Below are 42,408 nucleotides of genomic sequence, written 5' to 3'. Positions count from 1 at the left end.
TGACATTGCGTCACGCCGCACGACACAGCGATTACTTCGGTCGCAACACCCGCTTCCCTCAGACGCACCGCTTCTTCAACCGCGATCTCGTCGAACGGGTTCATCGACATCTTCACGTTGGCGATATCGACACCTGTGCTATCCGACTTCACCCGGACCTTCACGTTGTAGTCGACCACGCGCTTGACTGGCACCAGAATTTTCATCCACACGCTCCAAAGTTACGATAACGTCAACCCAGCGTCATTATACGAGTGACGCGTCGGATTACCCCTCCATAAGCGGGTGGGGTCGGGGCGTTATGCAATAGGTATGGGCCGAATTTTATCGAACGATCGTGCTATTTATATTCACGAAAACCCGAATACGACCATGAAAACGATTACCAGGCCGTAATTACCGCGCCGGCGTATTTGCCTTCGATGTACTGCTTCACTTCCGCCGAGTGATACGCCGCGATCAGCTTGCCGACCCACGGCTTGTCCTTGTCGGCCGCGCGAATCGCGATGATATTCACGTACGGACCGCGCGGATCTTCGATCGCGATCGCGTCGGACTTCGGCTTCAGACCCGCTTCCATCGCGAAATTGGTGTTGATGGCGGCAACGTCGACATCGTCGAGCGAGCGCGGAATCTGCGCCGCGTCGAGTTCGACGATCTTCAGCTTCTTCGGATTTTCGACGATATCGAGCGGCGTCGCCTTCAGGCCGGCATCCGCGCGCAGCTTGATGAGACCTTGCTTCTGCAGCAGCAGCAATGCGCGGCCGCCGTTGGTCGGATCGTTCGGCACCGCGACGCGCGCGCCGTTGCCGAGCGCCGACAACGACTTCAGCTTCTTCGAATAGATGCCCATCGGGAATGTCACCGTATCGGCGATTTTGATGAGTTTGTAGCCGCGATCCTTCACCTGCGCGTCGAGATACGGCAGATGCTGATAGCTGTTCGCATCGAGATCGCCGGCGGCGAGCGCGGCGTTCGGCTGCACATAATCGGAGAACTCGACGACCGTGATCTTCAGGCCGTTCTTCGCCGCGACCTGCTTCACCACGTCCATGATCTGCGCGTGCGGACCGCCGGTCACGCCAAGCTTGATGGCGTCCTCGGCGTGCGCGACGCCGTTGAACAGCGTTGCGCTCAGCAGCGCGGCGGCGAACTTCAGAATGAATCGACGTTGCATGGTTTCTTGAGTGGTTATTTGTGACTGAGACGACGCACGAGCCAGTCGCCGAACGACTGAACGAGTTGCACGAACACGATGAGAATCACGACCACGGTGAGCATCACTTCGGGCAGGAAGCGCTGATAACCATAGCGGATACCGAGATCGCCGAGACCGCCGCCGCCGATTGCGCCCGCCATCGCCGAATAGCCGACGAGCGACACGAACGTGATCGTCAGGCCCGCGACGACACCCGGCAGCGATTCCGGCAACAGCACCTTGAAGACGATCTGGCGGGTCGTTGCGCCCATCGCCTGCGCGGCTTCGATGAGTCCGCGATCCACTTCGCGCAGCGCGGTCTCGACGAGTCGCGCGATGAACGGCGCGGCGGCGATGGTCAGCGGCACGACGGCCGCCGCGGTGCCGATCGACGAACCGACGACGAGCCGCGTGAACGGAATCACCGCGACGAGAAGAATGATGAACGGCGTCGAGCGCACCGCATTGACGACGCCGCCGAGCACGCGATTCACGCCGATGTTCTGCAGCACGCCGTCGCGATCGGTCAGATAGAGCAGCACGCCGAGCGGCAAACCCACGGCCGCGCCGACGAGTCCCGAGATGCCGACCATGATCAGCGTTTCCCAGAACGACTGGACGAACATGTCGAACATTTCACTCAACATGGGACAACTCCTCCACCACGACGCCTTGCGAGCGCAAATAATCGATCGCCTCGGCGATCTTCACCGGCTGACCGCCCGCGAGCACCGCGAGCGAGCCGAACGCCTGCCCCTGAATCTCGTCGATCTGGCCGTGCAGGATGTTGAAATCGAGTTCGTAGCGGCGGATCGTCTCCGAGAGAATCGGCTGATCGACGCCCGAGCCCGTGAACGCGAGCCGCAGCAAATGGCCGCTGCCGGTCTTGAGCCGCTCGGTGACGCGCGCCTTCATTGCGGGCGGCAACTCGTGCGCGATCACGTCGCCGATCAACGCGCGCGTGACTTCGTGATGCGGCTGCATGAAGACATCGACGACCTTGCCCTCTTCCACCACGCGCCCCGCGTCGAGCACCGCGACGCGATCGCAGACTTGCTTGATCACTTCCATCTGATGCGTGATGAGCACGATCGTGAGGCCGAGTTCGCGATTGATCTTGCGCAGCAGATCGAGAATCGCGCGCGTGGTTTCGGGATCGAGCGCGGACGTGGCTTCGTCGGAAAGCAGCACTTTCGGTCTGCTCGCGAGCGCCCGCGCGATGCCCACGCGCTGCTTCTGCCCGCCGCTGATCTGCGCGGGATACTTGTCCTTGTGCGTCGAGAGGCCGACGAGATCGAGCAGCGGCAAAACCTCCGCTTCGATCTCGGCGCGCCTTTTGCCGGCAAGTTCGAGCGGCAGCGCGACGTTGTCGTACACCGTGCGCGAACTCAGCAAATTGAAATGCTGAAAGATCATGCCGATGTCGCGGCGCGCGGCGCGCAGATCGTCCTTGCCGAGCGTCATGAGATCGCGCTCGTCGACAATCACGTTGCCCTCGCTCGGTCGCGTCAGCAGATTGATGGTGCGCACGAGCGTGCTCTTGCCCGCGCCGCTGCGCCCGATGATGCCGAACACTTCGCCGGCGGGAATCGTCAGATTGACGTTGTGCAGCGCTTCGACCCAGCCCCGAGGCCCCGCGAAACGCTGCGAAAGATTGCGTATTTCGATCATGAAATGCAAACGGCGGAAGGCTCGGCAGGTGAAACGCACCCGCGCAGCCGGCCGCCGCTCGTTCTTAGCTGTTAGTTACCGTCGCCCGGATTTTACAGGACGCGTTACATCTGTTTAATAATGATTTCTGCGCGGCTAATAACTTGGAGATATTTACCGGCTCATGTCACGCACCCTCTATTCGACGAGCGCCGTCACCACACGACACGGCGTAGAACTGTTTCTGCATCGCTGGCAGCCCGCGCCGGGCGCCGATCCGAAGCCGCCGCAAGCGCGGATCGCGCTCGTTCACGGTCTCGGCGAACACGCGGGACGTTACGACGCGCTCGCGATCGCATTGAACGCGGCGGGCATCGAGCTGATCGCCATCGATCTTCGCGGACACGGGAAATCGTCGGGCGATCGGGCGTGGGTTCGCGTCTTCACCGACTATCTGCGCGATACCGACGTCCTGCTCGAAGCGTGCGCAGCGACGCCGCCCATCGCCACACCGCTCTTTCTGATGGGCCACAGCATGGGCGGAACGGTCGCCGCGCTGTACGCCGCCGAGCGCGCGCAAGAGCGAAAGCTGGCCGGCCTGATCCTGTCGAGTCCGGCGTTGAAGATCGGCGTGGGCACGCCGCGCTGGAAGGCGAAACTGAGCCGCATCGTGGGCACGATCGCGCCGCGGGTCGCCGCCTTCAGCATCGATCCGGCGTTGCTGTCGCGCGCGCCGGGTGTCGTCGAGGCGTACAGGCGCGATCCGCTCGTGCTTCACGCAGCCGTCCCGGCGCGCACCGCTGCGCAGATTCTGGCCGGCATGGAGCGCGTGGCGGCGAAGCGCGGCGGCATCGCACTGCCGCTGCTCGTCTTTCACGGCAGCGCGGACGCGATCTGCGATCCCGCCGGCAGCCGCCAGTTCGAAGCCCACGCGGGATCGACCGACAGCACGCTCGCGATTCATGAAGGCAGCGCCCACGAAACGCTCAACGATCTCGACCGCGAGCGCGTGATCCGCGAGCTGATCGACTGGACGCTGGTGCGCGCCGACTACGCGCGCACGCACGCGCCCGGCTAGATTTCCGCCAGCACCCGCAGATGCGCGACGACGCTGCGACCCAGCGCGGACAGGTTATAGCCGCCTTCGAGACAACTCACGATGCGCCCTTGCGCGTGCCGCTTGGCCACGCCGCGAATCTGCTCGGTGATCCACGCGTAATCGTCCTCGACGAGACCCATGTTGGCCATGTCGTCTTCGCGATGCGCGTCGAAGCCGGCCGAGAAGAAGATCATCTGCGGCTTGAATTCTTCGAGCCGCGGCAGCCACATCATGTCGACGACTTCGCGCACCTGCATACCCTTCGTGCGCGCGGCCAACGGCACGTTGACCATGTTCGACGCGTGATTGTCGGCGCCGCTGAACGGGTAGAACGGATGCTGAAAGAAGCTGCACATCAGCACGCGCGAATCGCCGCTGAACGCGGCTTCCGTGCCGTTGCCGTGATGCACGTCGAAATCGACGATCGCGACGCGCTGCAGGCCGTGCACATCGAGCGCATGGCGCGCGGCAATGGCGACGTTGTTGAAAAGGCAGAAGCCCATCGCGCGCGCGGGCTCCGCGTGATGGCCCGGCGGCCGCACGCTGCAAAACGCGTTGTCGTAACGCCCTTCGATGACCGCATCGGTAGCCGCGACCGCCGCGCCCGCCGCGCGCAATGCGGCGCGATAGGACTCGGGGCACATCGACGTATCGGGATCGAGCTCGCTTCTGCCCGATTCCGGCGTGCGGCTCTTGATGTAGTCGATATGCGCCTGCGTATGCACGCGCGCGAGATCGGCTTCCTCGGCGAGCGGCGCTTCCTCGCGCTCGATGAGCGAGTCGATCCGGCTCGCGATCAGTTGATCTTCGATCGCCTGCAAGCGCGCCGGACATTCGGGATGCCATTGCCCGTTGTCGTGCCGGAGGCAGTCGGGATGGGTGTAGAAGCCGGTAGCCATGATGTCTCGCAATGCCGCTTTTCGTCGGCTCTCGTCTCGTGCTTTTTTGTCATACGCGAGCAGGTTTCGCGCAATTGACGTTAAGTTACCACACCGTTCGGCACGGGCGCTCTCGCCCGGACACATGGCCGATCCGGGCGCGAAGCGTCGGTTATACTGCCCCGACGCCTGCCGCCCGAGCGATTGCGCGCGGCATGTTGCAGGCTGTTGCGTTCCGTTGAGAATCGTTGCGATCGATTCGACTTCACATGCGTTTTGGCCGCTCGCGCATCGGCATCGCCCCAACCGCCCCCAACCACGCACACTATGAATTTTCAGTTTGCTCCGTTTGTCTTCACGGCCTCCTCCAGGCCGGCCACGCGTGCCCTCGTTGCGTCCATCGTCTGCGCGCTCGGTTTTCTCTCCGGGAATAGTGCCTTTGCGCAGTCGCAGCAACCGCAGGCCGCGACGCCGCAAGGGCAGATGTTCGAAGAAGAGATCGTGCCGCAGCGCTACGCGAACAATCCGAATGTCGATGCGTTCATCAATGACATGGTCGCGCGCTACGACTTCGATTCGTCCGCGCTGCACGACCTGTTCGCCCGCGTGAGCTACTCGGCGACCGCTGCAAAGCTGGTTCTTCCGTCGCCCACGCCGCAGGCCAAGAACTGGCGCGCCTATCAGGGGCGTTTCATCGAGCCGGTGCGCATCAACGCGGGCGTGAAGTTCTGGCGCGCGAATCAGGCGACGCTACAGCGCGCCTCCGCGCAGTTCGGCGTGCCGCCGGAGGTGATCGTCGGGATCATCGGCGTGGAGACGATCTACGGGAAGTACATGGGCAACTTCCGCGCGCTCGACGCGCTGACCACGCTCACCTTCGATTACCCGAACACGCCGAACCGCGTCGAGCGCATGGCGACGTTCCGTAAGAATCTCGAAGACCTGCTCGTGTGGACGCGCGATTCGCAGATCGACCCGACGTCCGTGCTCGGTTCGTACACCGGCGCGATCGGCATTCCGCAGTTCCTGCCGAGCAGCATCGTGCAATACGCGGTCGATTTCGACGGCAACAGCCGCATCGATCTGCGCGCGAGCCCGGCGGACGCCATCGGCAGCGTGGCGAATTACCTGAAACAGAACGGCTGGCAACCGGGACGCCCGGTCGTGTGGCGCATTGCCGGCGATGTCGGCAGTCAGGGCATTGCGCAGGCCGCCGCCGACGGCTCGCCGGAGCCGAAGTGGTCGCTCGCGCAACTGACGAAGGCCGGCATGCTGCTCAACGAGCCGGGACTGAACATCGACGCCGAAGCGCCGACCCCGCTCACCGTCGTCGATCTGCCCACGCCCGGCCGCACGACCGAATACACGCTCGGGCTGAAAAACTTCTACGTGCTGACGCGCTACAACCGCAGCTTCTTCTACGCGCTCGCGGTGTATCAGCTCGGCGAGGCGGTGAAGGCGCGCATGATGTCCGGCGACACGGGCGCGAACTTGCAGTAACTTCGCGTTGTCTTTGAATATGAAAAACCCCGGCACGCCGGGGTTTTCTCATAGCGCGAACGAAAATCGCGGCGTCAAGCCGGGAACACGCCCGTCGACAGATATCGATCGCCGCGATCGCAGACGATGAACACGATCGTCGCATTCTCCACCTGACGCGCGATGCGCAGCGCGACTTCGCACGCGCCGCCCGACGAGATGCCCGCGAAAAGGCCTTCGACCGACGCGAGGCGTCGCGCCATCGCTTCGGACGCCGCCTGACTCACGTTCTCCACGCGATCCACGCGGCTGCGATCGAAGATCTTCGGCAGATACGCTTCCGGCCACTTGCGGATGCCCGGAATGCGCGAGCCCTCTTCCGGCTGCGCGCCGATGATCTCGATCGCCTGGTTCTGCTCTTTCAGAAACTTCGACACGCCCATGATCGTGCCGGTCGTGCCCATTGACGACACGAAGTGTGTGAGACGGCCTTCGGTCTGGCGCCACAACTCGGGGCCCGTGCCTTCGTAGTGCGCGAGCGGATTGTCCGGATTCGCGAATTGATCGAGGATGATGCCGCGGCCATCGCGCTGCATCTGATCGGCGAGATCGCGCGCGTATTCCATGCCACCCGTCACCGGCGTCAGCACGATCTCGGCGCCATACGCGGCCATGCTCTGACGGCGTTCGATCGACAGATCTTCCGGCATCAGCAGCACCATCTTGTAGCCGCGCATTGCGGCGGCCATCGCGAGCGCGATGCCTGTGTTGCCGCTCGTGGCTTCGATCAGCGTGTCGCCCGGCTTGATGCGGCCGCGCTCTTCAGCTTTCCTGATCATCGACACAGCCGGCCGGTCCTTCACCGACCCCGCCGGATTGTTGCCTTCGAGCTTGGCCAGTACGACGTTGTTGCGGCTGCGGATTTCATCGTCCACGACGCGGACGAGTTGCACGAGCGGCGTGTTGCCGACCGTGTCTTCGATAGTCATGTAAGCCATATGCGGAGCGGATTCCATTCCCCACGGACGACTCGTCTGTGGCGGGGATTTCGATATAGGGATTCGTCGATTGTAGCCCACTGGTTCCGTCGATGCCGGCGCACCCCTGATGCACGGATGGACTGCCGGCGCAGCCGAAAGCGCAATGACAGATTCGCCGCTTCGCGTGCGCGCCGCCCGCGCGAGCAAAAAGCCCCGTGGGGAAACCGTCCACGGGAAGCCCAAGACATCCGAAGGCTGAAGGAGATCGACGGCGCGCCGCGCGCCGGGGCGCGCCTCGGGTCTTCCGTTATTTCTTCACGACGACCGGCTTGGCCGACGTGGAAGCCGAAACCGCCGTCGCGCCAGCCGAGTTCGCGCCGCCCGGCGGTGCGGCGACCGCCGCGGACTTGCTCGTCGCGCCGACCGCCAGCCCTTCCGCTTCGAGACGCTGGACGGTCTTGCCGCCCATGCCTTTCACGCGCGCGCTGAGATCGCTCGCGTCCTTGAAGGGACCGTGCGCCTGACGTTCATCGAGAATGGCTTTCGCCTTTGCCGGACCGATGCCCTTGATGCCGCGCAGCGCGTCGGCGTTGGCGGTATTGACGTCGACGGCCGCGAACGCGCTGCCGATGGAAAAAATGAGCGCGAATGCGGCGATCGACGAGAGTGCTTGCTTGAACATGACTGAGTCTCCGTGAAGAACCGGCCGGCACCAGCGCCAACCGTGAGACCCAGTTTAGAGAGGCTCGATGCGCGTTTATAGCTGGCCGAATAGCCAACGCACGTAACGATCGACGCCTTCTTGAACCGTGAGGAACGACGCGTCGTAACCCGCCGCGCGCAGCTTCGACTGGTCCGCCTGCGTGAAGCATTGGTACTTGCCGCGCAGCGCGTCCGGAAACGGCACGTATTCGATCAGCCCGCGCTGCACGAGCTCGGCCAGCGACAGCGCCGCTTCGCCGTTTAGCGCACGCAACGAGTTCACGACCGTCGACGCGATGTCGTTGAACGGCTGCGCGCGTCCGGTGCCGAGATTGAAGATGCCCGATTTCTCCGGATGATCGAAGAAGAACAGATTCACCTTCACGACATCCTCGACCGAAATAAAATCGCGCGTCTGTTCGCCGGCCGCGTAGCCGTTGTATTCGCCGAAGAGCTTGACCTTGCCTTCCGAGCGGAACTGGTTGAAGTTGTGGAACGCAACCGACGCCATACGACCCTTGTGCGTCTCGCGCGAGCCGTACACGTTGAAATAGCGAAAGCCGACGATCTGGCTCTGCGCCTTCGGCAGCGTTTGCCGCACGATCTGATCGAAGAGGAACTTGGAATAGCCGTAGACGTTGAGCGGCTTCTCGACTTCACGCTCCTCGACGAAACGGCTCGAACCGCCATATGTGGCCGCCGACGATGCATAAAGGAACTGCGCGCCCTGCGCGAGGCACGCGTCCATCACTTCGCGGCTGTAGCGGAAGTTGTTGTCCATCATGTAGCGGCCGTCGGTTTCCATCGTGTCCGAACAGGCGCCTTCGTGGAACACCGCGCGCACGCTGCCGAAATCGCCGCGCTTGAAGCGCTCGACGAATTCGGTTTTGTCGAGGTAATCGTCGATCTCGCAATCGACGAGATTCTTGAACTTGTCGGCGCGCGTGAGATTGTCGACCGCGATCACGCGGTTCTCGCCACGCTCGTTGAGCGCCTTGACGATATTGCTGCCAATGAAGCCGGCCGCACCGGTAACGATGATAGTCATGGCGTTATGTCAGGTAAGGTCAGGCGAAGAGTTCGTTGTAGCCGACGGTCGCCGTACCGAGCTTACCCACGACGATGCCCGCCGCGCGGTTCGCATAGACGATCGAGTCGACGAGCGGCACACCCGCGCCCAGCATGGTCGCGACCGTTGCGATAACGGTGTCGCCGGCGCCCGAGACATCATACACTTCGCGCGCTTCGGCCGACGTGTGCAGCACCCGGTTCTCGGTGAAGAGCGTCATGCCCTCTTCCGAGCGCGTGAGCAGGAGCGCGGAGAGATCGAGATCGGCGCGCAGTTTCGTCACGCGATCTTGCAGGTCTTCCTCGGATTTCCATTGGCCGATCACTTCGCGCAGCTCGGCGCGGTTCGGCGTGATGAGCGTGGCGCCGCGATAACGGTCCCAGTCGTCGCCCTTCGGATCGACGAGCACCGGCTTTCCGGCGCGCTTCGCGTCGGCGATCATCCGCGTGACGTGCGTGAGGCCGCCTTTCGCGTAGTCGGACATGAGGATCACGTCGTGCTGCGGCAGGATCTCGGTGAAACGTTCGAGACACGCGCGCAGCACTTCATGGTTCGGCGTGTTTTCGAAATCGACGCGCAGCAGTTGCTGCTGACGCGACAGCACACGCAGCTTGATGGTCGTGAGAAGTTCGGGATCGCGTTCGAGATACGCCGCGACCTTGCTCTCGCCGAGCAACTCGACGATGCGCTCGCCCGGCTCGTCATGACCGACCACGCAGAGCAGACCAGCCTGCGCGCCGAGCGCCGCCGCGTTGCGCGCGACGTTCGCCGCGCCGCCGAGCCGGTCTTCCTTCTTCTGCACATGCACGACCGGAACGGGCGCTTCGGGCGAGATGCGGTTGACGTCGCCGAACCAGTAGCGGTCGAGCATCACGTCGCCGACAACCAGCACGCGCGCCGCTGAAATGCGCGCGAGCGGAACGACGGGAATATCGGCCTTAGTTACTGCTGCCGTTGCGGTCGAGTTCGACATGGGGACGTCCTATTGCAAAGTAGTCGATGCCCATTTCGGCCATCGCTTCCGGTTCATACAAATTGCGGCCATCGAAGATCACCGGCGCCTTCAGCGCGCTCTTCAGGTGCCAGAAATCCGGGCTCTTGAATTCCTTCCATTCGGTCACGATGACGAGCGCGTCCGCGTCCGTCAGCGCATCCTGTTGCGTCTTCACGAAATGCAGACGCTTCAGCTCGTCGGGGCGATCCGCGAGATCGAGCGCGAACACGCGCTCCGCTTCCTCGCGCGCGACGGGATCATAGCCGCGCACCGTGGCGCCGCGCTCCAGCAACGACTCGATGATGCGCCGGCTCGACGCCTCGCGCATGTCGTCGGTATTGGGCTTGAACGCGAGGCCCCACACGGCGAACGTGCGCCCGCGCAGGTCCTCGCCCATGCGCTTGACAATCTTGTTGACGAGCACTTCTTTCTGATCGCGATTGACCGCTTCGACCGCTTCGAGAACACGCAGCGTGTGGCCGTTCTCGCGCGCCGTCTGCGCGAGCGCCTGCACGTCCTTCGGGAAGCACGAGCCGCCGTAGCCGCAGCCCGCATACAAGAAGTGATAGCCGATGCGCGGGTCCGAGCCGATCCCGCGCCGCACCGATTCGATATCGGCGCCGACGGTATCCGCGAGATTCGACAGATCGTTCATGAACGAGATGCGCGTCGCGAGCATCGCGTTGGCGGCGTATTTCGTGAACTCGGCCGAGAACACGTCCATGTACAGTGTGCGCTCGTGATTGCGGTTGAACGGCGCGTAGAGGCGCTTCATTTTCTCGCGCGCGAGGTTGCCCGCGCGGTCGTCGTCGATGCCGATCACGATGCGATCCGGGCGCATGAAATCGTCGACGGCCGCGCCTTCCTTCAGGAACTCCGGATTCGACACGACCGAGAAGCCGTGCTTCTCCGAACCGCCGAGCCCGCGCGCCTTAAGCTCTTCGTCGACGACGCGCTTCACCTGCAGCGCCGTGCCGACCGGCACCGTGGATTTATCGACGATCACCTTGAAGCCGTTCGAATACTTGCCGATGTTGCGCGCCGCGGCGAGCACGTATTGCAGATCGGCGGAGCCGTCTTCGTCGGGCGGCGTGCCCACCGCGATGAATTGAACGTCGCCGTGCTCGACGCTTGCTTTCACGTCCGTGGAAAACTGGATGCGGCCCGCCGCGCGCGTGCGCCTCAGCATTTCCTGAAGGCCCGGCTCGTGGATCGGCACGCCGCCATTGTTGAGAATTTCGATCTTGCGCGGATCGACATCCACGCAAAATACGTCATTGCCGATTTCGGCAAGGCACGCGCCGGTTACGAGACCGACGTAACCCGTGCCGACGATGGTCACTTTCATACGCTTTCCGGTTGTTCCTGAAATGCCGGTGGCGGAAGCGGCGCACTCGCGCGCCGCCCGATGTCATGCTTGCCGCGCGGGCTCAGACCGAGCTCGTGATCGGCTCGACGCGACGCGGCGCGTACGTCTCCCAGCCGCTGCAGCCGGGACACTGCCAATAGAATAGACGCGCGCGGAATCCGCAAGTTTGACACGTATAACGCGGCAGATTCTTGGTGCGCTGTTTCACTAGATTACGCATCAGTTCGAGCTCGCCGCGGCGCGGCTCGTCGGCCGCCGCCTCCTGCGCTTCGAGCAGACGCGTCATGCCCGCGAGATTCGGCGCGCTCTGCATCTGCTTGCGCGCGAGTTCGTGTGCTGCGTCGAGACCGCGCAACTCCTGAACGTGTTTGTACGCGACATCGAGCAAATCGTTCGACGGATAGCGCGTCACGTAATCGATCAGCAGATCGACGCCCTCTTCCCTGCGCCCGAGCGTGGCATACGCCTTCATCAATTTCTCGGCGACGAGCGGCAAATACGCCTCGTTCTGCTCCTCGACACGCTTCCAGTTCGCGATGGCCGCTTCGACGTTGCCCGCGGCCGCTTCGACATCGCCCGCGAGGATGGTCGCGCGCACGTTGTCCGGGTTCGATGCCAGCGCGAGCGTCAACTCGGCGCGCGCGCCATCGGCATTCTTGCGCTGCAACGCTTCCTGCGCGAGTTCGCAATGAAAATGCGCGATTTCCATATGCAGCGACGGCGCGCCCATCTTTTCGATTTGCTCGGCCGTCGTAATCGACTTCGGCCAGTCCTTCTCGATCTCATAGATGGTCAGGAGCGCGCGCTGCGCACCGAGCGAATATTCGCCCTCGTTGAGCGACTTGAACGTTTCCTCGGCGCGATCGAGCAGGCCCGCCTTCAGGAAGTCCTGTCCGAGTTCATAGAGCGCGTGATCGCGCTCGGCGACCGGCAGATCGGCGCGGCTCAGCAAATTCTGATGCACGCGGATCGCGCGATCTGTTTCTCCGCGGCGGCGAAACAGATTGCCGAGCGCGAAGTGCAGTTCGATCGTTTCGGGATCGAGCTTGGCGACTTCGATGAATGCATCGATCGCCTTGTCGTGTTGCTCGTTGAGCAGAAAATTGAGGCCGCGAAAGTACGAGCGCGGCAAGTTCGCATTTTCGGACAACAGCGCTTTCAAGTCATGGCGGGACGCCATCCACCCGAGCGCGAAAGCGACGGGGATGACGAGCAGCCACCAGAAGTCTAGATCCATGCGATTAGTCGTTGAATGTTACGTGTCTGCTTGCGCGAAAGTTCAGATGAGCGGCGGCATCGGCGGCTCTTCCTTCACCACCGGCGTCTCGCGCGCGACACGCAACTCGCGCTTGAGCCGCCCGTTTTCCATGCGCAGGCGCACCATCGCCGGCACGGCGGACACGAGCCCCGCAAGCAATCCCACGACGAAAAACGCGAGGCCGATAAGAATAAGCGGCGCCTGCCACGCGTAGCCCGCGAGAAAGTTCAGCGTCGCGGGCTGGGTATTGGCGAGCGCCAGCACCAGCAACAACACGAATACCAGAACGCGGATCAGCCAGACGATGAATTTCATGTAGGGTCTCGCAAGAGCGGTTGCACCAGACGGCCCTTCCATTTCGGCGGGGCCTGCGCGGTTGAACACCCAGGTCAAAGTGACCGGTATTGTAATTGATGCTCCCGAGCGCCGGCAGTCGCCAGCTCGCCGCATGAAATTTTTAGCAAACAACGCACCCGTCGCGGCAGGGTGATCGAGCATAAAACGTCGCGCATAAAAAAAGCACCCCGAAGGGTGCTTTCCTGGTCGATTGCCCGGTTGGCCGGATGCCGCGAACTGAAAGATATCTTCAGTCAAGGATACGGGCCGATCAGAGATCGTCCGCATCATCGTCATTCGACTGCTTCAGCGGTTCCCCCGCGCGGCCGTCGACGCGTTCGCGCAATTCCTTGCCCGGCTTGAAGTGCGGCACGAATTTCTCCGGCACCAGCACCTTCTCACCCGACTTGGGATTGCGTCCGACACGTGACGGACGACGGTTGAGCCCGAAGCTGCCGAAGCCGCGAATCTCGATGCGATGACCGTTGGCCAGCGCCTCCGACATCGCATCGAGCATCGTCTTCACCGCGAAATCCGCATCCTTGAGGACAAGTTGCGGAAATCGCGACGCCAACTGGGCGACCAATTCCGATTTGGTCATACTTCAGCTTGCCGTTGAGGGCTTAGCTGTTCTGGCCGTCGAGCTTGGCCTTGAGCAGCGCGCCCAGGTTGGTCGTGCCGGTAGCGGCGGCGTTCGAGTCGCCCTTCAGGTCGCGCATTGCTTCCTGTTGCTCGGCCGAATCCTTCGCCTTGATCGACAGATTGATGCCACGCGACTTGCGATCGATGTTGATGATCATCGCGTTGACCTTGTCGCCTTCCTTCAGCACGTTACGCGCATCTTCCACGCGGTCCACAGCGATTTCCGAAGCACGCAGATAGCCTTCGACGTCAGCCGTCAGGGTGATAACCGCACCCTTCGGGTCCACCGCCTTCACGACGCCGTCGACGATTGCGCCCTTGTCGTTCATTGCAACGAAGTTGTTGAACGGATCGCCTTCGAGCTGCTTGATGCCGAGCGAGATGCGTTCCTTGTCCACGTCGATGCCCAGAACCATGGCTTCGACTTCGTCGCCCTTCTTGTACTTGCGGACGGCTTCTTCGCCGGTTTCCGACCACGACAGATCCGACAGGTGAACCAGACCGTCGATGCCGCCAGGCAGACCGATGAACACGCCGAAGTCGGTGATCGACTTGATGGCGCCGCTGATCTTGTCGCCCTTCTTGAAGTTGCGGCTGAAGTCATCCCACGGGTTCGGCTTGCACTGCTTCATGCCGAGCGAGATACGGCGGCGGTCTTCGTCGATTTCGAGAACCATGACTTCGACTTCGTCGCCCAGCTGAACAACCTTCGACGGTGCAACGTTCTTGTTCGTCCAGTCCATTTCCGACACGTGGACCAGGCCTTCGATGCCGGATTCCACTTCGACGAATGCGCCGTAGTCCGTGATGTTCGTGACCTTGCCGAACAGGCGCGTGCCCGACGGGTAACGACGCGAGATGCCTTCCCACGGATCGTCGCCGAGTTGCTTGATGCCGAGCGAGACGCGGTTCTTCTCCTGGTCGAACTTGAGGATCTTGGCGGTGACTTCCTGGCCAACCGACAGCACTTCCGACGGGTGACGCACACGACGCCATGCGATGTCGGTGATGTGCAGCAGGCCGTCGATGCCGCCGAGGTCCACGAATGCGCCGTAGTCGGTGATGTTCTTGACCACGCCTTCGACGATCGCGCCTTCCTTCAGCGTTTCGAGCAGCTTCGCGCGCTCTTCGCCCTGCGTCGCTTCGATGACCGCGCGGCGCGACAGCACCACGTTGTTACGCTTGCGATCGAGCTTGATGACGCGGAATTCGAGCGTCTTGCCTTCGTACGGCGTCGTGTCCTTGACCGGACGCGTGTCAACGAGCGAACCCGGCAGGAACGCGCGGATGCCGTTGACCATCACGGTCATGCCGCCCTTGACCTTGCCGGTGATCGTGCCGGTCACGAGTTCGTTGTTGTCCAGCGCTTTTTCCAGCGACAGCCACGAAGCCAGACGCTTCGCCTTGTCGCGCGACAGGATGGTGTCGCCATAGCCGTTTTCCAGCGCGTCGATCGCGACGGAAACGAAGTCGCCCGCCTGCACTTCCACTTCACCCGCGTCGTTCAGGAATTCTTCGAGCGGAATATAGGCTTCGGACTTGAGACCAGCGTTGACAACCACGAAGTTGTGGTCGACACGGACGACTTCGGCGGAGATCACTTCGCCGGCGCGCATGTCCTGCTTGGTCAGCGACTCTTCGAACAGAGCCGCAAAGGATTCGGTATTCGGGGTGGAGGTTTGCAGGTCGGACATAAAAATCGATATTTGCACGGCCTTCGCGCGGCGGTTCGGGATGAACCTGTAAGGCGCAACGCCATACGGGGTTAAAGGGTTAACACACGCTCCGTTTCCGGCGGAGCACCTTACTTCACTACGACTTACCACAACTCGCTACACGCGAATTTCGCTGTACCAGCCAATGATCTGCTCGACCGCTTGATCGATCGACAAACCGGAGGTGTCCAGCGTCTTCGCGTCCGCCGCGGGCTTGAGCGGCGCGGTGCTCCGGTTCATATCCCGGGCGTCGCGTGCGCGCAAATCTCGCAGCAAGTCATCCATATTAGCAGAAAAACCTTTTTGCATCAATTGCTTATACCGTCTCGCCGCGCGCGCCTCGACGCTCGCAGTCAAAAATACCTTGAGCGTGGCGTCGGGGAAGATGACGGTGCCCATGTCGCGGCCGTCGGCGACGAGGCCCGGGCGCTTGCGAAAGGCCCGCTGGCGCGCGACGAGCGCCTGGCGCACTTCGGGATGCACGGCGATCGCGGAGGCGCGGTTTCCGACTTCTTCCTGGCGGATTTCGCCCGAGACGTCCGTTCCGTCAAGCTGCGCGCAGCCTTCGCGGAAGGTGATGTGGAGCGCTTCGATCAGCTTTGCAAGGCCGGGCGCGTCGTCCTTCTCCACCTCGTAGCGGATGCTCGCGAGCGCCGCGAGCCGGTACAGTGCGCCGCTGTCGAGCAGGTGAAAGCCGAGCGTCGCGGCGACGATCGCGGCGACCGTGCCCTTGCCCGACGCCGTTGGCCCGTCGATGGTGATCACTGGAGTGGGGTCGAAAGGACGGGCTGGTTTCATTGAGTCTGGCCGTTCTGGCCCGTTATTGCGGTCATGGAAGTGGAAGTCATCGCGTTTCACGGTACAGCGCTCCCGTTACGCTTTGACAAGCGTCGAGAAGCGGTCGAAGTAGTCCGGAAAGGTCTTGTTCACGCATTTCGGGTCGTTGATGCGCACCGGCACGCCGCCGAGACTCACGAGCGACAAGCACATCGCCATGCGGTGATCGTCGTAGGTGTCGATCGCGGCGTTCGGCGTGAGTTGCGCCGGCGGCGTGACGACGAGATAGTCCGCACCCTCTTCCACCGTCGCGCCGATCTTGCGCAATTCGGTCGCCATCGCGGCGATGCGGTCGGTCTCCTTCACGCGCCAGCTCGCGATGTTGCGCAGCGTCGTCGTGCCGCTCGCGAAGAGCGCGGCCACGGCGATCGTCATCGCGGCGTCGGGAATCAGGTTGAAATCCATGTCGATGGGCGCGAGCTTGCCGTCGTCCGATTCGACGCCGCGCACCTCGATCCAGTCCTCGCCCATCATCACGTTCGCGCCCATGCGGTTCAGCGCATCGGCGAAACCGACGTCGCCCTGGATGCTCGAACGCCCGACGCCTTCCACGCGCACCGGTCCGTGCCCGATCGCGCCCGCCGCCAGAAAATACGACGCCGACGACGCGTCGCCTTCGACCATGATCGCGCCCGGCGATTTGTAGCTCACGCCGGCGGCAATGGTGAAGCGCGCCCAGCCATCGCGCTCGACGGTCACGCCGAAGCGCGCCATCAAACGAATCGTGATTTCGATGTACGGCTTCGAGATCAGTTCGCCTTCGATCTCGATCGTAACGGGACCATCGCGGCCCTCGACGACCGGCAGGCTCATTAGAAGCGCGGTGAGGAACTGGCTCGACACGTCGCCGCGCACGCGAATCGGCTTGTCGATGGCGATCTTCGCGGCGTGGATCTTGAGCGGCGGAAAGCCATCGTTCAGCTCGTAATCGATCGCGGCGCCGATCTGACGCAGCCCGTCGACGAGATCGCCGATCGGCCGCTCGTGCATGCGCGGCACGCCGTGCACGCGATATTCGCCGCCGTTCACGGCCAGCGCCGCGGTCAGCGGACGCACCGCCGTGCCCGCGTTGCCGAGAAACAGTTCCGCCGACTTCGAAGGAAACGCACCACCCGTCCCGCCGACGATCACACGCTCGCCGTCTTCGCGCACGGCGACGCCGAGATTTTTGAGCGCGGCGAGCATCACGCGCGTGTCGTCGGAATCGAGCAGATTCGTGATCGACGTTTCACCGTTCGCAAGCGCCGCGAGCAACAGCACGCGGTTCGAAATGCTCTTCGAGCCGGGCAAGCGCACCGTGCCAGCCGCGCGGGAGAAAGGTCCGAGATCGAGATGTTCCATAGTGTGTCCTTGTTTCGCGGCTTACTTGGCGGCGATGTCGTTCGAGGGCTTGATGCCGCCGCGTTCCTGCCATTCTTTTCGAGCGACGCGCGAACGCGCGAACGCCGCTTCGAGCGCCGCGCCATCCGAGGCGTCGATCGCCGCGCGAAAGCGCGCGAGCACGGCGGTGTAGTCGTCGAGTTCGGCGAGCAGCGCGGCGCGGTTCGCGAGACAGATATCGCGCCACATTTCTGGGCTCGAAGCCGCGATACGCGTGAAATCGCGGAACCCGCCCGCGGCAAACGAAAATTTCAGATCGGCGTCGGGTGTATCGAGAATCTGGTCGACGAGCGCGAACGACAGCACGTGCGGCAAATGGCTCACCGACGCGAACACGCGATCGTGCTGCGCCTCGCTCATCTGACGCACGCACGCGCCGGTCTCGCGCCACATCGCCGCGATGCGCTCCACGTCGCCGGCCGCGTTTTCCGGCAGCGGACACAGCACGACGTTGCGCTCGACGTACAGATCGGGCAACGCCGCGTCGACGCCGCTCGACTCGCGCCCGGCGATCGGATGGCCCGGCACGAACTGCGCGACACGCGCACCGAGCGCGCGCTTAGCCGCCTCGACGACATCGGTTTTCGTGCTGCCGGCGTCGGTGACGATGGTCCGCGCGTCGAGCAACGGCGCGATGCGCGCGAGCAGCGGCCCGGTCTGCGCGACCGGCGCGGCGAGCAGCACCACGTCGGCGCCTTCGAGCGCGCTTGCCAGCGCGGCGTCGTCGTCGAGCGCGGCGGCTTCATCGATCACGCCGAGTTCGAGCGCGCGCGCAACCGATGCGGCGGAGCGCCCCACGCCGACGACGCGGCCCGCCAGCCCCGCGCGCTCACGCAACGCGCGCGCGAGCGAGCCGCCGATCAGACCGACGCCGAAAATAACCAGTTTGTTGAAAGAGAACGCAGCCACGGGACATGGGTAAAAGCGCGTCGTCCGACGCAGGGTGAAACGAGCCGCCGCGAACGCTCGCAGCGGCGATGAGCCAGATCAGCGCGCCCGCGGATACGAACCGAGGATCTTCAGGAACGCGGACTTGCGACCGAGTTCGTCGAGCGCGGCGGCAACCGCGGCATCGTCGCGATGGCCTTCGATGTCGATATAGAAGTAATACTCCCACGCGCCCGAGCGCGCGGGACGCGATTCGAAACGCGTCATCGAAACGCCGTGCTTCGCGAGCGGCTCCAGCAGCTTGAAGACCGCGCCGGACTCGTTCTTCACCGTGACGATGAGCGAGGTCTGATCGTGGCCGCTCGAATCCGTCGGCTGCTTGCCGACGATCACGAAGCGCGTGCGATTGTGCGGATCGTCCTGAATCATCGAGAACACGACGCCCAGGCCGTAGTGCGTCGCGGCGCGATCGCCGGCAATGGCCGCGACCGTCGGATCTTCGAGCGCCATGCGCGCGGCTTCCGCATTGCTCGACACGGCGTGGCGCTCCAGATGCGGCGCGTTCGCCGAGAGCCAGCGCTGACACTGCGCGAGCGCTTGCGGATGCGCGCACACGCGCTTCACGCCGTCGAGCGCGCCGGACGCGGTCAGCAGATTGTGATGAATCGGCAACGCGAGTTCGCCGCCGATCGAAAGCGATGTCTGCAGCAGCAAATCCAGCGTGCGCGACACCGCGCCTTCCGCCGAATTCTCGACCGGCACGACGCCGTACTGCGCCGCGCCCGCCTCGACGGCGCGGAACACTTCGTCGATCGACGGGCACGGCACGCCGTGAATCGAATGCCCGAAGTATTCGAACATCGCCTGTTCGCTATACGTGCCGACCGGCCCGAGGAATGCAGCGCTGATCGTCTGTTCGAGCGCGCGGCTCGCGGCCATGATCTCGCGCCAGATCGAAGCGATGTGTTCATCGGCGAGCGGCCCGTCGCTCATTTCCTGCAGACGCGCGATGACCTGCATCTCGCGCTCCGGACGAAACACGGGCGCATTGAAATGCTTCTTCACCTCGCCGACTTCCAGCGCGACGGAAGCACGCTGATTCAGCAGCGCGATGAGTTGCGCGTCGAGCGCATCGATGCGCTCACGCAGCGGTTTGAGTCTTGAATTGAGATCGTCGTCCATGCGGTGCTTGAGCTTATGCGATTGAGTGAGCGTGGTCGCTGTTAAGCGCCTGTGCGCTCGAATTCCTTCATGTAATCGACGAGAGTTTTGACTCCCTCGATCGGCACCGCGTTGTAGATCGATGCCCGCATGCCGCCGACGGACTTGTGGCCCTTCAGTTGCAACAGCCCGCGCGCTTTCGCGCCGACCAGGAAATCGGTGTTGCGCGATTCGTCGGCGAGAAAGAACGGCACGTTCATGCGCGAACGGTTCTGGCGCTCGACCTTGTTGACGTAGAAATCGCTGGAATCGATGGTGTCGTAGAGCAGCGTGGCCTTCTCGACGTTGCGCGCCTCGATCGCCGCGAGGCCGCCCTGCTTCTTCAGCCACTTGAAGACGAGACCGGCGATGTAGATCGCGTAGGTGGGCGGCGTGTTGTACATCGAATTGTTCTCGGCGACGATCTTCCATTCGAACGCCGAAGGACAAATGGACAGCGCGCGGTCGAGCAGGTCCTCGCGCACGATCACGACGGTCACGCCCGCCATGCCGATGTTCTTCTGCGCGCCGCCGAAGAGCACGCCGTACTTGGCGATGTCCATCGGGCGCGACAGGATGTGCGAGGAGGCGTCGGCAACGAGCGGGATATCGCCGAGATCGGGAATCTCGAAGGCTTCGACGCCGTCGATGGTCTCGTTCGAGCACAGATGCACGTAAGCCGGGTCGTCCGAGAGCTTCCACTCGTTGAAGCCCGGCACGCGCGTAAAGCCTGCTTCGGTCTTGCCGCTCGCCGCGAGATGCGGCGTGCCGTACTTCTGCGCTTCCTTGAACGATTTCGTCGACCACGAACCGGTCACGACGAAGTCGGCCGTCTGCCTGTTGCCGAGCAGGTTCATGGGCACGATCGCATTTTCGCCGATGCCGCCGCCCTGCAGAAACAGGATGCGATGCGACGCGGGCACGTTCAACAGGTCGCGCAGATCGGTGAGCGCCGCCTCGTGGATCGACATGAACTCCGCGCCGCGATGACTCATTTCCATCACGCTCATGCCGCTGCCTTGCCAGTCGAGCATCTCATCAGCCGCTTGCCTCAGGACTTCTTCTGGCATGGCGGCTGGGCCGGCGGAGAAATTGAACACGCGCATCTGGAGATCCCGGAAATCCGATTCGGCAGGCGCGAATTGCACGGCAAATGCAACGAAGACCACGTTCTCACGCCCGAAAAAGAAATGGCTGCTTGCGCTCGCGCGCAAACAGCCATTATCGCACTGTCCGGAAAACCCGCCAATGCGCGGGGCGGTGAGCCCCGCCGGCGGATTTTCGTCAGGTCGAGGTCGCCGAGCTTACTTGGCGCTCGGCTTGACGCTCGCCACTTCCTGATCGGCTTGCGTGCGCGTCGCCTTGATGGCTTGCGGCATGTACTTCTGCATCAGGCCGTTCACGACGTCGCGGCCAACCTGGTCTTGAACCTGGATGAACTTGCGGCCGGTCGGGCTCTTGTAGAAGTTGGTCAGATCCTTGATCTCGTCCGTCGAGTAGTACTTCGCATACGCTTCGTACTGAGCCTGCATCGCGTCCTTGCGAAATGCGTCGGTCGCGAAAACCTGACCAGCGGAATCGACCAGCTTCGGCACTGCGTTCTTCTGCAGCGACGGAACGGCGGCTTGCTTCTGCTTGTCGTTCATCGTCTTGTTCTCGGACAGCGCGTCCGAGAGGATCGCCGGCACGAGTTGCTTCGATTGCATCTGCGCGCTGTTACCGATCGCACCGACCAGCTTCTGCGCGTCGATCGCGTCGAGCAGCTCTTTGATCGCGGCTTGCTTGGCCGGGTCAACCGGTGCTGCTGCGGCTGCCGGTGCGGCCGTCTGCGCGGGCGCCTGGTTCTGAAGCGACTGAGCCATCGCGAAGGTCGGCACGAAAGCGGCCAGCAACATCCACTGCTTGAAACGTCCTTGCATCATTACTCCCTGTAAAAAATATCCAGTTCAGCACTGGCGACGAGCTTTGCGTGTCTTTCCGACGCCGACAACCAGCTCACGTCGCGCAGCTTAACTAATCCGAGCTTTCAAAAGCGATAACAAGAGGCCCGCGACACAAAAAATATCAGGCGCTTTCCCCGCCTTCATCATTTTCCGCGTCGTCAGGGCTGGCCGCAGCGTCTTCCGAACCGGCTTCCGCTTCGAGTTCGGCCTCGGCTTCCGCCTCGGCGATATGCTGCAGTCCCGACAACTTCGTTCCCTCGTCAAGGCTGATGAGTGTAACACCTTGGGTTGCACGGCCCATTTCGCGGATCTCCGAGACGCGCGTGCGAATGAGCACGCCCGCCGTCGTGATCAGCATGATCTCGCTCTCGGGCTCGACGAGCGTCGCGGCGACGACCCGGCCGTTGCGTTCCGACGTCTGGATCGCAATCATGCCCTTCGTGCCGCGACCGTGACGCGTGTACTCGTTGATCGGCGTGCGCTTGCCGTAGCCGTTCTCGGTAGCTGTCAGCACCGACTGATTCTCGCCGCCGGCGACCAGCATCGCGATGACGTGCTGGCCGTCTTCGAGCTGCATGCCGCGCACGCCGCGCGCCTCGCGGCCCATCGCGCGCACGTCGTTCTCGTCGAAACGCACGGCCTTGCCCGAGTCGGAGAACAGCATGACGTCGTGTTCGCCATCGGTGATCGCCGCGCCGATGAGGTAATCGCCCTCATCGAGACCGACGGCGATGATGCCCTTCTTCATCGGACGGCTGAACGCTTCGAGCGGCGTTTTCTTGACGGTGCCGAGCGCGGTCGTCATGAATACGTACTTGTCGGCCGAGAATTCCTTGATCGGCAGAACGACGTTGATCTTCTCGCCGTCCTGCAGCGGGAACATGTTGACGATCGGACGGCCGCGCGAGTTGCGCGAGCCCTGCGGCACTTCATACACCTTGATCCAGTACACGCGGCCGCGGTTCGAGAAGCACAGCATGTGATCGTGCGTGTTCGCGATGAACAGCGTGTCGATCCAGTCGTCTTCCTTCATCTGCGTCGCCTGCTTGCCGCGTCCGCCGCGCTTTTGCGCGCGGTATTCGGAAAGCGGCTGCGACTTCACGTAACCGGTATGCGACATGGTAACGACCATGTCCGTCGGCGTGATCAGGTCTTCGGTGTTGAGCTCCGTCGCGTTCATTTCAATGCGCGAACGACGGTCGTCGCCGAACTCGGTGCGGATCTGGCCCAGTTCGTCGACGATGATCTGGCGAATTCGCTCCGGCCGCGCGAGGATGTCGAGCAGGTCGGCGATTTGCGCCATCACTTCGCGATACTCGCCGACGATCTTGTCCTGCTCCAGACCGGTCAGGCGTTGCAGACGCATCTGCAGAATTTCCTGCGCCTGGACGTCCGACAATCTGTAGAGGCCGTCTTCCTGCAGACCGTAAGCCGGATTCAGCCCTTCCGGACGATATGCCGCGCGGCCGCCCGAAGCCTCGGACTCGGTGCGCGTGAGCATTTCGCGCACGAGCGACGAGTCCCACGGACGCGCCATCAATTCCTGCTTCGCGATCGGCGGCGTCGGCGCGGCCTTGATGATCGCGATGAATTCGTCGATGTTCGCAAGCGCAACGGCGAGACCTTCGAGCACGTGCCCGCGATCGCGCGCCTTGCGCAGTTCGTATACAGTGCGCCGCGTCAGCACTTCCCGTCGATGCGACAGGAAGCATTCGAGCATTTCCTTCAGGTTCAGCAGCTTCGGCTGGCCGTCGACGAGCGCGACCAGGTTCATGCCGAACGTGTCCTGCAACTGCGTCTGCTTGTACAGGTTGTTCAGAATGACTTCGGGCACTTCCCCGCGCTTCAGCTCGATCACGACGCGCATGCCCGACTTGTCGGACTCGTCGCGAATGTCGGAGATGCCTTCGATCTTCTTCTCGTTGACGAGTTCGGCGATGCGCTCAAGCAACGTGCGCTTGTTCACCTGATACGGAATCTCGTCGACGATGATCGCCATGCGCTGACCGCGGTCGATCTCTTCGAAGTGCGTGGTCGCGCGCATCACGACGCGCCCGCGTCCCGTGCGATACCCGTCGCGCACGCCCGCCACGCCGTAGATGATGCCGGCGGTCGGGAAATCGGGCGCCGGCACGATCTCGATGAGTTCGTCGATCGAGGCCTCGGGCGTATTCAGCAAATGCAGGCAGGCGTCGACGATTTCGCGCAGGTTGTGCGGCGGAATGTTGGTCGCCATGCCGACCGCGATGCCGGCCGAACCGTTGATCAGCAGATTCGGAATGCGCGCCGGGAGAACGAGCGGCTCGTTTTCGCTGCCGTCGTAGTTCGGACCGAAGTCGACGGTTTCCTTGTCGATGTCGGCCAGCAGTTCGTGGCCGATCTTCGCCATGCGGATTTCGGTGTAGCGCATTGCCGCGGCGTTGTCGCCGTCGACCGAACCGAAGTTGCCCTGGCCATCGACCAGCATGTAGCGCAGCGAGAACGGCTGCGCCATGCGAACGATCGTCTCGTAGACGGACGCGTCGCCGTGAGGATGGTATTTACCGATGACGTCGCCGACGATACGCGCCGACTTCTTGTACGCGCGGTTCCAGTCGTTGTTCAGCTCGTGCATCGAGTAGAGCGCCCGACGATGCACCGGCTTCAAGCCATCGCGGACATCGGGAAGCGCGCGCCCGACGATCACGCTCATCGCGTAATCGAGATACGAACGGCGCATTTCCTCCTCAAGGGAGATTGGCAGAGTCTCTTTGGCGAATTGATCCATTATCCGTGTCTTGAACTTTGCAGCGGCGACACGGCAACGCGCGCGACGATTTCGCGAGACTCGCCCGCCAGCCGCGCGACATGGGCCGCCGTGGCGCGTAGCCGACGTACACTGCGCGCCGCAAATGCAGCGCATGCTTTTTTATGCGTGCGAACGCAGCGCATCAAAGGATTCTACCATGCACGAGATTCGCGCCCGCCCGACTGCCGTATACATACAGTGTGTTTCGGACAATCCAACCGGAATATGCGTGCGGACTTCGCAATGCGCAACGCTGTACCAATTACTTACAAAAACTGGGGAACGTCTTCCGTCAATTCGACACGCGGCCGGGCTATCATGCCGCCTCGATGTTTTGCCAGTCGAATGAGTACCCGCGATGAAAACACGCAGGAAATCGCATTCGGGCACGTAAAGTGCGCACGTTTTGCGCCTTCTCGAGCCTTGAGTGTTTCCTGTCCCCTTCTTGTTGCGCATGCACCACATAAGGTTGCGGGCGTACAGCGTGCGGGGATATTTTTATCGTTGCAAGGGAACGATATGGCAAAATGCCAACGCACAAACTTAGACACTGCTCGAAGTCTATACAGCGCGTTTTGTTCCGTAGGGAATGTTATACTTCGAGCAATGTATGACTTGTCTTCGTCTACAGGCTCGCAGTAAACCTGCGGTAATCTCAATTTCGAGAGGAGAAATATGAATAAACTTTCAAAGCTCGCGTTCATTGCAGCTACCGCAGTTATGGCTGCATCGGCCTCGGCACAGTCCGTGCCGGCCTCGCGACAAGCCGTGAATGATAACTGGGTGAACGGTACGGGCGAGTATGTGTGGATGAACGGCACGAACGAACTGTGCTGGCGCGACGCGTTCTGGACGCCGGCTACGGCAAACGCGAAGTGCGATGGCGCGCTGGTCGCGCAAGCACCGACGCCGCCGGCACAAGTCACGCCGCCGCCGGTCATCCAGAGCCAGAAGGTTACCTATCAAGCTGACGCTCTGTTCGACTTCGACAAGGCAGTCCTGAAGCCGGCTGGTAAGGAAAAGCTGGACGATCTCGCATCGAAGATCGGCGCGCTGAACCTCGAAGTCGTGGTTGCCACGGGTTACACCGACCGCATCGGTTCGGACAAGTACAACGATCGTCTGTCGCTGCGCCGTGCGCAAGCTGTGAAGGCTTACCTGGTCAGCAAGGGCATCGAAGCCAACCGTATCTATACGGAAGGCAAGGGCAAGCGCGACCCGGTCACGAAGGGTACCTGCCAACAGAAGAACCACAAGCAACTTATCGCCTGCCTCGCACCGGATCGTCGCGTGGAAGTCGAAGTTGTCGGCACGACGCGTCAACCGCAGCAGTAATATCGAGTTGCATTGCCGCAGATCAAACCCCCGCCTCGGCGGGGGTTTTTTTATGTCCGAAGCGTTTGCGGCATTCGTTTAATGAGCCGTCGGTTCAGGTAGGCTTCATCCATGACGCTTTTTGCCCGCCCATTGCGACGCCTATATACTCGGTTCTAATTGATTCACGACTCAAACAAGGCAATTCCGAACATGATCAACGCCGATCCTCACGAACTGCAGAAATTCAGCGAGCTCGCGCATCGCTGGTGGGATCCGAACGCCGAGTTCAAACCGCTGCATGAACTGAACCCGGTCCGGCTCGACTGGATCGACGCGCACGCGCATTTGATGAGCAAGCGTGTTCTCGATATCGGCTGCGGCGGCGGCATTTTGTCCGAGTCGATGGCCGTGCGGGGCGCGAACGTCAAGGGCGTCGATCTGTCGTCGAGCGCGCTCGGCGTCGCCGATCTGCACAGTCTCGAAAGTGGTGTCGAGGTCGCGTATGAGGAAATTTCGGCGGAAGCGCTCGCTGCGCGCGAACCGGCTTCCTACGATGTCGTCACCTGCATGGAAATGCTCGAACACGTGCCGAACCCCGCGGGCACTGTCGCCGCATGCGCCGCGCTCGTCAAGCCGGGCGGCTGGGTGTTCTTCTCCACCTTGAATCGCAACGCGAAGGCGTATTTGTTCGCCGTCATCGGCGCGGAATACATCGCGCGCATGCTGCCGCGCGGCACGCACGATTACGCGCGCTTCATCAAGCCGTCGGAACTCGCCACGTTCGCGCGCGCCGCCTCGCTTTTGCCCGTCGACATCAAAGGCATCACGTATCGGCCGATTTCCCGGCACTTCGGCCTCTCGAACGACACGAGCATCAACTACATGATGGCTTGCCGCCGCGAAGCCTGACACCATGACCAACGACGATCCCTTGTCCACGGGCACCATCGATACCAAGCCCCTTCCGGAAGACACGAATCCCCTGCCCCAGCGCCTCGCCGAAGGCGACGGCCTCGGGCTGTGTCAGGCGGTGCTGTTCGACCTCGACGGCACGATCGCGGATACCGCGCCCGACCTCGTCGCCGCGGTGAACAAGATGCGGCATGACCGCGGCCTCGAAATGCGTCCGCTCGAAACGCTGCGGCCGTACGCGTCGGCGGGTGCGCGCGGTCTGCTCGGCGGCGCGTTCGAGATCGGGCCCGAGCATCACGACTTCGCGTCGATGCGGGATGAATTCCTCGCCAATTACGAAGCCGATCTGTGCATCGAGACGACGCTCTTTCCGGGAATCGCCGAGATACTCGATCAGCTCGATGCGCGCGGCGTGCGCTGGGGCATCGTCACCAACAAGGTGACGCGGTTCGCCGCGCCGCTGGTCGGCCTGCTGGGGCTCGACACGCGCGCCGGGTGCCTCGTCTGCGGCGACACGACGCCGCACTCGAAACCGCACCCCGCGCCGCTCCTGCACGCGGCCGAGTTGCTGGATGTCGCACCGGAGCGCATTGTCTATGTCGGCGACGATCTGCGCGACGTGCAAGCCGGCTTCGCGGCGGGCATGATCACCGTGGCGGCCGCCTACGGCTACTGCGGCGACGACATTCCGCCGCGCCGCTGGCACGCGAATCATGTCGTCGATTCGCCGGACGAACTGCAGCAGTTGTTGCGCGACATCGCGTGAGTCGCGGGGCGAAACGGCGCCTTGAATATCGCGCCGTTCGCCTCATATGGATTTTCGTGGGATAATTCCAGTTCCGTTTTGGGGGCGACCTGGTTTCGACAGGGGTTGTGAAGCGGTCAGGGCATACCGAGGACCCGTCACCTCGTTAATCAATGGGAAAATCGTAACTGCAAACGACGAAACGTTCGCACTGGCAGCCTAAGGGCCGCCGTCCTCTCGCTAGTTCACTGACGGGCTAGGGTAGCAATACCGCGAGAGGTCATATACGTCAGTTAAGCCTCGGTGGCGTCACGACGCCGTGGTCGAAAAATTAGTGAATCGCTGTAACGAAGCGTGTTCGTCCGCGTCGTTCCGGTTAAATCAAAAGACAGAACTAAGTATGTAGAACTGTTCGTAGAGCGCTTCTGGACGCGGGTTCGATTCCCGCCGCCTCCACCAAAAACACCCCCGCAAAACCCGCGATCGCGCAAGCATCGCGGGTTTTCTTTGGCCATTCGACAGGCGAAAAACAGGCGAAAAAAAGCCCCGCGCGAAGCGGGGCAAATATCCTTGAGAGACATAGGGAGGACAGAGACCACCTTCGCTACATTCGAGAGAATAGGCGCCTATGCGCTGCGTTCGTATCAGAGCGGTCCTAATACTGCTGCTTTATATCAACGATCAACGGATCCGCAGCTTGGAACAGCGACGGTCCCGCTCCGAGTGGCTTTCCCAAGCGACATCGGCGCTCCGACTCCGCTTAGTTCGAACCGTTCTGCGGACACTTCAGATTGCAGCCATTGGGATCGCCGTTGTCGCCACGGCGACGCATGCTCGATTTGTCGCCATTTTGGAATTTGGCCGACGGCGCGGACGCGGCGAACTGCATCTGCGGATGCTGGTTCAAACGGAATTGGTCCTGCAGCACGCCGCCCGGCACACCCGGTGAATTCTGGGCGAAGGCGACAGGAACCAGATAGATCGCGCCAGCGACGAGCGCGGCGGAGGAACAAGCGAGCAACGAGAGTTTCATGGCAATAGGTTGCGCGAGAAGATCGCGCCTGGGGCAGTAAAGTCGACAGCGAACCGTTAGGTTAACCCAATTCGCCGTCGCTGGCAGCTTTACGCGCGCCCGCCCTCTTACGGCGTGTTTCCGCTTTTTCGCACGCGCTCACTTCAGCCGCGCAAGCCTTCGTCGACATCGACGAGAGAACCGCAGTGCGCCGGATCATAGCCTTCCAGATGAGCGACGCTGTCGTTGAAGCCCTCGCTGCGCAAGATGCGCAACACGGACGCAAGCCGCGCCTCGTCGAGCCGCGCGCGCTCGCACGCGAAGAAATAATCCTCGTCGATGATCGGTATGAAATCGAGCGCGAAATGATGAGCGGCGGGCTGCACGCCAAAGCCGAGATCCGCCATGCCGCTTGCGACGAACGCGGCGATCGCCGAATGTGTGAGCTCGGTGGTCGCGTAGCCGTTGATCTGGTCCGGATCGACGCCCACGCGCCGCAACGACAAATCGAGCAGCATGCGCGTGCCCGAACCCGGCTGCCGATTGACGAAGCGCACGTCGCTACGCGCGAGATCGCGCAAGCCTGAGATACGCTTCGGATTGCCCTTCGGCAGGAACAGGCCTTGAGTGCGGCGCGTGAGCCGGATGAGCTGATGCTTGTTCCGGTCCAGAAACGGCCGATAGATGTCGGCACAGGTAGAACGGAATTCGCCGACCGGCAAATGGAAGCCCGCCAGTTCGCACTCACCGCGCGCGAGCGCACTCACTGCTTCGGCGCTCTCGCGATACTTGATCTCGACCGGCACGCGCTGATCGCCCAGCGCGCGCACGAGTGCCGCGACCGCATAACCGTGCGACGCGTGAATGCGCACCTGGCTGACGCCGCCCGCGAGACGCCGGTTCAGTTCGGCGGCGACGTCGCTCGCCACCGCCTGCAAGGGCGCTTCGAGGCGCTCGCCGCACACGCGTTGCGCACGCAACACCGACTCGCCCAGTTCGGACAATACCGAGCCGCGCCCGCGCGATTTGGTGATGAGCGCGCCGCCCAGACGCGCCTCGATTTCGCGCAACAAACCCCACGCGTGCCGATAGGACAAACCCTTAGCGCTCGCGGCATTCGCGATGCTGCCCGTTTGTGCGACGAGTTGCAGAAGCGGCACAACCGCGCTGAGATTGGTTTCCCGGCCATCGGCGTCCCGCAGGATCAGCTCGGCCCGGCATTCGACGTCCACCATATGCACTCCCCCATCCTATTGCCAAGATATATCACGACGCCTATTGTTCTTTTACCGGCTCGGCACCCGCAATTATATCTATCCAAATATGTACCGACAAAACATATGCCGAGTGATGGAGGAGCCCCATGACACATGCGCAGCTATCTGCCGCTGCATCCGCTGAGATCGTGCGTCGCCACGCGGTACAAGGCGCGACGTTGATGACCATTCTTCACGCCATCCAGGACGAAGTCGGCTATGTGCCGGAGACGGCCATCGCACCGCTCGCACAGACGCTGTCGCTTTCGCGCGCCGAAGTTCATGGCGTGATCACTTATTACCACCACTTCCGCTCTGCTCCGCCCGCGCGCGTGACCGTGCAGCTCTGCCGCGCGGAAGCGTGCCGCAGCATGGGCACGGAAGCGTTGAAGGATCACATCGAAGGGCATACGGGATGCCGCTTCGACAGCGGTCATGCCGAGGACACCGAGCTCGAATCCGTGTTCTGCCTCGGTCAATGCGCGCTCTCGCCGTCGATGATGTTGAACGGCGAATTGCACGCGCGCGTGACCCCCGCAAAGTTCGATCGCCTTTTTGCCGCCGCGCAAACGAAAGTCGCGGAGGTGACGGCATGACGCGCATTTACGTACCGATCGATTCCGCCGCGCTCTCGCTGGGCGCGCAAGCCGTCGCCGAAGCCGTCGTGAGCGAGGCGCAAAAGCGCGGCCTCGACGTGCAACTGGTGCGCAACGGTTCGCGCGGCCTCTTCTATCTCGAACCGCTCGTCGAAGTAGAAACGCCGGCCGGACGCATCGGTTATTCGAACGTCGAAGCGGACGACGTCGCTTCGCTCTTCGATGCGGGCTTCCACGAAGGCCGCGCGCATGAGAAGAACGTCGGCGTCGTCGATGAGATTCCGTATCTCAAGAATCAGCAGCGTCTGACGTTCGCGCGCATCGGCATCACGGACCCGCTGTCCATCGACGATTACATCGCGCTCGGCGGACTCGAAGGCCTGCGCAACGTGCTCGACATGAACGGCGACGCCGTCTGTCAGGCGCTGCTCGATTCCGGCCTGCGCGGGCGTGGCGGCGCGGCGTTCCCCGCCGGCATCAAATGGAAGACGGTGCGCGGCGCGCTGGCGGACCAGAAGTACATCGTCTGCAATGCAGACGAAGGCGACTCCGGCACGTTCTCGGACCGCCTCGTGATGGAAAGCGATCCGTACATGCTGATCGAAGGCATGATCATCGCGGGCGTGGCGGCGGCCGCGACCCAGGGCTACATCTACGTGCGCAGCGAGTATCCGCATTCGATCGATACGCTGAACCGCGCGATCGATCGCGCGCGCGACGCGGGCTGGCTCGGCGCGAGCGTGCTCGGCACGTCGCATGCGTTCGAGTTGTACGTCGCGAAGGGCGCGGGCGCGTATGTATGCGGCGAGGAAACCGCGCTGCTCGAATCGCTCGAAGGCAAACGCGGCATCGTGCGCGCGAAGCCGCCTGTGCCGGCGCTGACCGGTTTGTACGGGAAGCCTACTGTCATCAACAACGTCATTACGCTCGCGACGGTGCCGATCATCTTCGCGAAGGGCGCGGCCTTCTATCGCGACTTCGGCATGGGCCGTTCGCGCGGCACGCTGCCCTTCCAGATCGCGGGCAACGTGAAGCAAGGCGGACTCGTCGAGCTTGCGTTCGGCGTGACGCTGCGCGAACTGATCTACACCTACGGCGACGGCACCGCGACCGGACGCCCCGCGCGCGCGGTGCAAGTGGGCGGCCCGCTCGGCACGTATCTGCCGGAAAGCCAGTGGGACATTCCGCTCGACTACGAGGAATACGCGAAGGTCGGCGCGGTCGTCGGCCACGGCGGGCTCGTCGTTCACGACGACACGTCGAATCTCGCCGAACTCGCGCAATACGCGATGCACTTCTGCTCGCTCGAATCGTGCGGCAAGTGCACGCCGTGCCGAATCGGCTCGACGCGCGGCGAGGAAGTCATCGCGAAGATCCGCGAGGGCGATACGTCGGTGAAGCAGATCACGCTGTTGCGCGAGTTGTGCGACACGATGGTGTCCGGCTCGCTTTGCGCGATGGGCGGCATGACGCCGTTCCCGGTGATGTCCGCGCTCGATCACTTCCCCGAGGACTTCGGGCTGCCCCGCACGCCCGCACAGAAAGCGGCATAGGAGACAAAAATGTCCAACACCATGAACGGCTGCGGCTCCGGAAACTGCGCGTGCAAGAGCGCGGCGTCGGTGCAGCGCCGCGATCCGCTCGACGAAACCGATTACGGCACACCGCTGCGTCACGCCGATATCGACGTGACGCTCGAAATCGACGGCGAAAGCGTGACGGTTCCCGCGGGCACATCCGTCATGCGCGCCGCCATCGAAGCCGGCGTGAACGTGCCGAAGCTCTGCGCCACCGATTCGCTCGAACCGTGGGGTTCGTGCCGCCTGTGCCTCGTCGAGATCGAAGGCAAGCGCGGTTATCCGGCATCGTGCACGACGCCCGTCGAAGCGGGCATGAAAGTGCGCACGCAAAGCGACAAGCTGCAATCGCTTCGTCGTAACGTGATGGAGCTTTACATCTCCGATCATCCGCTCGACTGTCTCACCTGCCCCGCCAACGGCGATTGCGAACTGCAGGACATGGCGGGCGTCGTCGGCTTGCGCGAGGTGCGTTACGGCTACGAAGGCGCGAACCATCTCAAGGACAAGAAGGACGAATCGAATCCGTACTTCACCTACGATCCGGCGAAGTGCATCGTCTGCAACCGATGCGTGCGCGCGTGCGAGGAAACGCAAGGCACGTTCGCATTGACCATCGCCGGACGCGGCTTCGAATCGCGTGTCGCGGCGAGCGAAAACGTGCCGTTCATGGAATCGGAGTGCGTGTCGTGCGGCGCGTGCGTCGCCGCGTGCCCGACCGCGACGCTGCAGGAAAAGAGCGTGATCATGCTCGGTCAGGCAGAACATTCGGCCATCACGACGTGCGCGTATTGCGGCGTCGGCTGCTCGCTCAAGGCCGAGATGAAGGGCAACACGGTCGTGCGCATGACGCCGCACAAGAACGGTCAGGCGAACGAAGGCCACGCGTGCGTGAAGGGCCGCTTCGCGTGGGGCTACGCGACGCACAAGGACCGCATCAAGAAGCCGATGATCCGCGCGAAGATCACCGACCCGTGGCGCGAAGTTTCGTGGGATGAAGCGATCGACTACGCGGCGAGCGAGTTCCGCCGCATTCAGGACAAGCACGGTCGCGATTCGATCGGCGGCATCACGTCGTCGCGTTGCACGAACGAAGAGACGTACCTCGTGCAAAAGCTCGTGCGCGCGGCGTTCGGCAACAACAACGTCGATACGTGCGCGCGTGTCTGTCATTCGCCGACGGGCTACGGCCTCAAGACGACGCTCGGCGAATCGGCGGGTACGCAGACGTTCGCATCGGTCGAGCACTCGGACGTGATCGTCGTGATGGGCGCGAATCCGACCGACGGTCATCCGGTCTTCGGCTCGCGCCTGAAGCGCCGCGTGCGCGAAGGCGCGAAGCTGATCGTGATCGATCCGCGCCGCATCGATATCGTCGATACGCCGCACGTGAAGGCGCAGTATCACCTGCAATTGCGCCCGGGCACGAACGTCGCGATGGTTAATTCGCTCGCCCACGTGATCGTCACCGAAGGCCTGCTGAAGGAAGACTTCATCGCCGAGCGCTGCGAAGAACGCGCGTTCGGTCAATGGCGCGATTTCGTCGCGAAGGAAGAAAACTCGCCCGAAGCGATGGAAAGCGTCACCGGCGTGCCGGCCGGCCAAGTCCGCGAAGCCGCGCGCGTGTACGCGCTGGGCGGCAACGGCGCGATCTACTATGGCCTCGGCGTCACCGAGCACGCGCAAGGCTCGACCGCGGTCATGGGCATCGCCAACCTCGCGATGGCGACGGGCAATATCGGCCGCGAAGGTGTCGGCGTGAATCCGCTGCGCGGCCAGAACAATGTGCAGGGTTCGTGCGACATGGGCTCGTTCCCGCATGAACTGCCGGGCTATCGGCATATCGGCGACGCGGCGGTGCGTTCGCTCTTCGAGGAAGCGTGGGACGTGAAGCTCCAGCCGGAGCCGGGCCTGCGCATTCCGAACATGTTCGATGCCGCGATGCACGGCACCTTCATGGGCCTCTACTGTCAGGGCGAGGACATCGTCCAGTCGGACCCGAATACGCAGCACGTGGCCGATGCGCTGTCGTCGATGGAATGCATCGTCGTGCAGGACATCTTCCTCAACGAGACGGCGAAGTACGCGCACGTGCTGCTGCCCGGTTCGACCTTCCTCGAAAAAGACGGCACCTTCACCAACGCCGAGCGCCGCATCTCGCGCGTGCGCAAGGTGATGCCGCCGCTCGCGGGCTATTCCGACTGGGAAGTGACGATCAAGCTCTCGCGCGCGCTCGGCTACGAGATGAACTACGCGAACCCGTCCGAGATCATGGACGAGATCGCGCGTCTCACGCCGACCTTCCACGGCGTCTCGTATGAGCGCATCGACGAGCTTGGCAGCATTCAGTGGCCCTGCAACGAGCGCGCGCCGGACGGCACGCCGACGATGCACATCGACGAATTCGTGCGCGGCAAGGGACGCTTCGTCATCACCAAGTTCATCGCGACGCCGGAGAAGGTCACGCGCAAGTATCCGCTGCTGCTCACGACCGGGCGCATTCTCTCGCAGTACAACGTCGGCGCGCAGACGCGGCGCACCGAGAACTCGCAATGGCACGACGAGGATCGCCTGGAGATTCATCCGGTGGACGCGGAAGATCGCGGCATCAAGATGGACGACTGGGTCGGCATCGAGTCGCGCGCGGGGCAAACCGTGTTGCGCGCAAAGATCTCAGAGCGCATGCAGCCGGGCGTCGTCTATACGACGTTCCATTTCCCCGAATCGGGCGCGAACGTCATCACGACGGACTCCTCCGACTGGGCGACCAATTGTCCGGAGTACAAGGTGACGGCGGTGCAGGTGATGCCGGTCGAGCAGCCGTCGCAATGGCAGAAGGACTACTCGCGCTTCAACACGCAGCAGCTCGAACTGATGAACATGCGCGACGTCGCGCCGGCCACTTCAGGAAAATAACGAATGGACGTCGATAACCTGATCGAGATGGCGAACCGCATCGGCGAATTTTTCGATTCGATGCCGGACCGCGCCGAAGCCGTCGATAGCGTCGCGGATCATATCCGCCGCTTCTGGGAACCACGCATGCGGCTCGCGATTCTCGCCGCGCTCGACGACCCGGAGGCGAGCGCGGCGATGGAGCCGATCGTGCGCGAGGCGCTCGACCTGCACAGAGCCGACCTTCAGCCGAAGACGGCGCCTGCCTGAAACGCGCTTCGCCAACCCACGAAAGCCCTGCACCGCAGGGCTTTTTTCAATCCTCGCGATATTCGCGTTGCGGCTGCCGCTCCGTGCTCGTTTGCTGCGCGCCGAACCACGTTTCGCAGTGACGCAAGAGCGCATGCACGTCCGACGGCGCACGTCCGCGCGCGGCGATATAGCCATCGGGACGCACGAGATAGAACGCGGGGCGCGTGCGACCGTAGTTGTCGGTGAGCGAATTCGCGCCGTCGCCGTGCGTGTCGGTGATGCGCCACACGCGCACCGCGTTCGGCAGGATCGCTTCGACCGAGCGCGCCAGGCCGTCGAGATCGAGATCGCGCATCGCGTGTGCAACGGTGATGGTCGCGGGCGCGAGCGCGATGTCGTCCTCGCCCGACGGATTCACGAGCAGAAAGAGCGAGAAGCAGCCGGGATCGTGCAGATCGTAGAGGCAGCCGACGCCCGGCAAGCGCCCGAGCGGCCCGTCGATGACGTGCACGCGCGCATCGGGCGCACGCTCGCCCGCGCGCGGACCGCCGTCGAGCAGGCGCTCCAGCGTGAGCGGACCCTTGCGATAGTTGATCGACAGCTCGCTCACCGTGCGCCGCATCGCGTCGCGCAACGGACCGATCGCGGCGAGCGCGGGCATCACGTGTTCGCGCATCAGCTTCATCGGGCCATGCTCGGCGCCGGCCATCTGCGTGAGCATGCTCGATTGCCGCAAGACGTCGCGCTCGATCGGATGCCGCTCCGCGTGATAGCTGTCGAGCAGCCGCTCGGGCGCGCCGCCCGCGAGCATGCGCGCGATCTTCCAGCCGAGATTGAAGGCTTCCTGAATGCCGGTGTTCATGCCCTGCGCGCCCGCGGGACTGTGCACGTGCGCCGAATCTCCCGCAAGGAACACGCGCTCCACGCGCAATCGGTCGACCATGCGGCTATTCAGATGGAAGTACGACGACCACGTCATGTTCGACAACGCGATCTTGTGATGCACCCGACGCTCGACGAGCGCGCGGCATTCGTCGAGCGTCGGGCCGGCTTTTGCTCCAGCCGCGCCGACCGCGTTCGCGGCCGGAGCCGGGAGATCAGCGATCAGACGCGCGCGGTCGCCGCCCATCGGAAAGAGCGCGGCGAGGCCTTCGCCCGAAGCGAAGATGTGGAACTCGTCGTCGGGCCAGTCGGAGTCGGCCTGAAGATCGGCGAGCAGATACGTTTGATCGAACGTCTTGCCGTCGAAGCCGATGCCGAGCCGGTGCCGCACGAAGCTGTGCGCGCCGTCCGCCGCGATCAGAAACGAAGGCCGCAACAGTTCGTCGCGCCCGTTCGGATGGCGCAGCGTCGCCTGCAAACCCGCTGAGCCTTGCGAGACGTCGACCACCTCCACGCCGCGCTCGATGGCGACGTGATAGCCCGCCAGATGCTCGGCGAGCAGGCGTTCTGTCTGCGATTGTTCGAGAAAGAGCAGATACGGATAGCGCGTCTGCAAGGGATCGAAGTCGAGGCGCGCGAGGCGCTGCCCGTTCGAATAGAGATTCGCGACGCGCGCGCGATGGCCGAGTTCGAGAAACGGCTTGACGACGCGATGCTGCTCGAAGAGTTCGAGCGTGCGCGCCTGAATGCCGATCGCGCGTGAGTACGGCGACGGCTCGCGCGCCTTGTCCACGAGCCGGACCGGGATGTGCGCGCGCGAGAGACTCATCGCGGCGGCGAGGCCCGTCGGACCGGCGCCGACGATCAGAACGGGCGCCACGTCCAGCTTGTCGTTCGGATTCAGCTTTGGCGCGAACATGCGGTCGATCCTCCCTGAAGCGTCACGTCGAGGGTCCGTTCACATATTGAAGCGGCCCTTTATGGGGCGGCCAAACGGCGCGCCGCGCTTCTTGCATCGCCCCCGATTTCGGGCGTTCGCATGGCCGTTTTTTATAGGTGAACAGACCCTAGTGTACGCCCGCGAAACCTCCGCGCTCAGTGAGCACGGCCTCGCTCGCTGAGCACGCAAGCGTGGCACGCCTCGCCGAATTCCACCTGCACGGTCGCGTGATGCATCGAATATCCGCTGCGCAATGTCGTGACGACGTCCTGCACGAATGCATCGCCGGGATGGCCTTGCGGCATCACGAGATGCACGGTGAGCGCGTTTTCGGTCGTCGAAAGCGCCCAGACGTGCAGATCGTGTACGTCGCGCACGCCGGGAAGCTGCGTCAGATACCGCTCGATTCGCGACAGGTCGACCGAAGGCGGCACGGCGGCCATCGCGAGGCGCATCGCGTCGCGCCCGAGGCCCCAGGTGCCGTAGACGATCACCGAGACGACGACGAGGCTCATCAGCGGATCGAGCCAGCTCGCGCCCGTGAACATGATGATGAGACCGCTCACGGCGACGGCGGCGGAGATCGCGGCATCTGCGGCCATGTGAAGGAAGGCGCCGCGCACGTTGAGATCTTCCTTGCTGCCGCGCATGAAGAGCCACGCGGAAAAGCCGTTCACGATCAGGCCGAGCGTCGCGACGATGAACACGTCGAACCCCGCGACGGGCGCCGGATTGATGAGACGCTGGATCGCTTCGAGCACGATCGCGCCGCACGCGAACAGCAAGAGCGCGGCGTTGGCGAGCGACGCCAGAATCGACGAGCTGCCGAGGCCGAAGGTATAGCGCGCATTCGGCTGGCGCGTGCCGAGCCACACCGCGCCCCACGCCAGCAGAAGGCCGAGTACGTCGGAGAGATTGTGGCCGGCGTCGGCGAGCAGCGCGGTCGAGTGTGCGAGAAAGCCGTAGATGGCCTGCACGACCACGATCAGCACGTTCAAACCGACCGCGAGCGCGAACGTGCGGCCCTGCCCTTCCTGCGGCGCGCCGTGATGGTGATGACCATGTCCGCCGTGCCCGTGCTCATGACCGTGCGAATGCCCGTGAGCGTGCCCATCGTGATGCTGGTGATGCTCGTGTTCTTCGTGCTGATGCGTGCTCATCGGCGTGCTCGTAGTTCGGTGAGGTTCATTCGATATCCGCGGCGTCGGCTTGCGGCTCCGCGATGTGCTCCAGCAACTCGCCGAGCATCCCGCTGATGTGGCGATCCGCCGCCACGTAGAACACCTGCTTGCCCTGGCGCTCCGCCCGGACGATGCGCGCGGCACGCAAAAGCCGCAGATGATGGCTCACCAGCGACGCCGACAGCCCGAGCAGCTCCGCGATCGCCCCGACCGCCCGCTTTTGTTCGACGCACGCGAGCACGATGCGCAGGCGCGTCGGGTCGCCGAGCAGACGGAACAGATCGGCGAGCGGCACGACGCGGTCATCGGAGGTGATCGGACCGGCGGTGGGAGACGGATCGGATACCACGGGGACATCACCAAGATATGAATAGGTGTTCATATGTTAAGTGCCATCGCCGCAACATGTCAATGCGCTTTGGCGGAGCGCGGTCGCCGGTGTGGGAAAATGCGGGGTTTGCTTTTCCGGGACAGCAGTTGTCCCCCGTCAATGGACACCGTATTCGCCCGCGGTTTCGCGGCCCATCGCGACGGTCGCCTGACCGACGCGGAGCGCGACTATCAAGCCGCGCTCGCCGCCGAACCCCTTCACGTCGACGCCTTGCACTACCTCGGCGTGCTGCGCCATCAACAAGGCCAGCACGCGGAGGCGGCCGAGCTCGTGCGTCGCGCCGTCGATCTGCGCCCGACAGATGCCGGCCTGCAGCTCAATCTAGGCAACGCGCTGAAGGCGCTCGGCCGCCTCGACGACGCGATCGAACGCTTTCGCAACGCGCTCACGCTCGCGCCGGGCTTTCCGCTCGCGCAGTACAACCTCGGCAATGCCTACACGGCGGTCGGCCGTCACGAAGACGCCGCCGACGCGTTCGAAAAGGCGCTTCGCCTGCAGCCGAACGATCCGGCCGCGTGGAACAACTTCGGCAATTCGCTTTCCGCGCTGCGTCGCTTCAAGGACGCCGCGCTCGCGTTCAAGCGCGCCCTCGCGCTACGTCCGCGCCATGCCGGCGCGCACAACAACCTCGGCATGGCGCTGAACGCACTCGGCGATACCCCCGGCGCGATCGCGCACTTTCGCGCCGCGCTCGACGCCGAGCCGAACTACGTCGCCGCGCACTTCAATCTCGGCAATCTGCTCGAAACGCACGGCCATCCGGGAGATGCGCTGCCCGTGCTGCAAAAAGCCGTCGCCTTGCATCCGCATTTCGCGCCGGGTCATTTCGGGCTCGGTCACGTGCTCGCGAAGCTCGGCCGTCACGATGACGCCGTGCCGCACTTCGAGCGCGCGATCGGGCTCGATCCGAAATACGGCGTCGCCTGGCTTGCCCTCGGCAACGCGCATCTCGCGCTCGGCGCGCATCGCGCGGCGCTGCGTGCGTACGACGAAGCATTGCGCATCGATCCTTCGATGCCCGCCGCGCATCTGAACCGCGCGCTCGCCCTGCTCACGAGCGGCGATTACGCGCGCGGTTTCACCGCCTACGAATGGCGTTTGCAGACGCCCGGCAGCGAACCGCCGCCGCGTTTGCCCCGCTGGAACGGCGAGCCGATGCTGGCCCGCACGTTGCTCGTGCGCGCCGAGCAGGGTTTTGGCGACACCTTGCAGTTCGCGCGTCTGGTGCCGTTTGCGGCAAAGCGCGTCGGCAAGCTGGTGCTCGAAGTGCAGCCCGCGCTCGTGCCCCTGCTCGCGCCCGCCGCGCACGCCGCGCGCATCGAACTGAGGAGCAAATCGGACGGCCTGCCGGTGTACGCGGACGCGTTCTGCCCGCTGCTCAGCCTGCCGCTCGCGCTTGGCATGACCTCGCCCGATGCGATTCCGTCGCGCGCGCCCTATCTCGTCGTGCCGGCCGATTACCGGCGCAAGTGGCGCGGCTCTATCGGCGGGCAGCAGAAGCGCAAGATCGGCATCGCGTGGTCCGGGCGGATTCAGCCCGGCGAAACGCGCTCGGTCCCGGTCGCGGAGCTGGCGCCGCTGTTCGCGCTCGAAGGCATCGACTGGATCGTGCTGCAGCCGTTCGTCACCGAGCGCGAGCGCGATGTGCTGCGCGCGCATCCGAACGCGAAATCGATCCATCTGCTGGAAAATCGCCTCGAAAACTTCGCGGACACGGGCGCGATCGTCGATCGTCTCGACGCCGTCGTCTCCGTGGATACGTCCGTCGCGCACCTTGCCGGCGCGCTCGGCAAGCCGGTCTGGGTGATGCTGCCCTTCGCCGCCGACTGGCGCTGGGGAGTCGATAGCAGCGAAAGCACGTGGTATCCGGGCGCGCGGCTCGTGCGCCAGCGCGCGCCGGGGCAATGGCGCGAGGTCGTCGAGATCACGGCGGCGGCGCTGGCTTCGCTCCCCGAATAAAAAATCCCCCGCAGGGGATTTTTTTGACTCTTCGGTCAGGTCACGCCGTTTTGTACTGATTGCGCGCCTCGGGCGAGCGATACAGCACGAGCGTCGCGATCAGGCCGCAGATCGCGGCAAGTCCCATCCACAGTCCAGGCGCGGCCTTGTTGCCGGTCGCATGGATCAGGTACGTGGAGATCGCGGGCGTGAAGCCGCCGATGGTCGTGGCGAGGCTGTAGGCCATCGAGAATCCGGTCGTGCGCACATCGACGGGCATCACTTCGGTCAGGGCGACCACCATCGCTCCGTTGTAACTGCCGTACAGGAACGAAAGCCACAGCTCGCACATCAGCAGCCGCACGAACGACGGCTCCGCGACGAGCCATTGCACCACCGGATACGACGTCAGAATGGTGAGAATCGTGAAGGCGAGCAGCACCGGACGGCGCCCGACGCGATCCGACAGCGCGCCCGTGAGCGGCAGCCAGATGAGATTCGAGAGGCCGACGCACACGGTCACGACGAGCGCATCGGTGGCGGACAGCTTCAGCACTTCCTTGCCGAAGGTCGGCGTGTACGCGGTGATCATGTAGAACGACACCGTCGTCATGATGACCATGCCCATGCCGGCGAGCACGATGCCCCAGTTCTGCGCGATCGAACGCGCGATCTCGCCCATGCTCGGACGATGCTTCCGCGCAAGAAACTCGTCGGTTTCCCGCAGCGACCGGCGCACGATGAAGAGAAACGGAACGATCAGGCAGCCGATCAGGAACGGCACGCGCCAGCCCCAGGCGGTCATCTGCTCCGGCGGCAAGAGGCGATTCATGATGACGCCGATCAGTGCGGCGAACACCACGGCGACTTGCTGGCTGCCCGACTGCCACGAACAATAAAAGCCCTTGTTGCCCTTGGTCGCGATCTCGGACAGATACACCGAGACGCCGCCCAGTTCCACGCCGGCCGAGAAACCTTGCAACAGCCGCCCGCCCAGCACGATGATCGGCGCGAGCGCACCGATGGTCGCGTAGCCGGGCACGAGCGCGACGCACGCGGTACCGACCGCCATCAGCCCGAGCGTGAGGATCAGGCCCTTGCGCCGCCCGTGGTGGTCGATGTACGCGCCGAGCACGATGGCGCCGACCGGCCGCATCAGGAAACCCGCGCCGAAGACGGACAGCGCGAGCATTAGTGAAGCGAATTCGTCGCCGCTCGGAAAATAGGTTTTGGCAATCGCCGAGGCGTAATAGCCATAAACCATGAAGTCGTACATTTCAAGGAAGTTTCCGCTGACGACGCGAAACACAGTCTTGAACTTAGACTCGTTGGCGGGTGCTACGTGGGCTGTGGACATGACTTTCTCGAAAGAGCTGTGGGCGCACTTCAGTTTTGCGCCGTCGCAGGAACCGTTCACGGCCGCCTGGACGCGGCCGTCCGACACGACGGAGGGCGATTTTGTATCTTCTTGTGTAAATGCGACGCCCTCAATCTTAACGCCGCACCGCCCGCGACTGTACACAACTTCGTTCAATTTCGCCCAACAAAGCTTAAAATACAATTACATACGCCTAACTTTTAACTTACGGTGTACCAAAACATGGACGTAAAGATCTTGCTGCGCACGGCGACCGCCGCCGACACCACGCTCATCGCCTCGATGCACGCGCTGAGTTGGGCATCGGCGTATCGGGGCATCCTGCCGGATGCGTATCTCGATCGCGACCTGAGCGCGGAGCGCGCCGCGCACTGGCGCACGCGCATGAACGACGTCGCGGCCGGCGCGGCAAGCGTGTTCATCGCGGAGCGCGAAGGCGAGCCGATCGGCTTCATCTGTCTCATCGAGCCGGATGCAAAGGGCAGCGTGCTCGTCGACAATCTCCACGCGCTTCCCGGATATCGCGGCCTCGGCACCGGCACCGTGTTGCTCGAAGAAGCGGCGCGCTGGGCGCGCGCTCGCGGGGCGCGGGAACTGTGTCTTTCCGTGCTCGAAGAGAACGCGGCGGCGATCGGCTTCTACGAATCGCGCGGCTGGAAGCTGGCCGCGCGCGAAGCCGACCACATGGCGGGCATCGACCTCGTTTCTCTACAGTACGTTTACCCACTCGA

The 42,408-nt window shown here is 63.3% G+C and carries 38 protein-coding genes and 1 other RNA gene (1 of these 39 cut by a window edge); 12 read left to right on the top strand and 27 right to left on the bottom strand.

All coding sequences use genetic code 11. The features are described from left to right. From AWB82_RS19085 to AWB82_RS19070, 4 genes are all read right to left on the bottom strand, one after another. Positions 1-206, bottom strand: a 206-nt coding sequence (locus tag AWB82_RS19085) for an electron transfer flavoprotein subunit beta/FixA family protein (protein ID WP_407643015.1), incomplete at its 3' end; no start/stop codon positions are given. Between the two features lie 176 nt (positions 207-382). Then, positions 383-1,177: a MetQ/NlpA family ABC transporter substrate-binding protein gene (locus AWB82_RS19080; RefSeq protein WP_086969913.1), complete on the bottom strand. Its 795-nt coding sequence runs from the start codon at positions 1,175-1,177 to the stop codon at positions 383-385. Positions 1,178-1,191: 14 nt separating this feature from the next. After that, entirely contained in the window at positions 1,192-1,845 is a 654-nt protein-coding gene (locus AWB82_RS19075; protein ID WP_086969911.1) for a methionine ABC transporter permease, read from the bottom strand. Further along, positions 1,835-2,869: a methionine ABC transporter ATP-binding protein gene (locus AWB82_RS19070; RefSeq protein ID WP_086969944.1), complete on the bottom strand. Its 1,035-nt coding sequence runs from the start codon at positions 2,867-2,869 to the stop codon at positions 1,835-1,837. The genes AWB82_RS19075 and AWB82_RS19070 overlap by 11 nt, the downstream gene beginning before the upstream one ends. 163 nt (positions 2,870-3,032) lie before the next feature. Between AWB82_RS19070 and AWB82_RS19065 the strand changes: the two genes are divergently transcribed. Beyond that, a complete protein-coding gene (locus AWB82_RS19065; protein WP_086969909.1) occupies positions 3,033-3,926 on the top strand; it encodes an alpha/beta hydrolase in 894 nt (297 codons plus the stop codon). On the opposite strand, the gene AWB82_RS19060 is transcribed toward AWB82_RS19065, so the two are convergent. Continuing rightward, positions 3,923-4,846 carry a histone deacetylase family protein gene (locus AWB82_RS19060; protein WP_086969907.1) on the bottom strand — a complete coding sequence of 308 codons (924 nt, stop codon included), beginning with the start codon at positions 4,844-4,846 and terminating at the stop codon, positions 3,923-3,925. The two genes, AWB82_RS19065 and AWB82_RS19060, sit on opposite strands and share 4 nt — an antisense overlap. Before the next feature lie 306 nt (positions 4,847-5,152). Between AWB82_RS19060 and mltB the strand changes: the two genes are divergently transcribed. Then, positions 5,153-6,325: a lytic murein transglycosylase B gene (gene mltB, locus AWB82_RS19055; RefSeq protein ID WP_096031442.1), complete on the top strand. Its 1,173-nt coding sequence runs from the start codon at positions 5,153-5,155 to the stop codon at positions 6,323-6,325. A 74-nt stretch (positions 6,326-6,399) separates the two neighbouring features. On the opposite strand, the gene cysM is transcribed toward mltB, so the two are convergent. The 16 genes from cysM to gyrA all read right to left on the bottom strand — a co-directional run bounded on the left by cysM (position 6,400) and on the right by gyrA (position 24,384). Then, complete coding sequence (gene cysM, locus AWB82_RS19050; protein WP_086969940.1) at positions 6,400-7,302, bottom strand: cysteine synthase CysM; 903 nt, start codon at positions 7,300-7,302, stop codon at positions 6,400-6,402. 289 nt (positions 7,303-7,591) lie between these two features. Next, positions 7,592-7,966 carry a ComEA family DNA-binding protein gene (locus tag AWB82_RS19045; protein ID WP_086969904.1) on the bottom strand — a complete coding sequence of 125 codons (375 nt, stop codon included), beginning with the start codon at positions 7,964-7,966 and terminating at the stop codon, positions 7,592-7,594. Between the two features lie 75 nt (positions 7,967-8,041). Next, positions 8,042-9,034, bottom strand: a complete 993-nt coding sequence (gene rfaD / locus AWB82_RS19040) for an ADP-glyceromanno-heptose 6-epimerase (protein WP_086969902.1) — start codon at positions 9,032-9,034, stop codon at positions 8,042-8,044. Positions 9,035-9,053: 19 nt separating this feature from the next. After that, the gene (rfaE1, locus tag AWB82_RS19035; protein WP_086969900.1) at positions 9,054-10,028 is read right to left on the bottom strand and encodes a D-glycero-beta-D-manno-heptose-7-phosphate kinase; all 975 of its coding nucleotides are present in this window, start codon (positions 10,026-10,028) and stop codon (positions 9,054-9,056) included. Further along, entirely contained in the window at positions 9,994-11,397 is a 1,404-nt protein-coding gene (locus tag AWB82_RS19030; RefSeq protein ID WP_086969898.1) for a UDP-glucose dehydrogenase family protein, read from the bottom strand. The genes rfaE1 and AWB82_RS19030 overlap by 35 nt, the downstream gene beginning before the upstream one ends. A gap of 82 nt (positions 11,398-11,479) precedes the next feature. Further along, complete coding sequence (lapB, locus tag AWB82_RS19025; protein ID WP_086969895.1) at positions 11,480-12,655, bottom strand: lipopolysaccharide assembly protein LapB; 1,176 nt, start codon at positions 12,653-12,655, stop codon at positions 11,480-11,482. Positions 12,656-12,697: 42 nt separating this feature from the next. Next, positions 12,698-12,991 carry a LapA family protein gene (locus AWB82_RS19020; protein ID WP_061135171.1) on the bottom strand — a complete coding sequence of 98 codons (294 nt, stop codon included), beginning with the start codon at positions 12,989-12,991 and terminating at the stop codon, positions 12,698-12,700. Between the two features lie 292 nt (positions 12,992-13,283). After that, positions 13,284-13,613: an integration host factor subunit beta gene (locus AWB82_RS19015; protein WP_061122718.1), complete on the bottom strand. Its 330-nt coding sequence runs from the start codon at positions 13,611-13,613 to the stop codon at positions 13,284-13,286. A gap of 22 nt (positions 13,614-13,635) precedes the next feature. Then, entirely contained in the window at positions 13,636-15,366 is a 1,731-nt protein-coding gene (rpsA, locus tag AWB82_RS19010; protein WP_200818142.1) for a 30S ribosomal protein S1, read from the bottom strand. A gap of 120 nt (positions 15,367-15,486) precedes the next feature. Next, positions 15,487-16,167, bottom strand: a complete 681-nt coding sequence (gene cmk / locus AWB82_RS19005; protein ID WP_086969891.1) for a (d)CMP kinase — start codon at positions 16,165-16,167, stop codon at positions 15,487-15,489. Between the two features lie 75 nt (positions 16,168-16,242). Further along, positions 16,243-17,547: a 3-phosphoshikimate 1-carboxyvinyltransferase gene (gene aroA / locus AWB82_RS19000; RefSeq protein ID WP_086969889.1), complete on the bottom strand. Its 1,305-nt coding sequence runs from the start codon at positions 17,545-17,547 to the stop codon at positions 16,243-16,245. 21 nt (positions 17,548-17,568) lie between these two features. Further along, a complete protein-coding gene (locus AWB82_RS18995; RefSeq protein WP_096031441.1) occupies positions 17,569-18,495 on the bottom strand; it encodes a prephenate dehydrogenase in 927 nt (308 codons plus the stop codon). A 78-nt stretch (positions 18,496-18,573) separates the two neighbouring features. Beyond that, complete coding sequence (pheA, locus tag AWB82_RS18990) at positions 18,574-19,656, bottom strand: prephenate dehydratase (protein ID WP_086969885.1); 1,083 nt, start codon at positions 19,654-19,656, stop codon at positions 18,574-18,576. Positions 19,657-19,697: 41 nt separating this feature from the next. Continuing rightward, positions 19,698-20,780, bottom strand: a complete 1,083-nt coding sequence (serC, locus tag AWB82_RS18985; RefSeq protein WP_086969939.1) for a 3-phosphoserine/phosphohydroxythreonine transaminase — start codon at positions 20,778-20,780, stop codon at positions 19,698-19,700. A gap of 198 nt (positions 20,781-20,978) precedes the next feature. Next, positions 20,979-21,593 (bottom strand): DUF2059 domain-containing protein, encoded by a 615-nt coding sequence (locus AWB82_RS18980; protein WP_086969937.1) that lies wholly within the window; start codon positions 21,591-21,593, stop codon positions 20,979-20,981. Between the two features lie 145 nt (positions 21,594-21,738). Then, positions 21,739-24,384 carry a DNA gyrase subunit A gene (gene gyrA, locus AWB82_RS18975; protein WP_086969883.1) on the bottom strand — a complete coding sequence of 882 codons (2,646 nt, stop codon included), beginning with the start codon at positions 24,382-24,384 and terminating at the stop codon, positions 21,739-21,741. Between the two features lie 696 nt (positions 24,385-25,080). Here gyrA and ompA point away from each other — a divergent pair. The 4 genes from ompA (at position 25,081) to ssrA (ending at position 27,838) form a co-directional block, all read left to right on the top strand. Next, entirely contained in the window at positions 25,081-25,740 is a 660-nt protein-coding gene (ompA, locus tag AWB82_RS18970) for an outer membrane protein OmpA (RefSeq protein ID WP_086969881.1), read from the top strand. Between the two features lie 192 nt (positions 25,741-25,932). Next, on the top strand, positions 25,933-26,631 hold the full coding sequence (ubiG, locus tag AWB82_RS18965) for a bifunctional 2-polyprenyl-6-hydroxyphenol methylase/3-demethylubiquinol 3-O-methyltransferase UbiG (protein WP_086969879.1): 699 nt from the start codon (positions 25,933-25,935) through the stop codon (positions 26,629-26,631). A 4-nt stretch (positions 26,632-26,635) separates the two neighbouring features. Beyond that, positions 26,636-27,400, top strand: coding sequence for a phosphoglycolate phosphatase (gene gph / locus AWB82_RS18960; RefSeq protein ID WP_235023349.1), 765 nt, complete (start codon positions 26,636-26,638; stop codon positions 27,398-27,400). A gap of 80 nt (positions 27,401-27,480) precedes the next feature. Beyond that, positions 27,481-27,838, top strand: a transfer-messenger RNA (tmRNA) gene (gene ssrA, locus AWB82_RS18955). Between the two features lie 301 nt (positions 27,839-28,139). On the opposite strand, the gene AWB82_RS18950 is transcribed toward ssrA, so the two are convergent. Together AWB82_RS18950 and AWB82_RS18945 are read right to left on the bottom strand one after the other, a co-directional pair. Beyond that, positions 28,140-28,412, bottom strand: coding sequence for a hypothetical protein (locus AWB82_RS18950; RefSeq protein WP_086969876.1), 273 nt, complete (start codon positions 28,410-28,412; stop codon positions 28,140-28,142). Between the two features lie 143 nt (positions 28,413-28,555). Then, the gene (locus AWB82_RS18945) at positions 28,556-29,626 is read right to left on the bottom strand and encodes a substrate-binding domain-containing protein (RefSeq protein WP_086969875.1); all 1,071 of its coding nucleotides are present in this window, start codon (positions 29,624-29,626) and stop codon (positions 28,556-28,558) included. Positions 29,627-29,754: 128 nt separating this feature from the next. Here AWB82_RS18945 and AWB82_RS18940 point away from each other — a divergent pair, with 128 nt between their 5' ends. The 4 genes from AWB82_RS18940 to AWB82_RS18925 are packed head-to-tail and all read left to right on the top strand — an operon-like array spanning position 29,755 to position 34,985. Continuing rightward, complete coding sequence (locus AWB82_RS18940) at positions 29,755-30,243, top strand: NAD(P)H-dependent oxidoreductase subunit E (protein ID WP_086969873.1); 489 nt, start codon at positions 29,755-29,757, stop codon at positions 30,241-30,243. Beyond that, the gene (locus tag AWB82_RS18935) at positions 30,240-31,796 is read left to right on the top strand and encodes a formate dehydrogenase beta subunit (protein WP_086969872.1); all 1,557 of its coding nucleotides are present in this window, start codon (positions 30,240-30,242) and stop codon (positions 31,794-31,796) included. Before AWB82_RS18940 ends, AWB82_RS18935 begins: the two co-directional genes overlap by 4 nt. A 9-nt stretch (positions 31,797-31,805) precedes the next feature. Next, positions 31,806-34,736, top strand: a complete 2,931-nt coding sequence (gene fdhF / locus AWB82_RS18930; RefSeq protein WP_086969870.1) for a formate dehydrogenase subunit alpha — start codon at positions 31,806-31,808, stop codon at positions 34,734-34,736. Positions 34,737-34,739: 3 nt separating this feature from the next. Then, entirely contained in the window at positions 34,740-34,985 is a 246-nt protein-coding gene (locus AWB82_RS18925; protein ID WP_086969868.1) for a formate dehydrogenase subunit delta, read from the top strand. 46 nt (positions 34,986-35,031) lie between these two features. Here AWB82_RS18925 and AWB82_RS18920 read toward each other — a convergent pair whose 3' ends face one another. The 3 genes from AWB82_RS18920 to AWB82_RS18910 form a co-directional block, all read right to left on the bottom strand. Next, a complete protein-coding gene (locus tag AWB82_RS18920) occupies positions 35,032-36,768 on the bottom strand; it encodes an FAD-dependent monooxygenase (RefSeq protein WP_086969867.1) in 1,737 nt (578 codons plus the stop codon). 176 nt (positions 36,769-36,944) lie between these two features. Beyond that, positions 36,945-37,949 (bottom strand): cation diffusion facilitator family transporter, encoded by a 1,005-nt coding sequence (locus AWB82_RS18915; protein WP_086969865.1) that lies wholly within the window; start codon positions 37,947-37,949, stop codon positions 36,945-36,947. Positions 37,950-37,974: 25 nt separating this feature from the next. Continuing rightward, positions 37,975-38,352, bottom strand: a complete 378-nt coding sequence (locus AWB82_RS18910) for an ArsR/SmtB family transcription factor (RefSeq protein ID WP_235023348.1) — start codon at positions 38,350-38,352, stop codon at positions 37,975-37,977. Positions 38,353-38,460: 108 nt separating this feature from the next. Here AWB82_RS18910 and AWB82_RS18905 point away from each other — a divergent pair, with 108 nt between their 5' ends. After that, positions 38,461-40,320, top strand: coding sequence for a tetratricopeptide repeat protein (locus tag AWB82_RS18905; protein ID WP_086969863.1), 1,860 nt, complete (start codon positions 38,461-38,463; stop codon positions 40,318-40,320). Positions 40,321-40,360: 40 nt separating this feature from the next. Here the strand turns inward: AWB82_RS18905 and tcuC are convergent, their stop codons facing one another. Next, positions 40,361-41,656 carry an MFS transporter gene (tcuC, locus tag AWB82_RS18900; protein ID WP_086969860.1) on the bottom strand — a complete coding sequence of 432 codons (1,296 nt, stop codon included), beginning with the start codon at positions 41,654-41,656 and terminating at the stop codon, positions 40,361-40,363. A gap of 243 nt (positions 41,657-41,899) precedes the next feature. Between tcuC and AWB82_RS18895 the strand changes: the two genes are divergently transcribed. Further along, positions 41,900-42,408, top strand: partial view of a GNAT family N-acetyltransferase gene (locus AWB82_RS18895; protein ID WP_086969858.1) — the 5' portion only. The gene runs 4 nt beyond the window's last position; 509 of the gene's 513 nt are visible here — the first part of the coding sequence; the start codon lies at positions 41,900-41,902; its stop codon lies off the right edge, out of view.

Origin of the sequence: Caballeronia glebae (assembly GCF_001545035.1) — a bacterium.
GTDB classification, from domain to species: domain Bacteria; phylum Pseudomonadota; class Gammaproteobacteria; order Burkholderiales; family Burkholderiaceae; genus Caballeronia; species Caballeronia glebae.
Note: the sequence above shows the minus strand (reverse complement) of the source record. Positions and strands in the feature narration are given on the sequence as shown.

Coding starts and splice junctions, on each gene's coding strand:
- AWB82_RS19080 (WP_086969913.1), bottom strand. CDS start 1,177: ATGCAACGTCGATTCATTCTGAAGTTCGCCGCCGCGCTGCTGAGCGCA.
- AWB82_RS19075 (WP_086969911.1), bottom strand. CDS start 1,845: ATGTTGAGTGAAATGTTCGACATGTTCGTCCAGTCGTTCTGGGAAACG.
- AWB82_RS19070 (WP_086969944.1), bottom strand. CDS start 2,869: ATGATCGAAATACGCAATCTTTCGCAGCGTTTCGCGGGGCCTCGGGGC.
- AWB82_RS19065 (WP_086969909.1), top strand. CDS start 3,033: ATGTCACGCACCCTCTATTCGACGAGCGCCGTCACCACACGACACGGC.
- AWB82_RS19060 (WP_086969907.1), bottom strand. CDS start 4,846: ATGGCTACCGGCTTCTACACCCATCCCGACTGCCTCCGGCACGACAAC.
- mltB (WP_096031442.1), top strand. CDS start 5,153: ATGAATTTTCAGTTTGCTCCGTTTGTCTTCACGGCCTCCTCCAGGCCG.
- cysM (WP_086969940.1), bottom strand. CDS start 7,302: ATGGCTTACATGACTATCGAAGACACGGTCGGCAACACGCCGCTCGTG.
- AWB82_RS19045 (WP_086969904.1), bottom strand. CDS start 7,966: ATGTTCAAGCAAGCACTCTCGTCGATCGCCGCATTCGCGCTCATTTTT.
- rfaD (WP_086969902.1), bottom strand. CDS start 9,034: ATGACTATCATCGTTACCGGTGCGGCCGGCTTCATTGGCAGCAATATC.
- rfaE1 (WP_086969900.1), bottom strand. CDS start 10,028: ATGTCGAACTCGACCGCAACGGCAGCAGTAACTAAGGCCGATATTCCC.
- AWB82_RS19030 (WP_086969898.1), bottom strand. CDS start 11,397: ATGAAAGTGACCATCGTCGGCACGGGTTACGTCGGTCTCGTAACCGGC.
- lapB (WP_086969895.1), bottom strand. CDS start 12,655: ATGGATCTAGACTTCTGGTGGCTGCTCGTCATCCCCGTCGCTTTCGCG.
- AWB82_RS19020 (WP_061135171.1), bottom strand. CDS start 12,991: ATGAAATTCATCGTCTGGCTGATCCGCGTTCTGGTATTCGTGTTGTTG.
- AWB82_RS19015 (WP_061122718.1), bottom strand. CDS start 13,613: ATGACCAAATCGGAATTGGTCGCCCAGTTGGCGTCGCGATTTCCGCAA.
- cmk (WP_086969891.1), bottom strand. CDS start 16,167: ATGAAACCAGCCCGTCCTTTCGACCCCACTCCAGTGATCACCATCGAC.
- aroA (WP_086969889.1), bottom strand. CDS start 17,547: ATGGAACATCTCGATCTCGGACCTTTCTCCCGCGCGGCTGGCACGGTG.
- pheA (WP_086969885.1), bottom strand. CDS start 19,656: ATGGACGACGATCTCAATTCAAGACTCAAACCGCTGCGTGAGCGCATC.
- serC (WP_086969939.1), bottom strand. CDS start 20,780: ATGCGCGTGTTCAATTTCTCCGCCGGCCCAGCCGCCATGCCAGAAGAA.
- AWB82_RS18980 (WP_086969937.1), bottom strand. CDS start 21,593: ATGCAAGGACGTTTCAAGCAGTGGATGTTGCTGGCCGCTTTCGTGCCG.
- gyrA (WP_086969883.1), bottom strand. CDS start 24,384: ATGGATCAATTCGCCAAAGAGACTCTGCCAATCTCCCTTGAGGAGGAA.
- ompA (WP_086969881.1), top strand. CDS start 25,081: ATGAATAAACTTTCAAAGCTCGCGTTCATTGCAGCTACCGCAGTTATG.
- ubiG (WP_086969879.1), top strand. CDS start 25,933: ATGATCAACGCCGATCCTCACGAACTGCAGAAATTCAGCGAGCTCGCG.
- gph (WP_235023349.1), top strand. CDS start 26,636: ATGACCAACGACGATCCCTTGTCCACGGGCACCATCGATACCAAGCCC.
- AWB82_RS18950 (WP_086969876.1), bottom strand. CDS start 28,412: ATGAAACTCTCGTTGCTCGCTTGTTCCTCCGCCGCGCTCGTCGCTGGC.
- AWB82_RS18945 (WP_086969875.1), bottom strand. CDS start 29,626: ATGGTGGACGTCGAATGCCGGGCCGAGCTGATCCTGCGGGACGCCGAT.
- AWB82_RS18940 (WP_086969873.1), top strand. CDS start 29,755: ATGACACATGCGCAGCTATCTGCCGCTGCATCCGCTGAGATCGTGCGT.
- AWB82_RS18935 (WP_086969872.1), top strand. CDS start 30,240: ATGACGCGCATTTACGTACCGATCGATTCCGCCGCGCTCTCGCTGGGC.
- fdhF (WP_086969870.1), top strand. CDS start 31,806: ATGTCCAACACCATGAACGGCTGCGGCTCCGGAAACTGCGCGTGCAAG.
- AWB82_RS18925 (WP_086969868.1), top strand. CDS start 34,740: ATGGACGTCGATAACCTGATCGAGATGGCGAACCGCATCGGCGAATTT.
- AWB82_RS18920 (WP_086969867.1), bottom strand. CDS start 36,768: ATGTTCGCGCCAAAGCTGAATCCGAACGACAAGCTGGACGTGGCGCCC.
- AWB82_RS18915 (WP_086969865.1), bottom strand. CDS start 37,949: ATGAGCACGCATCAGCACGAAGAACACGAGCATCACCAGCATCACGAT.
- AWB82_RS18910 (WP_235023348.1), bottom strand. CDS start 38,352: ATGAACACCTATTCATATCTTGGTGATGTCCCCGTGGTATCCGATCCG.
- AWB82_RS18905 (WP_086969863.1), top strand. CDS start 38,461: ATGGACACCGTATTCGCCCGCGGTTTCGCGGCCCATCGCGACGGTCGC.
- tcuC (WP_086969860.1), bottom strand. CDS start 41,656: ATGTCCACAGCCCACGTAGCACCCGCCAACGAGTCTAAGTTCAAGACT.